Source organism: Pseudoalteromonas sp. Xi13 (genome assembly GCF_003952205.1).
GTDB classification, from domain to species: domain Bacteria; phylum Pseudomonadota; class Gammaproteobacteria; order Enterobacterales; family Alteromonadaceae; genus Pseudoalteromonas; species Pseudoalteromonas atlantica.
Genome location: NZ_CP034440.1, coordinates 692,059 through 749,729 on the forward strand (window position 1 = coordinate 692,059; position 57,671 = coordinate 749,729).

Here is a 57,671-nt window from a genome sequence, read left to right on the forward strand (position 1 = left end):
TTATATGATGTGCTAAAACCAATGCTTTAAACGCATCTTAACGTAAAAAAGCGGTGTTAAATTTAACACCGCTTTTTTAGTTGTAAGGTAAGCATTTATTAAATGTCATAGCTACTATTTTGCGCGAGCAAGCTTCGCGCCTACAACTTTCACTTCTCGTTTACTCCTCATTCTCTTCTCTTTGTGCATTTGTTGTATTAAAGATCAATAAATCACAAAGAGGTTTAGAGACGCTTCGCTTTTAGAGAAGTAACTTGCATCGCGCGCGAGCAAGCTTCGCGCCTACAAGCTTCACTTCTCATTTACTCCTCATTCCCTTCTCTTTGTGCATTTTTGTATTAAAGATCAATAAACCACAAAGAGGTTAAGAGACGCTTCGCTTTTAGAGAAGTAACTTGCATCGCGCGCGAGCAAGCTTCGCGTCTACAACTTTCACTTCTCATTTAATCCTCTTTCCCTTCTCTTTGTGCATTTTTGTATTAAAGATCAATAAATCACAAAGAGGTTAAGAGGCGCTTCGCTTTTAGAGAAGCAACTAATGTCTCGCGCGAGCAAGCTTCGCGCCTACCAACAAAATTAACACCGAGATCAATTACCTTGTAAACGCGCAGCTTGCTGGCGTTTTAAAAGCAACGCTTTTACCTGTTAAACCTATTCGTTAACGCTTTTCTTTAACTTTTACGGGTGATCATCAACGTACAAACGCCTGCAATTATTCCCCAAAAAGCAGAGCCCACCGAGAGCATGGTTAAATCAGACGCGGTTACCAAAAACGTAACTATTGCAGCCTCTGTGTATTGGGCTGAGCTTAAAGCTTGTTGCAAGCTATTAGCAATGGTGCCAAACAACGCAATACCCGCTAAGGCTAAAATTAATGCCTGCGGTAAACTTGCCACTAAACCAACAAGCGTTGCCGCGCAAAGTGCCATAACAATATAAAATACGCCTGCGGCAATACTTGCCCAATAGCGTTTATCGGGATTTTTATCGGCCTCGTCGCTCATACAAATAGCAGCGGTAATAGCGGCTAAATTAATAGAGTACGTACCAAACGGCGCAGTTAAAATATTAATAATACCAGTTACGTTAAGCGTAGCCGAGATAGGCGCTTTATAATTATGAGCCTTTAGTACAGCAATACCCGGTAAGTTTTGAGAGGTCATGGTCACTATATAAAGCGGTAAGCCAATACTTATACACGCTTGCAAGTTAAACACCGGCGCTATGTATGCAAACTCACTTATTTTCCAATGAATAGCGCCAGTATCAATATGCCCCATTTGCCACGCCAGTAGCACGCCTGCAACTAAAACGCTAAGCATGGCAAAACGCGCAAAAAATCGTTTTCCTAAAAAATACATAAGCACCATTAGGCCTATAACCAGTGGTAGCTCATTCATAAAATTAAATACATCTATACCAAAGGTGACCAATACGCCTGCCAGCATGGCACAGGCAAGTTCGCTCGGTATGCGGTTCATTATTTTTTCAAACCAACCGGTAACCCCCGACACAAAAACCAATGTAGCAGCAAACATAAATGCACCAATGGCTTCGCCTAAATGGTAGCCCTGCGCGCTGGAAATAAGTAAAGCCGCCCCAGTGGTAGACCATGCAATTAAAACGGGCACTTTATAATAATACGACAACCCAATAGTGGTTATGCCCATTACCAGCCCTAGCATTAAAAGCCAGCTTGCGACTAAATCGGGCGTGCCGCCAAGGGTTATAACAACTTGATAAATAAGCGCAATAGAACTTGAAAAACCAATAATAACAGCCACCAACCCTGCGGTTGCTCGATTAAGCAGCTGATCGGAAAACGTCATAAAATCCCTCTTAATTTTAGATTTTTAAGCCCACAACATACGTTGCCTATTTACGCTTTGCAATTAGCGTTTACGCTATTAAGCGTGAAAAATATTCATTATTTTAAAATTTTTTTTACCTATAAAGATCACACCTTTCATTGCCAAATTAAAAACAAAAACAATTATTCGCTTACGCTTACACCCCGCTAAAACTCTATAAAAACCCATCCTTTTTAGCCCAATAAATCAAACCCATTATAGGTAAATTGTTTATTTACAATCATTTACAATGCAAATAATTAGCACTTTTATACTACTTACACTAACTTGATCTAATTATCTAGATGATATAAAACGTAACAATTAGTTAACCAAAAACCCCGTAAGAGAAACAAATGAAACGCGCTATTTTAATAATTGTTGCCCTTGGTCTATCTGCATTTGCTATTTATAAGCTGCTATTTAATACCGAAAAACCTCAGCAGGTAACGGCGCCTGTTTCAGTGGATATAGTGCCCGTTGACTCTCAATTTGCAGCAAATAAAAAAGCACCACAGCCCATTGATATGAGTAAAGATCCCGTTAACGTAAAACCTATAACCATTGAGGCACCAGCGCAAAGCAACCAGTTTGAAGCTATAAACAAGGTATCTGCAAAAGCTAAAGAGGTACTTACCAACGCCAACGTACTACCAAGCGATTTAAACAACGAAGCCTACATAGAGTTCGACCTAAATACGTTACAAACCCTTGAAGCTGGCGACTCGTTTGATATTTCAATCCCGCAAACCGCCGAAACCTACAGCGCCGAAATCACCTCGTTATCAGAGGCGAGTAATGGCGATAAAAGCATATTTGGTCAAGTTATTGGTGCCAATGGGCAACTACACACCACGGTCATGACCGTAGGAAACGATGCAATTTATGGGCAATTTACCGCACCAAGCGGCAATTACGTTTTTGAAAGTAAAGGTAAATATGGCTGGATTGCAGCAAAACGCGACTTGTACCAAAACCACATAGAGCATCACGTAGATGCGCCCACACCAAAAACAGATAAAACCATAGATATGTTTGCCCCAAAAAAAACTGAACAACCCAACACGCAGTAACCCAACTAAATCAATCAGCAGTAAAACTTCCAACCACTACATAAGTAAGGAAATATAAAAATGAAAAAACTAATCACGACGGCAGCCATTGCCAGCGCGCTATTTGCAACCAGTGCAGCACAGGCAGTAACGATTGATATTGGTATTTTATATACCGACCAATCGGCCGCAGCTACGAGCAATATAAACACTAAAATAAACCAGCTGATCGCCTTTAGTAACCAGGTTTATAGCCAAAATGGGGTAGACATTACACTGCGTTTAGCGGGCACAGAAAACCTAGGCGATTACGCAATTACACCGTCTGAAGATTGGTTAGATGCAGTAACTAACAGCAGCTATGTAGATGGTTTACGCACTAGCTGGAAAGCCGACATGGTTGCCGTACTTGGTACCGGCCAAAGTGCGGGTAATGGTTTAATCTCGTGTGGTTTAGCTTGGGTTGGCCAAGGCACTAACGGTAATTTATATAGCTCAATGAGCGACCGTATGTACTCTATTACTGCTATTGACTGTGGTGCCACTACGTTTGTACACGAACTTGGTCATAACCAAGGCCTGGCGCACTCACGTAAACAAGGCGATACATCGGGCGGCGTATATGTAGATGGAATGGGCCACGGCGTACAAAACGAATTTGCCAGCATTATGGCCTACCCGCACGTTTACGGTAGCGCAACGCAGTACGATTACTTCTCTAACCCTAATTGGAGCGTAAATGGCTTGGCTTTTGGTGTAACTAACCAAGCGTATGCTATTCGTACGGTTACCGACACTAAAACAAGCATTGCTAACTTTAAGTAAGTGATTTAAAGCAGGCTGTATTTAGCCCACTTATAATTATTTCCCTTTAGAGCGCATTTGCGCTCTTTTTTATTTGGCTTAAGGTTTGTTGATCTTTCAAGGTTAAGTCACTAAAAGCCTAAAAGTGCGCAGCTAATTAATGCACTACTATTTTTTGTTTTATAGCAGGCATTAACGTTTTACCGTCACCATCTACTTTACTTAAAAGCTTAAGCCCCATTACTTTGGCAAGTACCGGGTAAATATCAAGATTATTTACCTTTTCAAGGCTTAGCCCTTGTTTAAAAGCAGGCCCTACAGCAATTAACGTAGCCGCCATATCATCGGTATAGGCATAGCCATGAGTACCTAAATACATTGCTTTGCCTTCGTTAGTAAATACCGCAGGCGCATTAGTTTGCACAACAATATCGCCCACACGAGTGCCTTTATTGTAGTGATATGCCGCTAATTGCTCGTCGTTTAATACCGTATAACGCCCGTTTGCTGCTTGTTGCAAACGTTGTTTGTAAGTTGTAATTTGCTCGCTTGTTACAGCAGGCTTTGCATAAATAAGTAACCGCGGGCCGGTATTTTTAACTATAAAATTATCGTTTTTAGGCAATGTAGAAACATCAATACTTTGCTCTGGGTTTACAGGCGCCATACCGTGATCGGATACAATAACAAGGTTAATCTCTTGCTCTAGCTTGCTCAAACGGGTTTGTAATTGGCCCATTAGTTCATCTAATTGTTTTACCGCATCGCGAGTTTGCGATGCGTCTGGGCCAAACTCGTGGCCCATGCTATCAACAAGTGAAAAATAACTTGCCACAAAACGTGGGCGCTGCGCTTTAGGTAAGCTTAGCCACTGTATTATTTGATCAACACGGCCTTGGTACTCACTGTATTTAGAATAATGAAAGTAATAGTCGGGCGTCATACCATTAAAGCGCGCATCCGACTCTGGCCAAAAATAAGTAGCCGATTTTAGCCCCTGCATTTTTGCTAAATTCCAAAGTGGAATACCATTTACCCACGTGCTATCGCGCATGCCTTTACCCATGCTGTAGCACTCGTTTTTACGGGCTTTATCACAAAAGTTATTATCTACAATGCCATGATTTACCGGCAGCAACCCTGTAATAATAGAAATATGATTAGGAAACGTTTTTGTTGGGTAAACAGGCATTAGTTTTTGCGCGCGTACACCTTTAGCAGCCATTGCTTTTAAATTAGGCGCGCCGTGTTTTTCTATATAATCCCAACGCATGCCATCTATTGATATAAGTACAACGGTTTGCTCTTTTGCCGCATATGCCGCTTGGCTGGTTAACACTAAAAGAGCCAACATCATCGCCTTTAAAAATACATACTTCATTACAAATACTCACCTACATTAAAATGCGTTAAATACTGAAAAATATAGCTTTATAATACAATTGCCAGGCCTTAAATGATACAAGCACCTGTACCTAACTCGTCTAGATGTATATATTAACTAGTAAGTATTTAAAACGAATGACAACGTGCATTTACTTTGCCAGTCGTCACCACTAAGCAAGGACTCCGATGACTATCGACTTTAGTAAAAAAATAACCCCAGCGCGCATGTATCGCACGACTGCAAATTTACAAATGGCGATGGAAAGCGATCGCGGTCGCATAATTAACAGTGCAGCTATTCGTAGGTTGCAGCAAAAAACCCAGGTTTTTCCGCTAGAGCGAAACGCTGCGGTGCGCTCGCGCTTAACTCACTCACTAGAAGTACAGCAGGTTGGTCGTTTTATAGTACAGCGCATTTTTGCAAATTTAAGCTTTGAGCAACAAACCGAGTTTGGCTTAAAAGGGCTAGAGCGCCCACTAGAAAGCCTAGTAGAAATGGCCTGCCTAATGCACGATATAGGCAACCCACCCTTTGGACATTTTGGCGAAGCTGCCATAAACCACTGGTTTAATAATAATTTAGCAAGTGTTACACCAACGCGCTGCCAAGAGCAAAATACCGGCATAGGGGTTATTTTTAAGCACTTAGCGCACGATATTTGTAATTTTGAAGGCAACGCCCAAGGCATACGCATAATTCATTCGCTACTAGGGTTAAACTTAACTTATTGCCAAAGCGCGGGCATTTTAAAGTACACCCGCCCCGCGGGATTAAACCCAAAAGACATACCGCAAAATAAAAACTACTTAATGAAAAAAGTAGGTTACTACTACAGCGAAAAAACCTTTGTAGAGGCACTGCAAAACGAGCTGGTTATAGAGCCATACTGCCGCCATCCGGCAAGTTATATTATGGAAGCCGCCGACGATATATCCTATTGCTTAGCCGACATAGAAGACGCCGTAGAAAAAGACATAATAACCACCGAGCTACTTTGTCAGCAGCTAAAAAGTGAATATAAAAAAGCCCTTATAAACCTAACCATTGACGACACCGAACACCTAAATTTTGTAGATAAAGCGGTAGATTACGCACTAGAGCGCGCCAACGCGCAACCTTACAACTTTAATAGCGAATTTTTTATTTACCTACGCGTGGCCTTGCTTCACCCGCTTGTAAACCACGCCGCCAAGCGTTTTATAGAGCACATTGAGACTATTTACCACGGCGACTTTAACCAAGCACTATTAGAAGATAACAGCCACTTACATGCCGTTACTAAAACCCTTAAACAAGTGGCGCTTAAGCATGTGTTTTCTCACAAAGAGGTAGAAAAACTCGAACTACAAGGCTATCGCATAATTAACGGCCTGCTCGATTGTTATAAACCACTGCTACAACTTAACAGCGACGATTTTAAACGCGCATTAAATGGCGACTCACGTTTATTAATCGAATCGCGTTTGGTTAAAAAGCTCTCTAAAAAGCACTTAAATAGTTATCAGCACGCCATAGATGCCATGCAAGAAGAGCCCGATCACTTTGCCGCTTACGAGTTTTACTATCGCTGTAGGCTAATTCAAGATTACATAAGTGGCATGACCGACCAATTTGCCTACGACGAGTACCGCAGCTTAATGGTGATTGATTAACGAGGGCGTGCTGTTGGGTGGTTTTTACTTATCTCACTAGGTTACAAACCTCACGCCGCGATTTAATCGCCCTTAGATTGAACAAATTTTCAATCCACAAAGGTCAACACGCCCTTAGTGCCTAGATATATTTTAATTTTGCGCTTAAAATCAGACTATTGATACTTAAGCGCCGTGTTTTATGATTATTAGACTCTCTCAACTTATTTTTTGCTTTGCTTTATTTTACAGCAGCCAAAGTGCTGCCTATAACGAAGCCATGTGTATTTTAATTAAGCAAGAAATGCAGCAGTACAGTAATAATAAAGCCAGTGCCAAATACCGCAGCGCCGCACGCGATTTTAAAAGAAACTGTAATAAACCCAAGCAAGTACAAACAAAACCAAAACCAAAACCAGTAGAGCCGCCAGTAGTTGAAAAAGAGCCACAACCACTTGCCCTTACCCCCGAGCAAGAACAACAACTGCTTGAGCAAATAACTGCGGCCGAACAAGCTATAAAACAAAGCGCAAGTAAAGCAACTACAAGCTCTCAGCCTACAAATCAAATAAGCCAGCAAAGCTCAGAAACTAACGAGCCAGAGACTGCGCCAATTAATACAGGAAAGGATGCGCCAAGCACGCCTAAGGGTGAACTTGCACCTAATAGCAGCGAGTTAACACCTACAACTAACCAAGCGCAGCCGGTGGCCACTGAAACCGCCCCTAAAGCAGCGCCTAAAAAAGAGCAGCCACCGGTTAATACAACGCCCAAACCCGCACCTGTACTTATACCTGCGCCAGTTGCAGAGCCACCAAGTTCATTATTGTTACCAAGTTTGCTACTGCTTATTGTGGTATTAATTGGCGCCATGGTGGTTATACGTTTACGCCGCGCTAAACAAAATAAGCCCAAGCCGCCTGTTGCTCCAACGGCTACAGCCCCAACTAAAGCGATGACTAAAAACAACAAAAGCGCAGAGCAAACAGCACCACCCAAAACGGCTCCAGCCCCAAGTGATGAACTTTCAAAACCAGTTGTGCCCCCAATTTCGGCCTCGAGCGAGCCAGAGCCTGCAAGCTCTAATGCACCAATAAACGAGACAATTAACGAGCCACTGCCTGCCGATACGCAAGCCACAGAGGCTGAGCCAGAACAAGCTAAACCAGAAGAAGATGCACCAGCACCTGAACCTAAAAAAGTAGCGCCAGAGCCAAACACCGCAGAGTTTGAAGCTGCCGCAAAAAATACATTAGCGCGTATTCAAAATGCAAAAGGCTTTGCAGAGCCCGAGGTAAGAGAGTTTAACCCAGACGCTCCTTCGGTTAAGCGCACGCGTAAGCACAAAGCCGTCGCAGTAGAACAGCCAAAAGCAGAGCCCGTTGAAGAAGTAAAACCACAAGAGTCTACTCTTATAAACGAACCGGCTGCGCCTAGTAACCCTATCAATGAGCCCAATACCAGCGCGCAGCTGCATACAGCCGATAAAAACAGTGAGCTTGATCAAACCACGTTAAATAGCGAACACGACTTTAAAGAGCCCGAAATTCGTACCTACAATCCAGATGCGCCTTTAAAACCAAGTAAAGAGCCTGCACAAGCTACAGTTTCAGCAAAACCAAATAACGAACCCACTTTAGATACACCAATATCAACAGCTCACCAACCACAGCCAGCTCAAGAAAAGCCAGCGCAACCAGAGGCCGATAGTACGCCCAAGCAAAGTGATTCTAGCAACCCATTTGCAAACCTTTCGCTAGATGAAAGCTGGGACCCAAATTCAGATAAAAAGCCCGTGATTGAGGAAAAAAAGAAAACGCCTAAATCACAAGCCTTAATAGAGGCAGAAGAGCGCGCTAAAAACATGCAAACAAAAGAATAGCCGAACAAATAAGCTTGATATTATTGCTCTATACAAATAATTTTTAACGCAGTAAGTACGCTATTTAAAGATAAAATTGCTATTACTCAATTACCAGCACAAAAAAGCGGGCACAAGGCCGCTTTGTCGTTTAAAAATATAGAATTGTATTAATGCGCTAAATTAAGCGAGCTATTTTAAGTATGGATTTAAGACTGAGAAAACGTTTTATTGCTACAAAAATGCGTTGTTTAGTTGTTATAACTAACTAGTTGAAAATTCCTGTACTTTTAGCATCTTTGTATTTTTAACACGGCTAGCGCCAAGTTTGGCCGCTCAAAATAATTAACTATTATTACGCTTAGTATTATTCGGGGGGCATGTTTTTAATATTTAAATCGTATTGTAAAATACCATCGTTATTAACCGCTACACCCGCTAATTGCACAGAGTGATTAGCAAACTCTTCAGACGCCGACAAATGCGCTAACACGCCAGCTATATCCTCGTGTTTAGGTTGCCCGTCGGTTGCCACAATACCTGCATTACAATCGTTTTGCTTACACTCAAAGCTGTATAAAAATAGCGACTTTTCAGCAAAGCTGCTTTGCACTTTATCTAAAAACACTTGCTCTGACTGTGCTAAATCAAGCGTACTTTGAATTTGAGCAGCGCTTTCTAGCTCAGAGTATTCACCAACCTCTTGGGGAGTAATCACTATTTGCTCGGTAAGTGCAGTACCTTCTTTATTAGTTACATCGTGGCTACTTTGCATTGCTTGTATATCTACCACCAGAGGTTGAGCAGGCTGCACAGCCGTGGTGTTAGTTATTGAGTTGGGTAGATTATTTTGAGCCAAGGCGGTCAAATCGTTTTTAAACACGTACAAAGTTGCAGCAGTGATAGCGCATGCAATGAGTAATTTGTTCATAATACTTCCCTCCTTCAACCAATTTACGCAATACAATTAAGTGAAATGCTTTTTAAGTGTAGCCAATGTTAATATTATGTTTTGTTTGGGTGTGTACTGTCAATCTTTAATACTAGACAGTGCAAATTAAAAGAACAATTTTATCAATGTTAATATTTAATGAACCACTGGTAAGCTCAGCGCGCCACACTATAATGCTGGCAATAGCTACACGCTCATTTTGCAACCAAGCAGCACGTTATTTATTTGTAACAAACTGTAAAAAGCAACTCTTTTTATGACCACACCTCAACCAAAAAGTTTGCGGGTATTGTTACTAAAACTTAAATAAAATTACCCAAAGTAAATAACCGCATGATTAAAACCACACACAACAGCTTAAATTTTCTAAAAGAGGCAAAGATTACATAAAGAAAAGCACTAACATGAAGGCGCGAAACTTGCTCGCACAAAATGACATGAGCGTACCTCGCGTTTGGTATGAAATTTTTCGCGGCATATAAAGCCGCTGCTACTAGTTAATTGCACCACAAAGGGCACAGAGGCGCTTCGCCTACACGGAGAAAACACAGGAATAAGTAAGTCACTTCTCCTGCTCTTCTCGGTGGTGACATAATCACTTTTGAACAGAACCAATGCGCGTCTACCACTAAATTAAAATACTGTTTTGTAGAGCGAATTCTTACTTATGTGATCATTTATTAAATCACTTATGCTCTAGCTCTAAAAGCGCAGCGTCTCTTAACCTCTTTGTGAATAATTGGCTTAACTTGTTTTTCACCACCGAGGGCACAGAGGCGCTTAGCGCTACACAGAGAAAATACGGGGGTTAATTGGTCACTTATCACTGGTGACATAATCACTTTTGAACAGAACCAATGCGCGCCTACAAAGTTAAATTTTAAGCTGACGTGGATGTGTGGTGCGTAGGCGCGATTTTATATCGCGCTTGTAGATACAAGACGTTGAGCTTGCTCACGTTAGAAACGCAGCTTCTCATTACTTAAAAAATTAACACCGTAAAAGCCCTGCTTTTAAACGAAAGCAATGCGCGTCTACAAGGTTACACCAAGCTTTGCTGTTAGCACTCGATGTAGGCGCGAAGCTTGCTCGCGCTCTGTATTTTTAGTTCCTTATATCGCGTTGGCGATGGCAACCAAGGGGCGAATACCGCCGTACGCCCCATGAAGCGCCCCGTGCATTTTGCATTTTCCTCAAAGCCGAAATAGATATGAACGTAACCGCCGCTTATTCGCCGTCCATGGCGAGGTCACGGCTTTAATTGCATTGCCTAAAGGGATTTAGGGACTTGGAATTTGTCGGGAACAAAACTCCGCCATGCAATCAATTACTCATCAATTAAGTCCTTTCGGGCAAAATGACGGGGGAATTGTTTTGGCATTAGCCTTTAAGTTTGTTGTTGGTATTACCATTATGTATATTAAAGTTAACTTTACGTTTTACCTTGGCCAGTAAGTTACCTAACTTATTTAGCTCGATTAACCGTCATCTCAAAGCTTTATGATGCTACCCAAAAATAACGAACACAGTAAACAGCGGCTTAAAATTTTAATCAGCAATTACTTAAGTTTAAGCAAACCGGCCGCTATCAAGCTTACTTTTATGCGTTAGATAATGGCGTTTATCAGCCCACAAATAAAGCCCAGGCCGACTAATCTGGCGCGGGTTTAGAGCTACGAGCTAGGTTTTAGCAAAAGCCCACTGCCTTTTCATTTCTTCTTTATAGTTCATAAAATCGCCAACCAGTAAATGACCAATTAATCAGTCATTAACTATCTAATGAATACTTAAATAATCTTTAACTTATATGAGGGATCACGTTTTCTAAGCGCTTTATGTCAATATCACTGATATTAGCAAAACGTTTAAAGTGCGTTGGCCACTGGCGAGTATAGCTTTCAACCTCTGCAATTATTTTTGTTGCTTGAGCCTTGTTGAGGCCAAAGCGTTTGGCTTGTGACAATAAATTATCGATACTAGCATATCGGCCATCATCACCAAGCCCTATGCCATGCTGCTTTGAGTTATTAATAGGGGTGATATCATAAGCGGGGCTCATACGCCACGTTTGCCCAGCAAAGTGATACAAAAATGCATGATTTCGGCTGTGATCATCGGTATTACCAATAAACACGTTAAATACCATTCGCTTGTAGAGCTCTGTAGCATCAGCAGCGAACTCACCTGTGTGGTGGCGAATAAATTCTGCCAGTTCACCGTAGCTATAGTATGTTGCTAAGTCGCTTATCGCGACTTTTGGTTTTTGTAATAAGCTATTGGCGCTTAAAAAGTGATGAGTTGGTAAGTCATCGCTTACATCAAAACGTTCAACTAACAGAACATCGCCATTTTCTGTTTCATGAATATGGGTATTTGCAGTGCGAATCCCCAATTCATTAGCCATACACATAGCGCCATGCTCAGCCCTAGCTAAATTAAACAAATCGTCTTGACGATTAAATTTTGCTAAATAAAGCTTATCATCAATTTTCACAGAGGTTTTAGGTCTTGCTCCCCCCATGCTTTGGCCAAATTCAAAGGCTTTTTTTGCTTCTTGTGAAATCGCTTTATTGGCGAGCAAATCGTCCTTTGCTTGATCTAACAAGGCTAAATCGGCTAATGTATTTTTATTCGCTTTATGTTTTGATGCGCTGCGCGACAAACTAAATATCAAGGCGCCAACACCATACCCAGACCCTGCGAGTAAAAATTCTAGCTCATTCTTTGGCTTGGTATTATGTAACGACAGTATAAGCTTACGCCCCCACGAATCAGCTCCCGCATCACTTAGCACCCCAAACACACCTTTATTGGCAGAATAACTAACTATGCCAGACTGTAATGGTAAATGCAGCGGATCGAGCGCAAACGCATCAGAGCGCGCAAGGTAACTTTTACCATAATTAAACTCACCTCGGCCAGTTTGTGTATTTAACTTAAAAAAACCACAAATTATGGGGCTGTCTTCTAAACCGTCAATAAATACATAAGCTTCAGAAGTCATCGTTAATCACCTGAGTTTTATTGCTTTTACGCTGTCTTGCATTATAACCGCCCACATCTGCGGCTAGCTCGTTAATTTCATCCAGCAATGAGCCTTGCAATTGAAGAACAACAAGGGCTTCAAACAATATATCGCTTTTTACTACCTCTCCTTGTTCAAGCTTTTGTACCGTGGAGCGAGATACACCAATCATCTTAGCGAACGTGCTCTGGGTATAAAGTAAAGTACGATGCTGACGAATTAAATCACCCAAGCGACGCGCCAGCTTTAATGCTTGTTCAGATCTCATAAATGACTACCTAATCGGTCATTAATAAACTAATGATTAGTTTAGCGGTATTTAATATGATTGCAATATTATTTAAATAGAGACGTAATGAGCTTCGAGCAGCGGCATTCAAGTTTACCGTAGGCGCCAAGCTTGCTCACGTTAGAAGCGTAGCTTCTCATTACTTATAAATTATCACCGTAAAGCCCAGCTTTTGAACGCCAACAAGTTGCGCGTCTACAAGGTGAATTTTACACTGGCGTGGATGTGGTGTTTAGGCGCGATTTTATATCGCGCTTCTAACGTGAGCTTGCTCACGTTAGAAGCGCAGCTTCTCATAACTTAATAAATTAACAGCGTAAAAGCAGGGCGAGTAAAAAAACCTTCAACAGTATTTTTATTAGGTACTTCAGTGATATGATTTAAACATATATGACAGAAAGGATGTCGCATGATTTTAAAAGATAAATCTCTATCAACTTCCAATTACGCTAAGATCAAAGCGGGTCAAAAACAAGAGCTAGACGTAGCATTTTACTTACGCCGCGCATTTAAAGACCACTCTCAAGTATTTGTGTTTAACGATGTAAAGTTTAAACACAACGGCGAGACCGCACAGATAGACCACCTTGTTGTTTACACCTACGGATTTATTCTTATTGAATCAAAAAGTATTACCGGTGAAGTTGCAATAAACCAACATCAAGAGTGGAGTCGCAGTTACCGTGGGCAATGGCAAGGCATGCCGTCACCAATCAAACAAGTTGAGCTACAATTGGCATTACTAAAAAGTTTAGTAAGAGACAATGCTCCTCAACTCCTGCCAAAAATGTTTGGTAAAATACAACAAAATTTTGGTGGCCGTGAATGGCATAGCATCTGTGCAATATCGAGTAATGCCATAATTAATCGAGATAATACACCAAAAACGCTTGAGGAGCGTCTCGTTAAGTCTGAGTTTATAGCTGATAAACTTTTAGACATAATGAAGCTACCTGCCTCAACACCAAATGCTCTGCACTTTTTTTCGACCAATACTCGTCCTTGGTTTAGTGAAGAAAGCCTAGCTAGGATCTGTGAGTTTCTTTTAGAGCAAAATATATCGCCTAACTTACAAGAGCCTTCATATGTGTCTGCGTATATAAGCGAGTCAAAATCTGTTTACGATGAGGCTTTAATAACATCTGAGCAAACCATTACTACACAAGTAAAACCTAAAGAAGCTCTAATCAAAGATATAATATTAACGTGTAAGCAATGTAAAAGTTCGATCAACTTACAGCCTCTTTCTGGACGTTATGGCTACTTTGTAAAATGCGGCAATTGCAGTGCAAATACGCCAATGAAAATGCCATGCCCTGAGTGCTCTAGTAGTAATACGAAAACAAGTAAACGTAGAGAAAGTTACTCTTTAGTATGCAAAGATTGTGAGATAAGTACGCCAATTAAGCTTTAACGTTTGTAGGTGCGATTCTACATCGCGCTTGCTCGTTAGTAACTGGCTTATAATCCTCAATCAGCGAAAAGGCCTATGTGCTGTATTGAGTTTCATACAATACTAGCAGCAAATTATCTTACACTTTCTTAGTGTAAAATAATTTTGTATTGACTACTTAATTAAAAATCATTAGCCTTTTTTAAACAGTTAAAAAGTAAGGATACTGATCATGGCTCTAGAAATTAGAATCTGCTTGGATGCAGTCACTGCAGAAGTAGTAAAATGCAAAACAGACAAAAAAGACGTTTTTTCAAATGACAACAGCCATATAAAAAATGAAGTAATAACTTCTGGTACACCATATATCTGGCGCAAAGAATATTCACAACTCTCAGATAACCCTACCTCAGAACAAAAAAATATACTCAGACAATTTTCGCTACTACCAGCTCAATCAAGAAGAAATATTGCAGGTATGTTACGTGATTTTGGGAGTGAAACCTTGCTTGCAATTTCTGACTTTCAAGCTCAAGTGATACCATTTTTAGAAAGTAACACACATGCTATTGTTGGTTCAGGTGCCACATCAATAGAAGCTCGCAGTTCAAAATTTGTTGATTTAGCGATTAAATATGAAGCATCTTTAAAAGACATTCGAGCCGCACATAAATCAGGTATGCCTAAATACCACATGGTTGCTTTAGAGCAAAAAGCACTTGCTATATTTAAAGACTTGCAAGTTAAATACCAAGCTGAATTACAGCGTTTTATGAATACTAACCGTGCAAGTCGAAGAGGTACTATTTGGTCTAACCCTGACCGTGGTGTTCATATAGCTAAAAGTGCCAGACATTCATCTAAACTTGATATAAATAGTACTGCTGAATTAAACAAAATAAAACGCCTCGAAAATAATGCTCGTTGGCTAGGTTATGGGATGATTGCCTTCGATGCTGTTGTGCGAGGAGTTTCTGTTTATAGTGATTATAAAAATGGTGGTGACTGGCATAGAAGTATATCAGCTGAAATGGCTGGTTTTGGGGCGTCAACAGCAGTAGGGATAGCAACTGGTGCTTTTATAACAACACATTTAGCCGCAAGTACACTTCTAATGTTAACGCCTTACGGATGGATTGTTGCTATTGGATTAGGCTTTGCAGCCGGATTTGCCATGAGTATTGGAACCAATACTTTAGTTAAAAAGGCGACTGAGAATATTTATGATCGCAAACCTATTCATACGGGTATTTTATAAATGGACCTAGCACCTATATTAACTTACTTGTTTTTAACGTTTCTTTTTAGCTTTTTTGTTTCATCTCTTTTGCTTTCAAGAATGACAATTAAATATATAAATATACAAATGGAAAAGGGTGGCGTGTATCCACCTAGTTGGGACCGAGGGATTGGGGCGAGTGCTTCATTTTATGTATTTGCAATGCTTTTTAGTAAGTATAGAATTAAGAACAAGTTATTTGATGCCCGCTTTGTAGCTAAACATGCGCGGCCTATTGATAGAGCAATAGCAGCAGCTCATTTTATTTCAGTGACAGGAATGATAGTTTGCCTCTGCATTATTACCTTATTTAAAAGCCTTTATTAAAGTAAAGCTAAACACTCACCATATAATAACAGTTGCTAGTATATTGACTTCATTAGAAAAGTTAGCATTATATAAAATGAGTGCTTTCGATGCTGATGTGCAAGGAGTTTCTGTTTATAGTGATTACAAAAATGGTAATAACTGGGATAGAAGTATATCAACCAAACTAGCTAATTTTGGGCGGCTACTGCAACTGGTTTTTATGTCGGAACGGTTACAACAACAGCTTTAAGTTCTTTACTTATGTTAACTCCATATGGGTGGGTCATTGCGTTAGGTGTAGGACTATATGTCGGTTTTGCTGCGAGTAATGAAATGAGCAAATTTATGAAACAAACCTCTAAAAACATATACGACAGAAAACCTATATTTGAAGGGGTATTTTAGATGCCCGCAGCTCATTTTGCGGGGTATTCTCTTATCATCTTTATGATAGGTACTTTTGCCTCTGGCATATTGTTTTCAAGAATTTCTGTTAAACATATTAATAAAAATATGGAAAAGGATGGTGTACTTCCCCCAAACTGGGATAAAGGTATTGGCGCTAGTGTTTCATTTTATGTATTTGCGATGTTTTTTGAACGCTCTCGTATACCAACTCCGATGTTTGATGGTCGTTTTGTAGCCAAATATGCACGTCCCGTTGATAAAACAATAGGCATGATCCACTTAATTTCAGTTACAGGGATGATGCTGTGTCTGTGTATTGTTTCTTATTTTTCAAAGTAGTCACGTATTCAGTTACACTCGCCTGACCCAAAAAGCGCAGCTTTTAAACGCCAACAAGTTGCGCGTCTCAAGGTTACTTCAAGATTTGCTGTTAGCACCCGATGTAGGCGCGAAGCTTGCTCGCGCGAAAAGCGGAGCTTTTGAAATACATTGGCGATGGCAACCAATGGGCGCACGATTTTCAAAGCTCACTCTGCTGCAAGTAATTCATCCCTGAAGCTGAGTTCCTGTCAGCATCCATGCCTCCACTTCCTCACGCTGCGAAACTTCGTTTCGGTCACTCATCACCCACGGCGCCCCGAACATTTTACAATTTACTCAAAACCTAAATTGATACGAACGTAAACGCCGTGTAAGGCACACCCATGCACTTGTGTTGCCTATAGGGATTTAGGTACTTGGAATTTGTCGGGAACAAAATTCCGCCATGCAAACAATTACTCATCAATTGAGTCTTTTCGGACAAAATGACGGGGAAATTGCCTTGGCAGCGACCTTTAAATTTGTTGTTAGTATTACCGTTATGTATATTTAATTTATACTGGATTTTAGCAAGTCAAATGGCTAATCAAGATCAAAAGAGAAAATGGCTTACAAGTAAAGAAGCCCTAAAACATCTAAAAATAACAGACTGCGAGTTAATGCATCGCCGCGAACGAGGCGAGCTTAAGTTTGAAAAGCGCGGTCGCGCGTACTTTTATTATTTTGATATCAAGGATGAATAAGTGATATTTCACGATTTACTACAAGACATGCAAGCCAAAGGGCAAAAAGTGTCTCCTCCTCAAAGCTTTCAAAAATACCTAAGTGCCAATAATTTAAAAGCAAATACTGCAGCATCAATATCGATAGATTCTATTAAGAAGCTACCAAAGCTTTTAAAAGAGCAAAATACAATGGTGCTGAGGCTTGGTTCTCGCTTAGGCGATAATCAAACTTATTTCTCTCTTGTAAAATCAAATGATGTAAACGATTTATTTTTCAATGACCAAGCGCTGTTTGGTCAATTACAACCAGAGCTATTTTTACCGAACGTATCAATAAGAAGTTTATTCGCATTTCAGCTCCTGCCAAAAGTAACCGAAACCTCCGTTGTTAATTTAGCTATAGCATCAGGGTTAATGGCTGAAGCACTTAACTTAAAAGATGATAAAACCATCGTTGTGCCTGCAACAGGGCAAAGTACATTCACATTTAACTTTAAACCACTCGCTAACGAAAGCCTTGTTCTTGAGCATATAAATGGGCAAGTTGAAATAGATGCTGTATTTGTTGCTAAGCGAGACGGTAAAGAACACTTATTTGTAATTGAGGCAAAACATGGCGATAAGCTTGATTCACTAGCAAAACACAAATTGCTTTACCCTAGTTTAAGCCTATTACAAAAGCTGCCCTCGTCTATGCCTATAGTCCCTGTTTACTTGAGAAGTATAAAAACAGAAAAAGGAATCGACTTCTATATTGCTGAGTGCCCTTGCATTGTAAATCAACAAGATGAGCTATATAGTTTGGATACATTGAGCCCCTGTAAAGTACAGGCATTACACTTAGCAAATTATTAACCTATGAACGCAGAGCAATTTAAGCAACTTGTAAAAAAAGTAAAAACAGCCAAAAAGCTACCTGACGCCATTTATTTTCATAAAGACGCGTTCACTGATGTACCCGCTGAATTAGTTAAATTTATTAAAGTTGTTGCCCAAGCACTCAAGGTTGATGAAGCCGATTACGATCTTATAAAACTATTTAAAAACGATTTTAGGCTTTCTCTTTTAAGTTACCCAACCTTTTATCAAGACTCTTATCCTGCGCTCAAGCAAAGCGTAACTGTAGATTTAGCAAAACTTAGTCATAAAATCACTAAATACGATAAAAGCGAAAACCCACCTATTTTGCACCGAAAAGAAACCATGGTTTCGCCAACTAATAAGCACTATCAATTATTTTGTGACTTAACTGCTGAGGGTGAACAAGCAGGGCTATACGAAAACACACGTATGATCGGCTTTAAAGGCTCGTGGGAACGTTTAATTACTAAAAAAGGATACGAGCTAGTTGATGGTCGTTTATTTCGCAGCTCTGCTGTACAAAGCCTTGATGACGATAAAACAATCGACAGACATTTAACGGCTATTGTACGACATGAACTTTCTGCCCCTTTAAAAACATTAGCTAAAAATGGCTTTTTAAATGGCGATTATTCAATATTTGATTACGGTTGTGGTCGAGGAGATGATTTAAGGGAGTTAGAGGCTCATGGAATAGATGCATTAGGTTGGGATCTTAATTATCGCCCTGATGCAGATAAAGTTATTTCTGACATTGTTAATATTGGTTTTGTAATTAATGTAATAGAAGACCGTGATGAGCGAATAGAAGCGCTACTAGGCGCATGGGAGCTTTCACAAAAGCTGCTAGTTGTGTCGGCAATGTTAGGTAACGAAACACTGATAAGTCAGTTTCAACCTTATAAAGATGGTGTAATAACTAGCCGTAATACTTTTCAAAAGTACTTTACGCAAGCAGAGCTTAAAGCGTTTATAGAAATGAGCGTTGACGAAAACGCGATTGCTGTTGCCCCTGGTATTTATTACATATTCAAGGATAAGCAACTTGAACAACACTTTTTACAAAACCGCCATAAACGTACTTATAAGTGGCAGCATCTCACAACACCAGAGCCTGTAAATGAAGAGCAAGCACGAATTTTATTTACTCAGCACCAGCAACTTTTTGAATCGTTTTGGCTCACATGTTTAACCCTTGGCCGCTGCCCAGCAAACAATGAGTTTGCGCAAAGTGACAAAATAAAAGAGATTATTGGCTCTAATAAAAAAGCACTGCAACTCGTTTTAAAATGGTTTGAAGAAGACGAGCTAAAAACAGCTGAAACAATGCGTAAAGAAGATTTACTCCTTTACTTTGCACTTGCCATGTTTGAAAAGCGTAAACCATATACGCAACAACCTGAAGACTTAAAGCGCGACATTAAAGCATTCTTCGACACTTACAAAATAGCGCAGCACCAAGCCACTGAGCTGCTTTTTCAAATAGCAGATAGTGCGCTAATCGAATCACTGTGCCTAGAAGCTGAGAAGATATTACCCGCAGGTAAAATCGACTTTGAAAATGAGCAGCCCCATGCACTAACACTGCATAAAGACTTTATCACCCTATTGCCGCTTGTACTGCGCGCGTATATTGGTGCAGCCCTACAAATGTATGGCGAGCTTGATGATATTCAGCTTATAAAAATACATATTCGTTCAGGTAAGGTAACACTGCTTGGTTATGAAGGATTCTATGATTCACCTCTTCCACAGCTAAAAGAACGCGTGAAAATAAAAATGGCAGATCAAGATGTAGACTTTTTTGATTACATAATTGAAGAAAAGCGGCCGCTCCTCCTCAATAAAATTGATTATATTGATGACACATTTGAAGATTATAAAAAACAAAAGGCGTTTAATAAACGCCTTTTGAGAGAACTGGACAAAGTAAATACTAAACATATTAGCACCAACTTTACCCTTCTTTTAATGACCTTAAAGAAAATTAATTTAACAATTAAAAATTATAGTCTTCAAGCAATTAATAGATAAGCAGCATTTAGAAATTATAGATTCCAATTCAGCTTTTATTTACCATTTCAATACATTTATCGATATATAACTTAGCAATATTTTCACTGCGCTTTTGTATAAAAGAGCTACTCCATGAGTATTTAATGTCACGGTTGGAAAGCCATTGACATAATCTTAGTGAAACTGGCTTTAATAAATGTTGTTTATCAATTGCATCTACAACTGTTTGACAATAATGTGAAATATAAGTTTCTTTGTCTTGGTTAGGGAAGCTGAATTGATTATCAAATGATTTTGCAAATACTTCTGCTTTTTTATAAGCATCTGTTTGCACTGATGAATTCAATACTTGTCCCAATAAAGTTAGGTTACCAATTGAATTGATAATATCCGATGAGCCATTAAGCTCATGAGGCCAGACTGATATATCCCCATTAATACAATCTTGTGGTGCGATATGCTCTATTGTACTAGTTTCCCTTGAAAGCCAATATTCTGGTGAAATGAGCCTGCTTCCTTTGTTATTAGCAAGGAGTAAACCACACTCTTCACCGTCATAAGAGGCTGGAATTGTAGAGTCTGAAGCAATTAATAATGTATATCTAATTAGAGAATTAGTTCTGCCATTATAACGAATATTTTTTACTAAATTATTAATAACTAAATCTTTATCTAAGTTATTTATGTCAAACTTAAATGCTCTACAGGCTGCTGAGTTATAACTAGCTTGAAAATTAGTTAGTAAACTTACAAGATCATTGCTTTCAAATATTTTTATATCGGAATAGAAAGACTTCCAAAAAGTATCTGGATGTAAATTTCCTACCAACCTAAATATAGAAAAAAATACAGCTGAATTATTTATTGCTTTTTCAAACAACTTTTTATTTTCAAGCGAAGGATTTATTCTATAACCATGGTAGAAATGTACTAGTAGGGCATTACAAACACTATGCTTAGATTTAAGTAAAAATAAAAAATTAAAGGCCGCTGTATTAGTGAAAACATCTCTACTATCATTGCTTAAGTATAAGTTCGCCCCTCTATTCTTATATTCTTCAAAATCACTAAAATTATAATTTAATTTAAAAGAATCTAGATATATTTGTATACTTTCCAACCTCACACAGAATTCATGAGCTTTTTCAGAACTTGATAATCCAGCTAAGTCACTTGCTTGAGAGTTTATAAAATTACTAAACCCCTCTGTTATTATTTTCCGTTGGCCGCCTAAATCGTAAGGGGAAGCTTGAACAGAAAAGTAATGCATAGCAATTTCGAAAAACTCATTTGTTCTTGTATGACATTTCTTACGCTGACCACCTATTGCGTCATTTTTCTTCAACCAACCATCTACTTTATTAAATATTTTAAATGCCGGCTTTTCATTAAATAATTCATTTTCACTCCTAAAGCACAAAGATATCCTAGGCTTAACTAAATCAAACGCTGACAATTGTTGACCTGTTGAATTTATTTGTTGGAATATATCTAAAGACTTTTCTTCTGAGGGAGATGATATTATTGTGATAAAGCAGTAATCTAAAAAGTACTTTGTAAACGCAGATAATGCTATTAATTCTTGAATCACTCCTTCATTTTGAGATGAGCGTCCCATATATTCAACTAAGTCAAACTTATTAAAACCTGTGTAAATCCCTTTGAATAACTCTTTACCAACAAATTTATCATCTAAGAATTTTATAGATGTTAAATCATCTAAAGTATTGCTAATCTCTTCATCACAGGATTTCAAAGCATCGGCTAAGTTTTTGTCCATTGACGAGGGAAAGCTTCTAAGATCAAAGAAAATCTCCTCTGGCCGACTCGATGTATAATCTATAAAATCAGATAAATATCTTGATACAGGCGATTCATAAGTATTTGAATCTGAAATACTCCACTTATCGACGCCTTCTCTTATAAGGAATGGTCTAAACGTCTCCTCTCGACCATCTGTGCGAGAGAAACATGATAGTAATTCAGTACAATATTCATCAATTATGACTTCAGCTAAGACCTTCGATTCATTGTCAGTTGCTACATCTAACTTTTGAATCAGCATTTCAAATTGGTAAAATAAACGAGAACACAAAATTGCAAAAGTAGAAGTTCTTTGCTGTCCATCAATTAGCTCCCTCACCTTATCAATGTAAGTTTCATTTTGATATTCGGCCTTTTTATCACTATTTTTTGAATCACGAACCCAGTCAATAATACACCCAAGATAAGAGCTAAAGTTCTCCTGTCTATACGAATCTGTTCCAATCTGGAAACTCGTTAAGCCTTTAGTTATTGACGAGAGCAAATCACTAACATTATCTCCACTCCAAGAGTAAGCTCTCTGATATTCTGGAATGTAAAAATAAAAGTCATTCTTTAAATATGACTTTATCGATTTTGCTTCACCTTTATAAACGTCCATCTTTACCCTTAATTATTCTTAAAACTTCGCTTCTTCTACCTGGCATATAAATTTCTATTTCATCACTCGCGTATAGCTTAAGGTAGGAATATAAATTAGCCTGTAGAGTTTTTATTTCTTGGCGATAAGGCGCGGGGTCATCAGCGAGTTCATCGTGTAATAGTTTTGATATTTTTCCGAAACCTAAGTCGCGATCCGATATGTTTTCAGTGACTTGTTTTTTTATCCATTGATATGCTTTAGTTTGCTTAAATAGATTACTTGCCAAAGCAAAATCCTTTTTAGCATTTTCAATTTGTGCAAAAGGGAGTGCAGGGTTTATTTCATATTCACATGCAGTTTCCCCTGGCCGGGTTAAAGGAAAATCTGATACAAGTAAATCGCTCGGTAAGGGAAGTACATCCAAGGGCCAGGTGGCAGGAACATTTGCCAAATCAATACTTTCAAACTTTTCTAAAAAGATCTCCATTCGTTCTATAGCTAAAAGCGTAATAGGAACAGCAGCACTCACTAGCTTTTCAATAAAACGATTAGACTCAATACACCCGACTACCTTAGTACATGCTTCATAATTACTTTCTGAAACGATAGACAAACCTTTACCCGTGAGATTAGCACTACCATTAAAAATTAAATCATCATCTATTTGGTAAATTTTCGCGTGTAGATTTGATAGAGCCTTAACGGTATACCCTTCATTTACTGCTTTTTTTATAGTTTCAAGATCACTTGCCCCTGTAAAAAAATCATTAGGAGTTAGTCTACCCACTAAAGTTGTTGAAGTGCGGTTTGATTGAATCAAATTATTTAACCACTCAAAGCCAACTTTAGAAATAAATGCTGAAGCGACAACCAATTTTTTACAAGAAGGCAGAGCTAGTTCCAAGTCTGTCTTTAATTTATCCCCTGAAAATAAATTACTCAAAATTCATACTCGCCAATCTATCTTCAAGAAACTCACTTAATCGAGAAACATACTTTATGTCTCTCTCTTGTACTTTCTCATTAGTAGTTTCACATGTCATTTGACACATACTAATAATGAAAAAATCTATTATTTGTTTTTGTTCTTTTGATAACTTTAAATAGACTTTTTCATAAAAAGGATGGCTTCCGTTTATACCAATATACAAATGGTTATTTAAAAAATTAAATTCAAAGGCATCATGTGATTTATTTTCTACAATCTGGATACTTGTATTCAATTCTTTTGGAAACTGTAAAGCTACTTCGGCGATTTGCTGTTCTAAATCATTACGAATTACAGATGGTTTTTTTCTATTTTTTAAAAAATAGCTAACAGGGTCAAACAATGTTTTCATATTCTACGCCTTATTTAAGGCAAACAGTTTATTACTGTTTGCCTTAACGATATTAAAGGTCTAACTCTTCAAACATCTCTTCAATAACTTCACCCCAATCATTTCGGGCTCTTTCAAGTTGGCGACGTTTGTTTTCATTAGTTGTAGAATCTTCCATCAACGCCCAAGCCCCAAGCAGCACTTTAAATATCATCTTGTCCTTATCTGACATTTGGCTTAAAAATTTGGTGTATAACTCATGCTCAGGGTTGATTATAAGTACAGCGATGCCTTGTAGGTTTTCTACTTCGAAGAAGGATTGATTAGAAGTTTTATTGTATTGGACACTGATTCTAGACTGTAAGTCTTCCATTTTCTTTGTGGTTAACTTTGCATTTTCTTCATCATAGCCAAAATCATCAACTAGTTTTTTCTCTAACTTTTTATAGTCCGGATCTGCAGAAAGCGTATTACCAGGGTTTACCTCATCGCGCTTGTTCATTACTGTATTAACTAAAATACTTACTTTATCGTCTTCATTTAATTCAGGGTGTATATTACCTATTTTCGTTGTTGGTAATAACTTTGCTTTTTTTCGGGCATTAGAAACAACTTTTTTAAGTTTTGTTGAAATTTCATAAAGGACTGCCCTCTCTTCGTCTCCATATTCACGTAATTTATTTATAACCTGCTCGTCTTTCTCAATAGGCTCTTTTTCATCAAAATCCATTTTATCCGCATCTAATTCTTTTAAGTTATGAGCATGTTGCTTATTATTTGTAACGCCTAAAACCTCATCTAGTGAAGGGGGAATATCAATTTCAACTCCCATAAAACGAGCTTTATATGCATCATCTTTTAGGAAAAACTCATTAGTAATGAGCTCAATTTCACGATCTGCTCTCATTACAGATATCCCGAAATTTCTTAAACAGTCTTTCCCATACTCAGTTTTACCTGCTTGATTTTCACTTCCAAGATTAAGGATTCTAGTTATCATCTCAGATCTGGCAACTGAGCTTCTGATATGGATCGTATGCTGATTACCTTGAAACTCAACTTCAAAAGGGAAAGATTCTAGCTCCTCAAAGAAGGTGGGGGTTTCATCAACATGTAACCCTGGGAGTTCAGGTAAAGCAGAATCTGCAGTCAAGTAAAGTGGGTCATTTGCTTTAATAAAACCTGTTTTAGTTTCGCGTTCTAGGGCCTGCATTTTAGAACCACCAAAAGTATCAAATACCTTGAATTGAACTGAGCACTGACCTTTAGAGATAAATCTGCGATACATTCTGCCGATTTCATATTGAGATTTTGCAAATAATGTTGAAGAGCGCTTCCACTTTAATTTATCTAGATTTGACCATAAAACAAAGGTACCTGACTCAGGCATGTTTCCATCAAACATTGAATCTAAATACTTTTCGGGCATTTGTGATAATGTTGGCTCTGGCAGCTCACTGTAAACACCATCAATAATTTCTTGAACATCTAAATATGTATAGTAAACCTCTTGCTTATTTTTCCAGCTCCATACTTGTATTCTTTTGCATTGTGAAACAGAGGCATTGGGTAAACCCATACCGAATTTTCCCATGCCTGTTGTATCATCGTTTAATAGGTTCCCTTCTTTATCCTTTTCTCTGCCAGACTCACCAAAGCCTAATGCTGACGCCAATAAGCTTTTGGACATACCAGCTCCATTGTCAACTATGGCAATTTCTTCAATAGTCCTTTTCTGGTTTTCGAAAATAAGAATTTCAACTTTATCAGCACCTGCTTGTATAGAGTTATCTGCTAACTCAGCAATAGCATAGGCCGTATCTTTATAGCCGTTTGAACGTGCTGAAATAATATATTGTTTTGGGTTTACTAAAGACATTTTATAATCCTTTAAATTTTTTCACTTTCAAGCTCTGTCCACATCTCATTCCAATGCTTAAAAGCTAAATTAACATTATTAAATTCCGATATTTCATCTAAGACTGTGTAAATACGTGCAGATTTTGGGGCTAGGTTTGGATTACCACGTAACGCACGGCCTATCATTTGCAGGTATAAAACTAGGGAGTTTGTTGGGCGAGCTATTATAGCAACGTTGGTTTCAGGAGCATCAAAGCCCGTAGTAAGCATTTCGCAATTCACTAAAATATCTAAATCGCCATTCTTATAATTATCGATAATTTGATTTTTTTCTACCGATGTCGTGCTTTTACTATCAACAGATGCAGCCTTAACTCCCATGCAGCATAAAGAAAATGCTAAGTTTCTTGCATGCTCAATGTCACAAGCAAAAATAATCAATTTCGACTGATTACTTTTTACTTCATGTACTGCAGTTTTTAGAATAATAGAGTTACGATTATTTGAACTACTAAGCTTTTTTAATAGCTCACTTTCTGTGACATGATTTAAAGCATTCGTACTTTGATAAATATCAATATCATCATAATTTAATTCTATAAACTTAGGATCAGCTAAGTAATTTTCTTTTATTAAGAATTCCATGGGTTGATAAGGCGCAACATCCATAGTAATTTTATTATTACCAAAAAGCTCAGCAAGGGCCTTATTCTCAGGATCTAATTCTGGTTTATCATCTTTATAGACTCTCCCAGGTGTAGCAGTTAAACCAACAAGCTTGGCCTGAGGTGAAAATTCTAAAAATCGCTCCAAAACATCTTTATAAGTCGAAGCTAACGCTCGGTGCGCTTCATCAAAAATGACTAATGTAACTTTTTTGTCAAATGATGCGGTTTGATTTGGTGTCATTGAATTATAATAAGAGATTAATTTTTGTAACCCTCCCACTACAAAGCCACTCTTTAAGCTCTCAAGTGAAAAATGATTAACGCCATAATAACGGCCTTGAATAACCTCTCTATTACCAAGCTTTTGCCATGCTTTATTAAACTCTTCTGATGCTTGCTCACATAGAATTTCAGAATTAGCTAACCAAAGAACTAAAGCATTTTTTTTGGTCATTAAATGACGACATGCTATATGCATGGCCGTACGGGTCTTACCCGCTCCGGTAGGTAAATGAATTATTGCTTTATTATTTTTTCCAAATTCTATCGAACTGAATACTTTGTCAGATATCTCTATTTGATAAGGGTATAATCCATAATCAGGTTTTACAGTAGTGAAGGCCTTATAATCTTCACCTTCATCCGCAGATTCATTTAGATTTAAACCTAATGAGTTTAAAAATTTACCTAACCCTAGTTTCGAACTGCAGAAATCTTTAAGATTTACGTAATGAGTAGGATCAATTTCGTCAACGTAGGAGCCATTTATTTTAAAAAATATTTCATTAAGGTCTTCTTTACTTAACCTATCGATAAAATACTCTCGGCTAGCTTTAGATAAAAGTAATCGTATTGGATTTGAGTTCAGTATCGCCTGAACTAGTAACTTTTGTTGGTTATTTTCATCATAATACGACTTGTCTATGCTCAAGGTGTTTTCGAAGAAAGATAACGAATCTCGGCCTGCGAGAAACTTTAAAGCATTGACGCTAAAACTGCTAAGACACTTTTGAAGCACATCTTCTCCTTAAGAACTAAAAGTACTTATAAAGCACACCATTAAGTGCGCATTCATATTTGCCAAAGACTACAACAAAAGTATGTACCCCACAAGATATAATACTGATAACTAATAACTACTGTACATATAAACACATTCTCAGATAAAGTTCTTTCTCTACCATAAGAATCAAGTTAACATTACCTCTGGACATACTCTCCAACTAAAGGTTACAAAATTAGCATGAAAGCGAAATTTACAGGGCATGATACCTTCCCCCTACGCTACGGATGGTTATTCAAAGCAATTAATCACTTGAATAATAAAGGAAACTTTTCATCGAATGACGTATACATACGCAATTCTGTGGTTGAATTAGGTGTCGGTAAAAATATGGTCAAGGCGATTCAGTATTGGGCTGAGTCGACTAATGTGATAGAGAAAAACTCAAAAAGTGCTTCAGGGCACTATATTTCAGAAAACGGCAAGTTTTTATTTGATGATGCTGATAAGTGTGGAGCTGATCCATATTTAGAGTTACCGGGGTCTGTGTGGCTAATACATTTTTGGTTAAATTTTAATAATAAAAGCTTAACTGCCTATCGTTACTTTTTTAACTATTCTAATGTTCAATATTTCGAAAAAAGTAAGCTTGTGGATGATTGCTATGACGATGCAAAACGCCTAGTTAAAACAGAAATAGGTAACCTAAGCACATTAAAAAAAGATGTAGATTGTTTTTTAAACACTTACAGCAAAAAACAAAAAAATAGTGCAACAAAAAAAACTGTAAAAGTTGATGAAGACCATTTTACCTCACCTTTAGCTGAATTAAATTTAGTACAAGATAATGGTGGCGGCTTTTATGTAAGTAACCTTGCTGAACGCCCTGAGCTACCTGTTGAAATATTTATTTATGCATTGCTTGAGTTTTTTAACGAAGAAACAAAAGACTCTAATGTAGGCACTGTTGATTTTGATTCTTTACTTACTAAACCTTGCTCACCGGGAAGAATATTTAGGCTTTCAGAGTCTGGGCTAGGGCAAAAGTTAGATGAAGCACAGAGCTTTACTAATAAAAAAGTAACTTGGGTGGATTCTTTGGGTTTACGTCAAGTAAGTATATCTGCTGATATAAAAAATAATGCAATCGATTACTTAAAAATGTACTACGGTAAATAACATGTCTGAATCTTTAATTACAATAAATCAACGCTACAAAAGTTCGACACGAATTGATACCGAGAGTACTGATTTTTCTCCATTTATAGATGAATTTGTACTACATGGTACAGCTATAAATGTACTTGATACTGTTAGTCGCGAATTTGAAAATAGTACACAACGCGCGTATACAATTACAGGGCCTTATGGGTCGGGTAAATCAACCGTTGCTTTATTTTTATCTTGCCTACTTTCTACTGACTTAAAACAACGTAATTATGCACTAAAAAAATTAAACAGCTCTCAAAGCGTTGTTACCGATTTTGAAGAGCGCTTTGCGTTAAAAAATGGCTGGCAAACTGTTAAGCATGTTTGTGGTTTAGAAGCACCAGCTAACAGTATATTGGTTAGCTTGCTAAATGCATTTGACCAAGATTTTGACTCAGAAGAAATCTCGAGCTTTGACGATGATAAATGCCTAGCAGAAATAAAAAAGCTTTTACAAAAACCAAGTGAAAATGAAGATGGTGTTTTAATTTTACTTGATGAAATGGGTAAAGCTTTAGACTATCAATCTCGTGAAAACAAAGATTTACACTTATTTCAATCTTTAGCCGATATTGTACAGCAGGCAAAACGACCTGTTTTACTTATGGGCTTTTTACATCAGGCGTTTTCTGATTACGCTAAAAATAAAGATGTTAAAACTCAAAAAGAATGGAGCAAGGTTCAAGGCCGCTACCGCGATTTAAGCTTTAACCCATCGATTGATGAGTCTTTAACGCTAGTAGGTGATTCTATATATAGAGCACCTAAAATAGCAGATGCTATAGAGTCTAGATACGCCGATTTAGTTAGTACTGTAAGCGGCGCTTTTACAAACCAAAATAAAAACAAGCATGCACTTAGCAAAACACTGCCACTAGATCCTATTGTTAGTTTATTGCTTGGCCCTGTATCTCGTCGTCGCTTTTCTCAGAACGAACGTAGCTTATTTGGCTTTTTAGCATCCCATGAAAAATTTGGATTTAGAGAGTTTCTAGATTCAAATTACTGCGTGCTCAATGAAGAGCTAAATCTTTATCGCCCAGAAATGTATTGGGACTACCTTTACCACAATTTACACCATTTAATTGTTACCTCGCAGGACAGTAAAGCATGGCTTGAAGGCTCTGATGCTATATATAGAGCTGAGCAAAAAGGTGACGAACTCCATATTGCTATTACTAAGGTTATTGCCTTATTAACTATTTTTGGCTTTCATCATCAGTTACATGCTAAACGAAGTTTTATTAAAGAGTACTTTGTTTGTCGTGGTTATAAGTCAAATGACGTTGATAATGCAATTAAAGAGCTAGAAGCAAGCACTGTAATTATTTATCGCCAGAAACATGATGCTTTATTTGTGTTTCAAGGTAGTGATATTGATATTAATAATCTTATTAGTGAGCAAATTGAGGTTATTAGTGAAGGTGTTGACTGGACAGAAGCATGCGCTACACCGCAAAATATTTTAGCAACAGCACATTACCATAAAACCGGTACTATGCGCTGGGCTACCACTAAATTATTAAATAAGTTCGATACCACTGCATTTGAAACGTTTGTAACTAAGCCAAAAACAGGTGAGGCATTCACTTACTTTGTTTTACCAACAAACCCAGAAGTTGCTAAAACTCTTAAAGATAACGCAGCAGAAATGCCGTTTGCGGTAATAGGTACACTCAAAGACTTTACAAACTTAAAAACGGCGGCTATTGAGTTAATAGCACTTCGTAAGATCTTAAAAGAAGAGAAAAAGATCACTCACGATTTAATTGCTAAAAACGAGCTAGAAAGCCGAATAAAGTTTGCCCAAGCGAATGTAGACAGCGAAATACAGAATGCGTATACAAATGCTAGCTGGTCATACTGTGGTAAAAAATTAGCAACATTACCTTTAGCCACAATAGCCTCTAATATAGCTGATAAGATATTCCATGAGTCGCCGTCAGTAATCAACGAGTTAGTTAATCGTTCTAAGCCCTCTGGTAGTGCAAACAGTGCTATTCGTAAGTTAATGAACGCTATGTTTGAGAATGGCGATGAAAAAGATTTAGGCTTTGATGACAAGGCATTCCCCCCTGAAAAGGGCCTTTACCTTTCTTGTTTAAAAAGTAAGGGGTGGCATTGCGAAACCCCAGAGGGTTATTTATTTCCAAGCACTTGGACTAAAGATGCAATAGCAGCAAACCCTAAAATGCATGCTTTATTTGAAAGCGGCTTTGAGTTTATAAAGAACAATTCTTCCAAGCAGCATGTAACCTTGGCAGAGCTTTATGAAATGTGGATGTTACCTCCTTATGGCTTAACAGCTGGACTATGCCGCATTTACGGTTTAGCACTTTTAAAGTCATTAGAGGGGCAAGTAGCTTTTTATGATTGGGATTCAACAAAACAATTTGTTTTTATTCCTGAGCTTGATGAAGAGCTTGTTAATAAAATCTATAAGTACCCGAGCGAAGCGGGAGTTAGATACTTTGAAATCTCAGAAATTCAAAGTCACCTTTTAGATAACCTTGCAAAAGCCACTTTAGGTGAAGCTAAAAATGATTCTGCAATCTTAAATATTGCTAAGCACATAGTCGGGATTATCCATAAACTACCAACTTGGGTTAAAAAAACGAGTGGTGAAAGCTTTACAGGCTCAAACGAAAACGGGCTAACAAAACAAGCAAGAGATTTTAGAAATAAAGTTATCGCTGCCAACGACCCTTATAAGCTTATTTTAGATGACTTGCCTGCTGTTTTTGGGTTTAAAAAAGATGACCCTGAAGTTGAAGAAAAGCTAGGCCAATACCTAAAAACTGCAATTGAAGACCTAAGTGCTCAGCATGACATGCTACTTAATGGCTTCAAACAAATTATAGTCAATATGCTTGGTGAAGATTTTAATAATACCTTAAAAGAGCGCTGTGATTTAGTTGAAAAAGAAGCTAAGCGCCCTAAGGTAAAAGATCTTGCTAAGCGCCTATCACAATATATAGACGGTAAAGCTAAATTTGAGTTCGTAATTAATATATTAACAGGTGTTCCTGAGCGTAATTGGACTGATAAACATTTAAGAAGTGGATTAGATGAGCTGCAAAGTTTATGTGTGCAATTTAGGCGTATAGAATCTTTTAGTAATTTTAATACTCAAGGCTCTTCTAGACCTATCGCTTTTATAACTACAGACAACGAAGGTAACCATCAAGAATATAGTAGCTTTACTAAGCATGATTTAGCTGCTGACGGTGACGTTCAAACAGCTGTGCATAACATTGAACACGCTATTGCAGAAATGCCTAAAGAAAAGCAACTTGCAGCACTTACAAATTTACTAACAAATTTGATGGATCAGAATGAAGTTGAGGTAACAGATGACAGAGAAAGTTAAACATGTTTTAGGCCTTTCAGGCGGTAAGGACAGTAGTGCTTTAGCTTTATTTGTTAAAGAAACTTACCCAGATCTAGATGTAGAGTACTTTTTTACTGATACAGGCTATGAACTGCCAGAAACTAATGAGTTTATTGATCAACTTGAGGAAAAGCTTGGCTATATACACCGCTTAAATGCGCGTTCGTTAAATAATATTGAAGGGCGTGGCGAGAAAGATTTTGCTCACCTTTTAAAAGAGCATGGTAATTATTTACCCTCACAGCGCGACCGTTGGTGTACTGTTCAAATGAAGTTAAAACCGTTTGAGCAGTGGCTAGATAGTTTTATACAAGATGGCTATAAAATAAAAAACTATGTTGGCATTAGAGCTGATGAACCTGATCGATCTGGTTATATGACAATTGAAAAACCTATCGAGTCTGTTTTTCCATTTAGAGAGCACGGCATAGTTAGGAGTGATATTGAAAATATATTACAACGCAATGGCTTAGAGCTGCCTGAATATTATAAATGGCGCTCTCGTTCTGGTTGTACATTTTGTTTTTATCAGAGAAAAATTGAATGGGTTAAGCTTATGGAAAAGCACCCTGATTTATTTGAAGAAGCCAAAGCTTTTGAAAAAGGCGATGACAACAATACGACTGTAGGTGAACGCTTTTATTGGATGGGCCAAGGGCAGCCTCTAGAAACACTAGAAGATCCTGAAGTTCAAAAACGTATTATTGAAAATCACGAGAAGAAAGTTGCTCGTTTTAATAAAAAGAAGCGCCGTAATGCTTTACTAGGCGACTTTGAAGGCTACTGCGAGTTTAATGAGTTAGATGATATTTATGATGAAGCAGAAGGCGGTGGAGCCTGTGTAACATGCTATAAATAGAAAAGGAGCGGCTAAATAGCCGCTTTTTTTATAGCGCTAACTAATTGATCTATTTCTTTAGTTGTAATTTGGTTTGTAAAACTTATACGAAAAGTATACTCAGCCTCTTCACGACTCAATCCTAATGCGGTTAAAACATGAGAGGCTTCAATTTCTTTAGAAGAACACGCTGAACCTTGAGCTAAACAAAAAGTGTCTTCATTATCTCTTACTAAAACACCAATATTTGTTTTAGGTAATGTAAGAGAAACTATATGTGGTAACGCTTCTTTATTTCCATTTATTGAGAAAGAAATATCTGCTTGAACAAGCTGCTCTAATAAGTAACTACGTATTTTGTTATTGGTAAAGTCTTTATAAGATTGTGGAAAAGAGTTTATAGCTTCACCAAACCCTAAGATTAACGGTGCAGCAACAGTTCCTCCTCTTACCCCTTGCTCTTGCCCTGCCCCATGTATTACTGGCATTACATTTCTTTTTCTTAAGTCACGAATATAAACCGCACCAATACCCTTTGGGCCACCTATTTTGTGTCCCGAAAACGACATAATATCTAAATTCATATCGTCTACATCTATCTCTGTTTTCCCAAAACTTTGTGCTGCATCACTATGGAAAAGAATATTGTTTTCAAAACAAATTTTTCCAATTTCTGAAATTGGATTCACAGTCCCTAGCTCATTATTTACATGCATTATAGAAACAAGAGCAGTAGAAGGACGTATTGCATCTCTTACACTTTGTGGCTCAATTACTCCTTCACTATTAGGCATAACGATGGATATTTCGAAACCTTGCAGCTTTAAATACTCGCATATTGCAAAAATACATTTATGCTCAATCGCGCTTATTACTATATGGTTTTTCTCTTTAGGATGATCGTTATTAAGTAAAAGGCTTTTGAAAGCAATATTATTAGACTCTGTAGCACCACTAGTAAAAATAATTTCACTAGGGTAGGCCCCGATTGTATCTGCAAGCTCTTCTCTTACTACATCCACCTTCTGTAAAGCAGCTTCACCTAAAAGGTGCCCTGATGCAGAATTAGCATAACAATTATCAAAGGCTTTTATTAGAGCTAGTTTTACTTCTGGAAGTAGCGGATGTGAAGCTGCTGAATCGAGATATATCATTTAATTAATCCTTAAATTAGAGATTTAAAGATAACACAAATCGAGTTATCAGTGTTTGATTAGAGAACCCTAAAATATAAATTCTGTAATGCTTAATACGCTGTTTGTATTGAATTTAGCAATAATTATCTCCTTAAAACCTTCCCCCTCTCCTTTTCAGATACATTTTTTTACAACTTTAATGATTCCTTCACCATTATATTATTTTGCTAGGTTATACTGTTTTAATAACGTACAAAAAAAGCTTACCTCAGAGTCTTAATGAATAAATTAATAACCTTACTATTGTGTGTGTTGTTTAGTACCTCTTGGGGTGTGTTTGCCTGCGAAAGAACGCTTAGCGTTGGCGCGCATGATGCTTTTTGGCCGCCGTATGTAATGGGCATTAGCGGCCAGTTACAGGGTAAAGAGGTGGATGCGTTAACTATTATTTTTAAAGACTCGCCTTTTTGTTTTGAAATAAAAATGCTGCCTAATTCTAAACGGGCTTTTACCGAGCTGCGCCATGGCCGAATAGACATAGGCTGGGCGGCAAGTTACACCAGTGAGCGCGCTAAATATGCTCATTTTACAAAGGCCTACCGCACCGAGGTAATGCGTTTATATGAAAACAAAAACAATCAACACAAGGTTAAAAACTTAGCTGATATTTTTAACCAAGGTTTAACCATAGGCGCTAACTTTGGTAGTTATTACGGCGAAGAGTTTGAGCAGTATAAAAAAAGCCATAAAAAACAAATAGAATACACCAGCGCAACCAGTAAGCGCTTTGAAATGCTTAATAAGCAGCGTATAGATTACGCAATAGAAGACGAGCTAGTAGGCAATTATTTAAGTAAGCGTGGTAACAGCTTAATGAAAGCGCCTACCGTACCCGCTATTAATAAAGACCAAATACACTTAATGCTGAGCAAAAGAACAGTAACGCCCGATGAGGTTAAAATTATTAACGCGCATATAACTAAAAATAAAGCAGCACTTAAGGCGCTGTTTGAATGAATGTTTTGAGCTGTACGCGTGTGTTTTTATTGATGTGGGTAACGTGTTTGGGGTTATTTAGCGCTAAAGCCCAAGCATGCGATAAAACAATTAATGTAGGCACTAACGAGCGCTACTGGCCGCCGTATGTGGTACTAAAAAACAATACGTTAACGGGTGTTGAAATAGATATAATTAAAACCATTTTTAAAGACTCCCCTTTTTGTGTAAATTTTACGTTATTACCTAACTCCTTACGCGCCTTAGAAGAGCTAAAACACGGCCGTGTAGATTTAATGTTTGCAGCAAGCAAAACCCGTGAGCGCCAAGCTTACGCCCACTTTAGTTTGCCTTATCGCGAAGAGGTAATGTTGCTGTATAAACATGCTGGCTCGGCAAATATTAGTTCGTTAGAGCAGTTATTTAAAAAAGGCTTAACAGCCGGCGTTAACCGCGGCAGCTTTTTAGGGCACACGTTTAAAAGGTTAAGCGATAAATATAGCAAGCAAATAGTACTTACCAGCGATGCCGATAAACGCTTTGCTTTATTAAATAAAAAGCGGGTAGATTTTGTAGTAGACGATTCGTTAGTGGCGCACCATTTTGCTAATAAATACACGGCTATTTTACCCGTTGAGCAAGTAGCGCCTATTAACGTAAATAATGTGCATTTTATGATGAGCAAAAAAACGATTACTTTAGAAGAAGTTAACACTATTAATGCGCATATTGTAAAAAATAAAGCGGCGATTAAGGCGTTATTTAAGTAATAATACCAACCCACATTAATACTTAATCATTTTCAGGGGCTAAATGTGTCGCTATCTGCGTTAAAAAATTCTCATTTAGAACAACTAAATAGCGAATTTTTTGCCTTGCTATCAACACGTTTATCCATCCTCAAAATAGATCACTTAATTATGCGGATTGGTATAAAAGGACGTTTTATGAAGATGTTACTGTTAGCGTTTATATTTTTGGTGGCGCAATTTAATGTACTGGCATGCACTAAAACATTAAAAATGGGCACCAACGAAACCAACTGGGCGCCCTATTTAATTAAACAAGGCAACGCCTTTGTAGGCGCAGAGGTAGATACGGTTAACGCTGTTTTTAACGATTCGCCTTTTTGTATTGAGTGGGTTTATTTTCCGAGCTTATCGCGGGTTCAGCAAGAGCTAAAAACAGGCCATATTGATATTACCTTTGCGGCAAGTTATACAAAAGAGCGCGCCGAGTACTCTTATTTTACTGATGTTTATCGCGATGAAGTTATGCTGCTTTATAAGCATGAAAACGCCAAAGATGTAATTAACTTAGCGGCGCTTTTTGAACGAGGCTTTATTGTTGGCGTTAACAGAGGCAGCTTTTTTGGCGCTGAGTTTGAAAAAATAAGAAAACACTACCCCAACCAAATAGTACTTACCGCAGATGCAAATACGCGCTTTGGTATGCTTAACAAAAAGCGAGTTGATTACGTGATTGACGACTCTGTTGTCGCAAAATATTTTGCTAAGCGCTACAACACTATTTTGCCGGTAAAAACGGCGCCAGCTATTAATGTTAATGGCGTACATTTTATGATGAGTAAACAGTCGGTCAGGCTTGAGGAAGTCGCTGTAATTAATCGCCTTATTAAAAATAATAAAGCGGCCATAGAGCGCATTTACAAACCCTATTAACCCGCGGTTTTACACTTATATAGATTCATAACCCAACGTGCTGCCATTTTAGGTATGTATCTTTTACCTTTCATTACCATGGGGGGATCTGTATAATTCGCCAGCTAATTTACCCTATTGCTTGGTCTTGTTTGTGGCGTTTTGCTGCAGTTGGCCCCTGTCAGTACTCATTCTAGGACTAACTTTTTGATCTCCACCGCAAATATTACGATGCAGTTTGGCGCAGAGCCGTTGTTTGAAAACATTTCAGCTAAATTTGGTAACGGTAACCGTTACGGTTTAATTGGCGCTAACGGCTGTGGTAAGTCGACCTTCATGAAAATTTTAAGCGGTGCGCTTGTGCCAAGTGCGGGTAATGTGTCGATTACGCCAGGGCTTAAAGTAGGTAACCTAAGCCAAGACCAGTTTGCGTTTGAACAATACAGCGTTGTAGATGCCGTAATTATGGGCGACGTAGAGCTTTGGAAAGTAAAGCAAGAGCGCGACCGTATTTACTCATTACCCGAAATGAGCGAAGAAGACGGCATGAAAGTGGCCGACCTTGAAAGCGTTTTTGCTGAAATGGATGGTTACACAGCTGAAAGCCGCGCGGAAGAAATACTATTAGAAGCGGGTATAGATAAAGAGTTTCATTATGGGTTAATGGCAAACGTTGCCCCAGGTTGGAAATTACGTGTGCTTTTAGCGCAGGCGCTGTTTGCAAACCCTGACATACTGCTACTTGATGAGCCAACCAATAACTTGGATATTCATACCATTACGTGGCTTGCTAATGAGCTTAATAAACGTAAATGCACCATGATTATTATTTCCCATGACCGCCACTTTTTAAACTCGGTATGTACACATATGGCCGACATTGATTACGGTGAGCTGCGTATTTACCCAGGTAACTACGAAAAGTTTTTAGAAGCGGCGGGCTTACAGCGCGAGCAATTATTAGCCGAAAACGCTAAAAAGAGCGCCGAGATAGACGAGCTTCAAGACTTTGTTAACCGTTTTGGTGCTAACGCGTCTAAAGCTAAACAAGCCAGTTCGCGTGCTAAAAAAATGGATAAAATTAAGCTTGATGAAGTAAAAGCGTCAAGCCGTATGAGCCCATCATTAAGTTTTGACGAAGGCAAAAAAATGTACCGCCAAGCGCTTGAAGTTAATAAACTTGGCCACGGTTTTGATGGCGAAACATTATTTAGCGGCGGCGACTTTTTACTAGAAGCTGGCGCGAAGCTTGCGGTTATTGGCGAAAACGGTGTGGGTAAAACCACCTTTTTACGCTGTTTAGTAAACGAGCTTAAAAGTAATGAAGGCGAAATTAAATGGTCTGAAAATGCGACCTTTGGCTACTGCCCGCAAGACAGCACAAAAGATTTTGATAACGATTTAACGTTATTTGATTGGATGTCGCAATGGCGTACAGCCAAGCATAACGATTTAATGGTACGCGGCATGTTAGGGCGTTTGTTGTTTACTGCCGACGATTCAAACAAAAAAGCGCGTAACTGTTCTGGTGGTGAAAAAAACCGTTTGTTGTTTGGTAAGCTAATGATGCAAGACGTAAACGTACTTGTAATGGACGAGCCAACCAACCACATGGATATGGAAGCCATTGAAGCGCTAAACAATGCACTTAAAGACTTTGCGGGTACGCTTATTTTTGTAAGCCACGACCGCGAATTTGTATCGTCTTTAGCAACACGTATTATTGATATTAAAGACAAGCAGGTCATTGATTTTCAAGGTACGTTTGACGAATACCTAGCAAGCATAGAAGAGAAAAAAATCGCTTAAGTTGTAGCAGCGATTTTATATCGCGTCTGTTTTAGGTTTAAGTTTTTAGGTTTCAAAAACTAAAAATAAAGCCTAAATCATTTTAAAAAGGTGCTGTTTAGCGCCTTTTTTTGTGGGTGTTTGAATATGCGAGCGCGCATTGTTTTTGTTTAACAGTGATTATGTCGCCACAGAGAAGTGAAGGAGAAGAGCAGGAGAAATTACTCACCAATCACCGTGTTTACTCTGTGTAGCGCGAAGCGCATTTATGTCCTCGGTGGTGGTATTTAATTTACAATTAATGAAAAGCTGTACGTCAACCCTGAACAAGCTTGGTGCCCACAATGTTAACATTAACACCAGAGCTATACCTTACCTTGTAGACCCTCAGCTTGCTGGCATAATGAGCGATAGCTCGTAAATATTAAACCAATACAATCACAAAGAGGTGTAGAGGCGCTTCGCTTTAGAGAAGCAACTAGCAACTTGCGCGAGCAAGCTTCGCGCCTACAACTTTCACTCCTCATTTTTTTCTCTTTGTGCAATACATCGTTTGAATAATGAGATGCTTTGCCTTTCGTATGGACAAGCTTCGCGCTTACAAGCCAAATTAACCACCGAGAAGAACAGAAGAAGTGATTAACCAATCCCCGTATGTGGTTGAATTAATGAGTAGCAGCGGCTTTATGCCGCGAAAAAATTTAATACCAAACGCGAGGTAAGCTCCTGCTACGTGGTTAGTTCATAGTTTTTAGGCGCACATTGCTTTTGTTTAAAAGTGATTATGTCACCACCGAGAAGTGAACGAGAAGAGCAGGAGAAATTGCTCACCAATCACCGTGTTTTCTCTGTGTAGCGCAAAGCGCATTTATGTCCTCGGTGGTGGTATTTAATTTACAATTAATGAAAAACAGCACATCAATCCTGAGCAAGCCCGGAGCCCACAATGTTAACATTAACACCGGAGCTATACCTTACCTTGTAGACCCTCAGCTTGCTGGCATAATGAGCGATAGCTCGTAAATATTAAACCAATACAATCACAAAGAGGTGTAGAGGCGCTTCGCTTTAGAGAAGCAACTAACAACTTGCGCGAGCAAGCTTCGCGCCTACAACTTTCACTCCTCATTTTTTCTCTTTGTGCAATACATCGTTTGAATAATGAGATGCTTTGCCTTTCGTATGAACAAGCTTCGCGCTTACAAGCCAAATTAACCACCGAGAAGAACAGAAGAAGTGATTAACCAATCCCCGTGTTTTCTCTGTGTAGCGCGAAGCGCCTTTGTGTCCTCTGTGTAGCGCGAAGCGCCTCTGTGTCCTCTGTGGTGGTATTTAATTTACAATTAATGAAAAGCTGTACATCAACCCTGAACAAGCTCTGTGCCTACAGGCCACGAACTAAAATTTAGATAATAAAAAGGGGAGCTATGTTGCTCCCCTTTGTGCCTATAATTTTGATTTATTTAAGATCAAATCTGTCGGCGTTCATTACTTTTACCCATGCATTTACGAAGTCATGTACAAAACGTTCATTGTTGTCGTCTTGTGCGTAAAATTCGCTTAGTGCACGTAATATAGAGTTTGAACCAAACACTAAATCTATACGTGTTGCGGTCCATTTTATGGTGCCTGTTTTACGTTCAACAATGTTGTAAACACCTGGCTCAGACGGTTTCCAGTTATTGGCCATGTCGGTTAAGTTTACAAAAAAGTCGGTAGAAAGCGCACCTACGTTGTCGGTAAATACGCCGTGTTTGCTGCCTGCGTAGTTTGTGCCTAACACGCGCATTCCGCCAAACAGTACGGTCATTTCTGGGGCTGTTAGGCCCATTAACTGGCTACGCTCTAAAAGTAGCTCTTCTGGCGATACGCTAAAGTCGCCTTTAAGGTAGTTTCTAAAGCCGTCGTGTACTGGCTCTAACGGTTCGAACGACTCGGCATCGGTCATTTCGTCGGTTGCATCGCCGCGCCCTGGCGCAAACGGTACTGTTACATCAACACCAGCTTGTTTTGCAGCTTGCTCTACAGCAGCTGTGCCACCTAATACGATTAAATCTGCAATACTGATAGGCTTAGCTAAACCTGCTTTAAATTTTTCAAGGGCGCTAAGTACGCTTGCTAGGCGCTCTGGCTCATTACCTTGCCAATCTTTTTGCGGAGCTAAACGAATACGCGCACCATTTGCACCACCACGGCGGTCTGAGCCGCGGTACGTGCGTGCGCTATCCCATGCTGTAGTAATTAAATCAGTTGCGCTTACGCCACAATCAAGAATTTGTGCTTTTAGCTCGCTAATTTCATCATCAGATAGGGTGTAGTCAACCGCTGGAATTGGGTCTTGCCAAATTAGGTCTTCGCTTGGTACATCTTTACCTAAGTAACACGCTTTAGGGCCTAAGTCGCGGTGCGTAAGTTTAAACCACGCGCGGGCAAACACATCAGAAAAATACTCAAAGTCGTTGTTAAAACGTTCAATAATTTTACGGTAGATTGGGTCTACCTTCATGGCCATATCGGCGTCGGTCATCATTGGGTTTAAACGAATTGATGGGTCTTCTACATCTACCGGCTTGTCTTCTTCTTTAATGTTTACAGGCTCCCATTGGTGCGCGCCTGCTGGGCTTTTAGTAAGTTCCCACTCGTAGTTTAATAGTAAGTGGCAGTAGCCGTTATCCCATTTTGTTGGGTGGGTAGTCCACGCGCCTTCTAGGCCCGACGTTACGGTATTGCGACCAAAGCCGTCTTCTTTAGTGCTGTTCCAGCCTAGGCCTTGCTCGTGTACGTCGGCCGCTTCTGGCTCTGGGCCTAAGTGCTCGGCTTTACCGTTACCGTGGGTTTTACCTACCGTGTGACCGCCTACAGTAAGCGCTGCGGTTTCTTCGTCGTTCATTGCCATGCGAGCAAATGTTTCACGTACGTGCTGCGCGGTTTTTTGCGGATCGGGTATCCCATTTACGCCTTCTGGGTTTACGTAAATTAAGCCCATTTGTACTGCAGCTAATGGGTTTTCCATGGTGTCGGGTTTTTCTACGTTGTCGTAACGCTCATCACTCGGTGCTAGCCATTCTTTTTCTGCGCCCCAATAAATGTCTTTTTCTGGATGCCAAATGTCTTCACGGCCACCTGCAAAGCCATAAATTTTTAAGCCCATTGATTCGTATGCCATGTTACCGGCTAAAATAAATAGGTCGGCCCACGATAGTTTGTTCCCGTATTTTTTCTTGATTGGCCATAATAGGCGGCGCGCTTTGTCTAGGCTTGCGTTGTCTGGCCACGAATTTAGCGGCGAAAAACGCTGGTTACCGGTGCTTGCTCCACCACGGCCGTCTGATAATCGGTACGTACCCGCAGAGTGCCATGCCATACGGATCATTAAGCCGCCGTAATGACCCCAATCGGCTGGCCACCAATCTTGGCTATCGGTCATAAAGGTTTTTAGGTCTGCTTTTACTGCGTCTAAATCGAGAGATTTGAATGCTTCGGCGTAGTCAAAGTCTGTGCCGTAGGGGTTTGATTTTGTGTCGTGCTGATGAAGAATGTCTAAATTTAGAGTATTTGGCCACCAATCTGTGTTTACTTTAGAAATAACTGAGTTACTACCGTGCATTACGGGACATTGACCCGATTTAGTGCTGCTCATTTTCAGCTCCTTACTTTAAATGAAGAGTTTAACTATTTTACTCAAGCCCCAGCGCTTACATTTAAAGTAACACGCTAAGGTTTATTAATTTTGTGCATAATTTTTATTTACTGCTCAAACAATATAGACCCCTAATATTACATTCGCCAGCGTATTAACTTGAATTAAATCGATTGAAACCATTGGTTTAATGAATACAGTTTAAACTCCACAATTAGTGTGATCGGATTAAATAGATAACGCGTAATGGTATGTGAAGGGTTTGAAAGTGGCTTTTAATTGAGCGCACATTGGAATACCCCCCCTTCACCATGAAATTAAAGTTGTTTATAAAGGTGCATTACTAAGCCCAATGCACCTTTACTTTATAACTTATTGAAATCTATTTTGAATAATTAAGTAAATGTTCAGATTAACTTGATTATTATGACCACTCACTCCTGTTATTTCCCTGCGACAATTTATTGTTGTTTTAAGCAGTTTTGCCAGCCCACATTGGGCTGGTTTTTTTTTGCCTAGAATTTAGAATCCTTTAAGGCTGTGTGAACAGTTGTATGATTTTGTTAAGTTGTTTAATGTTCAAAGCAAACACGCCCTAGTGCCAATAAGCCTTGCATGTTAAAGTGCGATTAGTCACTAATAATTAACTAGGCGTACCCATGCGTTTTTATATAACTATTCTATTTGTTTGTTTTGTTTCGCTTTTAAATACTGTTAATGCCCAAGAATCTGCTGCACCAACAGAAGAGCAACAGCAACAAGCGTTAGCACAATTAAATGAGCCCATGTATAAACCGCTTTTAGAACGCTATATTCTTGATGAGTTAAAAGCCGTTCGCCAAGACCAACAACAATTACGCGAAGATGTGACAAAACAAGTTACACACGCCCAGTTAGACACCGCCGACAGAGCGCTTATATACACCACCGACACTATTAATAACGTGTTTTTTATTATTACTGCTACGGCCTCTATTTTGGTTTTAGTAGGCTGGAACTCGCTGCGCGATGTTAAAAATAAAGTAGAAGACATAGTAAATACGCGTGTCAGTGTGATCACTGACGAGTACGAAGATCGCTTAAAAATTCTTGAAGAAAAACTGCGTGTACGCTCAGAAGAAATACTCAGTAACCAAGAGCGTATATCGGTCACTAACGAGGTGCACTCGTTATGGATGCGCGCAAACCTAGAAAGCGACTTTGCAAACAAAATAGAAATATTTGACGAAATTTTAAAACGTAAGCCAGAAGATGTAGAAGCCATTGCCTACAAAGCCGATGCATTATTAGAGCTAAACGAAACCGCCAAAGCCATTGAGTTATGTAACCAAGCTATTGATATAGATAGCGACTACGGCTATGCCTACTGGCAGCGTGCGTGTGCGTATGCACTTACACACAAACATGCCGATGCATTAGCCGATATAAAAATGGCCCTTGAATACTCGCCAAACTTACGTAATGAGCTACTACACGAAAGTGCATTTGCTAGCCTACACGACAACGACAGCTTTAATACTATAGTAGCGGGTAGCTAGAGTTTTGTAGGCGCGTTATTGGCGTAAAGTGCGAAGCCCACAATAGCAGTAGCAGCGGCTTTATGCCGCGAAAAATTCAATATAAAACGCGAGGTAAACTCGCTGCTACGTAGTTAGCCCATGCTTTCGTTTAAAAGTGATTTTGTCACCACCGAGAAGTGAAGGAGGAGAACAGGAGAAAAACTGGAGAAATAAATCACCAATACCTGTGTTTTCTCTGTGTAGCGCGAAGCGCCTCTGTGCCCTCTGTGGTGCAATTAATGAGTAGCAGCGGCTTTATGCCGCGAAAAAGTTTAATATAAAACGCGAGGTAAACTCGCTGCTACGTAGTAAGCTCATGCTTTCGTTTAAAAGTGATTATGTTACCACCGAGAAGTGAAGGAGGAGAGCAGGAGAAATTACTCACCACCCCCCATTGTTTCCTCTGTGTCTCTGTGCCCTCTGTGGTGCAATTAATGAGTAGCAGCGGCTTTATGCCGCGAAAAAATTCAATATAAAACGCGAGGTAAACTCGCTGCTACGTGGTTAGCTCATGATTTCGTTTAATAGTGATTATGTCACCACCTAGAAGTGAAGGAGGAGAACAGGAAAAAACTGGAGAAATAAATCACCAATACCTGTGTTTTCTCTGTGTAGCGCGAAGCGCCTCTGTGCCCTCTGTGGTGCAATTAATGAGTAGCAGCGGCTTTATGCCGCGAAAAAAATTCAATATAAAACGCGAGGTAAACTCGCTGCTACACGATAAACCCTATTCTGTAGACACGTCTTAAAAGTGATTATCTCACCACCGAGAAGTGAAGGAGCAGAACAGGAGAAATAACTCCCCCCCCCATTGCTTCCTGTGTGTCTCTGTGCCCTCTGTGGGGCAATTAATGAGAAAATACGCATCTCCCTGAGCAATCTAGGCGTCTACAGGCAAAATTAGCTACAGGGTAAAACTTGTATTCAGGCTTTTATAATTATCGTTTAAAGTATAAATCGATGGCTTTGGTGAGGAGTTCGTCGAGTTGCTCTTCGAAGGTATCTATATCAATTTCAAAATGGTTTAAATAGGCCTTGGCTTGCACTCGCGATAGGTTGCGGTTTTTTACGCTGTATTGACGCTCATCTTTTTGTTTGTCAAAACGTGGTAAAAACAAAAATTGCCCGTAATAAGGTGATTTAATATGCTTATTAGCATAACGACAAAAGTCTTCTATGTGATCTGCGCCCTGCGGCCCTAAACACCCTGGCTCAACGCGATACATTAAGCGAATTTTTTTGTCGTCTGCTAACTGCATAGTATGCCTTTTATAATTATCTAAAAAATAATACGCGGATTATTTTTCCGTCTTTTATTTGGTAGCTCGATACTAACTCAGAGCGTTTATCTACCACGTTTTCGTCTGTTGAACAGGTTTCTGATAGCTCGTGGTCTATTACTATGTCGCCGTGCACAATACGCTTTATTGGCGAGCTATTAATGCACTTTAATTTTTTAAACATTAAGCCATAACGGGCTATTAGTTTTTCTTTTCCTTTAAATAATAGCTCATTAGGAAAAATATAAAACTCTACATCTTCATCGTACATACGAATAAATTGTTCAATATTACGTGCGTTATAGGCTTCTACTAGTTGCTCTACAACAGCAAGCGACTCGCGAGATTGCTTAGCTTTAGCTTGCTGCTTAGCGGTTAATGCCTCTTTGGCTTGCGTGACCGCTTTTTCTGCCTCGGCCACAGCTGCTGCTTTTTCTACTTTGTTTTTTGGTTTTTCTACTGGTTTTGGGGTTTCGCTACCCAGTACTTTTGAGTCGTCAGGCTTAGTAGTATCTACTGTTGGCGTTTTAAGCTCTGGGGCTTGGTACTCAAGCGTGTTTAACTTTTCATCTTTTGCTTTTGTTGGTGAATTGCTGGCTTGAGTAGAGCTTGACGCTTGCTCGGTACTTTTTTGCTCTTCTTGAGTCTCTTCGGTTTGCTCTGCTGCATAACTGATCAGGGCAACAGTGGCAATAAGCGAGGCAAAAATAATAGATAACGATTTCATAACTTTCCTAATATGAACATATAACGCTGTTAATGCTGCAACATAACAAATTTGAGCGTTTTCGGGTAGCAATTAAATGATTGTTATACACTTTACCAATACTGCTCAACCGTTATGTGCCCTGGGTCTCTGCGACGATTTCGTTTAAAGTTTTTGTCTAAAAGTAACTGTGTGGTGTCTTTTACCATTTGTGGGTTACCGCAAATCATAAATTGCGAATTACTCAGGCTTGGGGTTTTAGAGGCTTTACTAAATAGCTCGCCGTTTTGAATTGCTGTAGTTATACGCCCTTTCAGGCCTTGCTGTGGCTCCTCACGGCTTACAACCGGAATGTAGTTAAGTTGTGTAGGGTGTGCGTTTATTAGGGCGTGTATTAGATTTTGATAGCTTAAATCGGCATTAAAACGTACGCCGTGCACTAAATTAATCTGTGTGTATTTTTGCCATACCTCTTGTTGCTGCAAAATAGATAAAAACGGCCCTATTGCAGTGCCTGTACTTAGCATCCATAACTGCTCGCTTGGCGGTATTTCGTCTAAGGTAAAAAAGCCTGTGGCACGTTGCTCTATTAATACAGTGTCGCCTGATTTTAATTGCGCCAACCTAGGCGATAATAAGCCGCCCTCTACATTGATAAGGTAAAATTCTAAATCGGGGTTATTAGGCGCGTTTACATAAGAGTATGCCCGAGCAATTCGTTTATCGCCCTCTATAATCGAGAGCTTAGTAAACTGCCCTGCTTTAAATGGCTCTACACTTGCGTTTACTACCAGGCTAAAAAGTGTATCGCTCCACCATGTTACTTTTTTTACGGTTGCATCTACCCAGTTAGACATAGTCAACTCCATAGCTTAACGGTTAAACAACAAAAACAATAAATGGTTGTAATTTATACACTAGCATTAACTTAGTAAGAGTGACACTGGGTGTAGTGACTTTTTAAACGTAATGCTTTTACTTTGGGTGTTATATTGGTTTGATTAAGAAGATGAGTAGCAGCGCCTTTATACAGCGATGAAATTAATACCAAACGCGAGGCTAGCTCCAGCTACGTGGTTAGCTCGTGCTGTGCAGCTTACTAGCGCTTTGAAAACACCGCTTTTATAGGCATAAAAAAAGCCGCATAAAATGCGGCTTTGGGGGTTTAGTCTCACTTCACTTTGGGCGTGTCTCCAAAACTTAGTGAATACGTTACCAAGGAACTGTTTGCTAATTTAATAAAATTGCGTTTATTAAATAGACTCTAAAGCAATTTTAACCATTTCGTTAAATGTGCTTTGGCGCTCATCTGCAGGTGTTGCTTCACCGGTGATCACGTGGTCACTTACGGTAAATAGTGCCATTGCGTTAGCACCATACTCTGCAGCTACACCATATAAACCTGCTGTTTCCATATCTACAGCTAGTACACCTAGTTTATCTAGGTCTTTGTAGAATGTGTCGTCAGCTTGGTAGAAGGTATCGGTAGTAAATACGTTACCTACTTTTGCTTTAATGCCTAGGTCTTTAGCGGCGTTAACACCGTTTAAAAGTAGGTCAAAGTTAGCAATTGCTGAAAAATCGTAACCACGAACGCGTGCACGGTTTACGTTTGAGTCGGTGCTTGCGCCTTGTGCAAAAATTACGTCGCGAATTTTAATATCTGTACCAATACCACCACAGGTACCAATACGAATAATATTTTTAACGCCAAAGCTTACAATTAACTCACGCGCATAAATAGACATAGATGGTATGCCCATGCCCGAACCCATAATACTTACAGGTTTACCTTTGTATGTGCCTGTAAAGCCGTACATGTTACGTACGCCTGTTACTTGTACTGCATCATCTAAAAAGTTTTCAGCAATGTATTGTGCACGAAGCGGATCGCCCGGCATTAATACTGTTTCAGCGAAATCACCAACGTTTGCACTAATATGCGGAGTACTCATTAATTGTTTTCCTTTTTATTTAGGCGCGTTTAGCTTATTTAAAAAGCCGTCACCGTATTCAAGTGCAGGTAAGTTAAACCACTGTGCAAGGGTTTGGCCTATATCTGCAAAGCTATTGCGCTCGCCAAGCGGGGTATTTTGCATGCCCGGTTGATAAGCTATAACTGGTACATATTCGCGGGTGTGCTCTGAACCTGGAAAGGTTGGGTCACAGCCGTGATCTGCAGTGATCATTAACACGTCATCTGCATTTAATTGGTTTAGTATAGTTGGTAAGTAATCGTCAAATTCTTTTAACGCTTTTGCATAACCAACTGGGTTGCGACGGTGGCCAAACTTTTCGTCAAAATCAACTAAATTGGTAAAAATTAAGCTGTTATCTGGCGCACTTGCTAATACTTCGCTGCTTTTTTCAAGCAAATTCATCAGCCCTGGGGCTTTGTGTTTTTGGGTAATGCCTTGGTGTGCATATATATCTGCAATTTTACCAATGCTTATTACTTCACCACCGTGTTTAGATAGCACATCTAATAGGGTCGGTGCTGGCGGCAATACTGAATAATCGCGACGATTACCAGTACGGGCAAAATCTGCGTTGCTTGTGCCTAAAAATGGCCTAGCAATAACACGGCCTATATTTAGTTTATCAAGTAATTCGCGGGCAATTTCACACACTTCGTAAAGGCGCTCAAGGCCAAAAGACTTCGTGTGCGGCAATTTGAAACACGCTATCTGCAGAGGTGTAACAAATGGTTTGCCTGATTTTACGTGCTCTTCGCCTAGCTGCTCTAATATGTGGTGCCTGATGCATGGCAGTTGCCTAAAATGCCAGGTATACCGGTAGCGGCTATAAATTCGTCTACAAATTCTTGTGGAAAACTCGGCTGTGTTTTAGGGAAGTAGCCCAATCAATAACACAGGTACGCCGGCCATTTCCAGTGCCCTGATGGCGTATCTTTACGCTTGAAAGTCTTTTGCATAACCCCATGCACCTTGCGATGCTTGACGCTCAGAAACTAAACACGTTTCACCGCCCGCTGCCTCACAGGCATCGATTAAACCTAATTTAGATAAATTAGGTAACGATAACGCTTTACCGTTTCGTGGTATGCTTTAATAAGTGGGCGAGTGTATTTGCTCCAACATCACCAAATTTGTCTGCATCGGGTGCTGCGCCTATACCTAGGCTGTCTGCCATTAAGATGATTGCTCTTGCCATGTTGACCTCACTTTGCTTCTAGTGGTTACTTTATCCGCTGATCGAATTTTCCGTACAGGACATAAGTCCTGTTTCATAAAAGCTAAACATTATAAATTTGCGTTCTTAAGCAAAGCAAAGAGATTATTCGTGTCTTTTTTGCTATTGTGATCAACCAAACAACTTTTCCTTTCTGTGTGGGTGAGAACTTAGTGACACGAACTATTATAGCTATTGCTGGCGCATCAGCGTCGGGCAAATCTCTTTTTAGCCAAACTATTTACAATGAGTTGGTTAATGAGCTTGAACCAGGCGCTATCGCCATTATTGAAGAAGATGCTTATTACAAGGATCAGTCGCATTTGCCTATGGAACACCGTACGCAAACTAACTACGACCATCCTGATGCATTTGAACATGAGTTAATGCTTGAACATTTAACTCAACTTCGTAGTGGTAACTCTGTCGAAGTACCTACTTATGATTATGCACAACACACACGAAGCGATGAAACTCGTCGCGTTGCTGCAGCTAAAATTTTAATAGTAGAAGGTATTTTATTATTAAGTGATAAAGCACTTAATAAAGAATTTGATATTAAGGTATTTATAGATACACCCCTTGATATTTGCTTAATGCGTCGTATGCAACGAGACATGGAAAAAAGAGGCAGAACATTACAATCTGTTGTTGAGCAATATCAAGCAACTGTTAGACCGATGTTTTATCAATTTATTGAGCCTTCAAAGCATAACGCTGATTTGGTTGTGACTCGAGGCGGAATGAACCGCGTTGCGATTGATATTATTAAAAGTAAAATTAAATATTTACTACAAGAATAATAACGGGAAACATCTGTATGACAACATTTATGAGCTTAGTAGGCATGTTTGTACTACTAAGTATTGCTTTTGCGGCTTCGACTAATCGTAAAGCAATAAACTTACGCACCGTAGCGATAGCCTTTGCTATGCAAGTAGTTATTGGTGGGTTTGTACTGTTTTTTGAAGCAGGTAAAAATGTGTTAGCAAGTATGTCTAGTGCCGTCTCTTCGGTAATTAGCTTTGCAAACGACGGGATTGGGTTTTTATTTGGCCCACTTGCATCGCAAGATACACTCGGTTTTATTTTTGCTATTCAAGTTTTACCGGTCATTGTGTTTTTCTCAGCACTTGTTGCTGTGCTTTACCACATTGGCATTATGGATTGGATAATTAAAATTCTGGGCGGCGGTTTACAAAAACTATTGAAAACCTCGCGCACAGAATCGCTCTCAGCAACGGCTAATATATTTGTAGGCCAAACTGAAGCCCCCTTAATTGTTAAGCCGTTTATAGCAACCATGACCAAGTCTGAGTTGTTTGCAGTAATGGTAGGTGGCTTAGCCACGGTAGCAGGCTCTGTAATGGCAGGTTACGTAATTATTGGTGTAGAGCTTAAGTATTTAATTGCCGCCAGCTTTATGGCTGCACCAGGTGGGTTTTTAATGGCCAAAATGATTGTGCCAGAGACCGAAACACCTAAAGATACGCTTGCTGATTTAGACACCGATGAAGACAAGCCAGTTAATGTTATTGATGCAGCAGCATCAGGCGCAGCTAACGGCATGCATTTAGCGCTAAATGTGGGCGCAATGCTATTAGCTTTCGTAGCATTAATAGCATTATTAAACGGTTTACTAGGCGGTATTGGTGGGTGGTTTGATTACCCTACTTTAACGCTACAAGAAATTTTAGGTTATGTATTTGCCCCTGTTGCATGGTTACTTGGCGTACCATGGGATGAGGCAATCATAGCAGGTAGTTTTATTGGTCAAAAGTTAGTAGTAAATGAATTTGTTGCTTACTTAGACTTTATAAATTATCGCGATACGTTAAGTGCGCACACTCAAGCAATTGTAACATTTGCGTTATGTGGGTTTGCTAATCTATCGTCGATAGCTATTTTACTAGGTGGATTAGGCGGTATGGCGCCTAGTCGGCGAAAGGATATCGCACGCTTAGGGCTCAGAGCAGTGTTAGCAGGATCTATGGCTAACCTTATGAGCGCAGCAATTGCTGGGTTTTTCCTCTCGCTAGCTTAGAAACTTAATGAGATGAACACCGGTGTTGCAAAACAAGAAGATAGTACTTTAAGGGGTTAAAGCACTATCTGACTTGAACGATACTTCACCAAGGGCCGCAAGGCCCTTTTATCGTTTTAGGGCCCTTATAAATATATTCTTCCTTTAATAACTACTTCTCTTTCTTACCTTTAAGTACATATACGCATATGGCTTTTTATGTTTTTGCGATAAATTTGTATTATTGAAAAGTGGTAAATTATAAATTTTAGGCCACAATTAGGTTTATCCTAATGTAACCTACTGTTTTATTGATGCTCTACTTTTAAGCACACTCATAAAATAGCCGCTGTTGATAAGTCGATTTATATAAATGCGTAAACTTTTATTAGTATTGTTGTTCGTTTTTTTTAATAGCTACGCAAGCTCAGACCCTCTTTTAGTTGTCACGGAACTCTCGCCGCCCGATCAAATACTCGTTAATGAAAAAGTGACAGGCAAAGGCACTGAGTTTATAAGGGCTATTTTTGTAAAGGCGAACCTAACGCCCGACATACAAATGTATCCATGGGCGCGAGCATTTAGACTTGCCAGTACTATTCAAAACACCTTTATTTACACCATAGCGCGCACCAAAGGGCGAGAAAACAACTTTCATTGGATAGGCCCAGTTTCACATTTTGAGCTTGCTTTTGTTGCGCTTAAAGAGCGTGACGACATAATTATTAACAATACTGAGGAAGCAAAAAATACAAAATAGCGATGCAACGTAACGACTTTTCTACAGATATATTAACCAACTTGGGGTTTGAGGTTGTGCTAACCACCGATATACAAAAATCGTATGCGTTATTGGTTGCCAAAAAAGTAGACTTAATTGTTGATGACCCCGAACTAATACATCAAATAAGTCAGTATTTGCCCACCCCTGACGCTCAATTTAAAGCCATATAATGTAGAAGAACTCAAGGTAGATGCCTATTTGGCAGCAAATAAAAACACCGATATGCGCTATATAAACGCGCTACAAAAAGCCTTTTACACACTTAAAAATACCCAAGGGCTGCCCTAGCCCCTAAGCTAAACCTTGCTTTTTAAGCGCAACTTTAACGCTTAGTTACGTTAATTAGTACCTAAGTAATAAAGTCTAAAATAGGGGCTTAGTGATTAATTATTGCTATATGGCGCTATGAACGAATCGAGACTGCGCTCTTGTTTTAGCACTTTAAAGGCACGTTGAAAGCGATCTACTATGTGCTGCGGCACCGCTTTATTAAACGCTAAATAATTATCTTTAAGGTCGTTACTTACAGGTAGCTCAGTAAGTTGCTCTACATCAAGTAAGCTCACGTTATAAGGCTTTAATTGGTTATAAATAACGTGTTCGGAGCCTAAAATAAGATCTATTTTATTGTTTATAAAAAGCTGAATATATTGTTGCTCTTCACCAAACGTCATTAAGTTTTGCCCGTTTACAAACCCTATTTTTTTGACCAATGATTGATATATGTCTCCCCTTACCATGCCTAACGAATAAAGAGTGGTGTCGTTAAGGGTGTTTACAGTGACATCAGGACGGCTTTTTAACTTATAAAAATAAGTTCGTGCAGTAGTTAACGGGCCAAGCCAATTAAATAAAGGAATTCGGTTAGTATGTTGCGCCATTGAAAAAATGGCTGAATAAGGCTTTTTATGCACAAGCATTGCGGCACGCTTCCAAGGCATGACTTTAAAGTCGCACTCTACTTCTGCTTTAATACACAGTGCGTTGACTATATCGTAGTTAGCACCAACAAGTTGGCCGTGCTCGTTTATAAAATTATAAGGTGCAAACTGATCTGTATAAATAACTAACTTAAAATGGTTTGCATAAGTAAACGTGCTTAAGAAGAAACAAGCAATAAAAGGAAAGAGTTTTAGAATAACCGCACCACTACATTAATTTATATTATTAAATGATAGATGGCGCTATTTACAGTCAAATTTTAGGCACAAAAAAAGCGCCTTAAGCGCTTTTTTTTATTTTTACTTTAAAAGTAAAAATTATAACGGAGTGATGTTATCCGCTTGAGGACCTTTTTGACCTTGTGAAAGAGTGAACTCTACACGTTGGCCTTCAGCTAAAGTTTTGAAACCTTCGCTTTTGATTGCTGAGAAATGTGCGAAAACGTCTGGGCCGTTTTCTTGCTCGATGAAACCAAAACCTTTAGATTCGTTAAACCACTTAACTGTACCTGATACGATGTTAGACATTGTAATATCCTGATATAAAAATAAAAAATATGCTCATAAGAGCGGGTGTAGCAAAAAATGAGATGGTACTTAAAAACTTCAGGACGGTACTACAAGTATTACTTATACAACAACGAAATAAAGATTTATAAACTATCATGCTTTCTTTCTAGCTGCGGCCTACTATATAGAGTTAACTATATATGTCAAGCCTTTATAGTAATGCAGGCAATAAATAGTGTTTGTGCTTAGCCTTTAATAACTCCCGTGGCTAGCCTATAGCTTAACCCCAGCACGGCTTTAACAGTTAACTGGCCAATTAAAACAATGAACTATTTAATCTTTAGTTTTTAAAAGCGTTGGCAGTGAGTACAGCTAATTTAAGGCCTACTCACCATTTAGATAAAACGTATTCAGCCATGATACACGCCTTACAATTTACCCTGTGTATATAAACAGCTGCACTTTGCAGTTGTACACAAAAATAGATAAGCTACTGCCACTTATCTATTTAGCGTTGGAGTGTGTTTTGCTAAATAAATGCTTTATTTCGTCTGTTGTTTTTTTATCTGGGTGTTTAATGCCATTACAATCTTCTTTTGCTAAGCCTACACTGTCTCTTGAACAACAATTGGGGCAAAAACTAATTCTCGATTTACGCTATTTTTGTCAGCAAGGGTCAAGCAAACAATGCAGAACACCGGTTACTACCCTACCTGATGAACTTGCAGCGGCCATTGCTAAGCATAATATTGGTGGTGTAATTTTATTTTCTGAAAACACCCAATCTATTGAGCAAACCATTACCCTTAATAGCCAATTACAAGCTGCGGCGAGTAAATCAAGTTCAAAGCTGCCGTTATTTATTTCGATAGACCAAGAAGGCGGCCGAGTAGCGCGTTTACCACGCGATGTTGCCACTTCATTTACTGGTAATATGTCTATTGGTGCAACCTATAAAAAGTATGGCACTCAATACGCAACCCAAACTGCCACTGTTATAGCTAAAGAGCTTAATTCGTTAGGTATTAATGTTAACTATGCCCCTACGGTAGATGTAAACATGAACCCCGACAATCCGGTAATTAATGTGCGCTCGTTTGGTGAAAACCCAGCGCTTGTCAGTAAGCTAGGCGCAGCACAAGTGGCAGGATTTGAGAGCAACGGCGTTATTACATCGTTAAAGCACTTCCCAGGGCACGGCGATACCAACGTAGACAGCCACACAGGGTTACCACAAGTAAATCACTCCAAAGAAGACATATACCAACAAGACTTAGCTCCCTTTAAACACATAATTGCCACGCAAAACCCAGGTATGATTATGACGGCGCATATTCAATACCCACAACTCGATAACAGTACGTTTGTAAGTGTTGATGGCAAAAGCATGATAAAACCCGCCACTATGTCGCGTACCATAATTACTGACATTTTAAGAGGGGAGTTAAATTATCAAGGTGTGGTGGTAACCGACGCTTTAGATATGGCCGGCATTAGTCATTTTTTCACCCCAACCCAAGCGGTAATCAATACCTTTTCAGCAGGCGTTGACCTAGCGCTTATGCCAATAGAGATCAGAACACCAGCTGATTTAAACGCACTCGACAAACTAATGGATGAATTAGTCGCATCTGTTAATAATAAACAACTCAGTAAAGAAGAAGTGGCTCAATCGGCTGCGCGTATAACCGCTTTAAAAAATAAATTTAAATTAACCACTCAGCTAGACCCATTAAGCACTTTGGCTAAAGCAAAAGATATTATTGGCTCTCAAGCACATCGCAAAATAGAAACTGAGCTTGCCGTAAATGCTATTACTGAGGTTAAAAATAACAATAATGCATTGCCTCTTAATTTAAGCAAAGGGCAACACATCCATATTATTATGCCCGATACCCGAAAATGCATGGCTATGCAGCAAGCGCTTAGCGCTATAAGTAATGCGGCGCTTAAATATAGTTGCAGTAGTTTACAAGGGTTTGACCCTTTAAAGGCGCATAGCTTAATTAAAAATGCAGATGTTGTTATTGCAGGCAACGCTACGCCTAATCAAAGCGCTGTAGAGATTGGCGGAATGGATGATTTAAAAGACGACCCGCGCTTTGCACTCAATACCGCTGAGCAACCAAAAGCGCTGTCATCATTACTGGATATAGCTGCATCAGCGAATAAAAAAACAATATTTATAAGTTTGCGTGCCCCCTACGACATAGCGCAGTTTGGCAGCAGAGCTAATGCAGTTCTTGCTTCTTATGCGTATAATATAGATACAGATAAAAACAATGCTGTTGCAGGGCCTGCGTTTACAGCGCTTGCTAAGGTATTGTTAGGCAATGCACACGCTCATGGCGTACTGCCAGTTACCATAAAATAATAATAACAAGGGATAAAAAATGAAACTTAATTGCGATTTAGGCGAAAGCTTTGGCGCATGGAAAATGGGGTTAGATAATGAGGTAATGCCTCATATTGATATGGCAAATATTGCGTGTGGTTTTCATGGTGGAGACCCAGATGTAATAGCCGATACGTTGTATTTAGCAAAGCAGCACAATGTACAAATAGGTGCGCACCCAAGTTACCCCGACCAACAAGGCTTTGGCAGGCGCTCTATGGCGCTTAGCACACAAGAACTGACCAATTGCTTACATTACCAAATTGCCGCCCTTGATGGCATGGCTAAAGTACAAGGCTTAACACTTAGCTATGTTAAGCCACATGGTGCTTATATAACGACATGATGAAAAACGACCATATTTTACAAACAGTTATTACTGCTATAGCGCACTACCCTGCACCATTAAAGCTTATGCTATTAGCCACAAAAGACTCTGCAAAACACACCTTTGCCGCCAATAGTTTAGGTGTAGATCTTATTTTAGAAGCCTTTGCTGATAGGCAATATACAGACGAAGGGCATTTAGTATCTCGCCACCTTGATGGCAGCGTTCACGACAAGCCAGCACTTTTAGCACAAGTAAAACAGCTATTAACCGAGGGTTGTGTAACCACTCGCTCAGGAAACACCTTAAACTTAAATGCCAACAGTTTGTGCGTACATGGCGATAACGCAGCCGGTATTGCACTTATTAAAGAAATTAAATCACTGTGTGCATCAGCAACCTAACCTTGCTTTTAGCTCGTTATTAAGTCTCAAGCTACAAAACGCATGTTTGCTTTACTTTAAAAACTATTTAGCTGTAAAGGGGCTTTACAGCTATAACCTCCATTAAGTTCAATCACGTAAAACCTAATATTGCTTTAAAAAAGCGCAACAACACAGCACAGTAACAAAGCATAAGTAACACAGCGCTGAAATACATGGCGCTGCATATAAAAAATTTAACGCAGTAAGCCCGCTATTTATTACTATAAAGTAACCAGGCTTTACTTAAACAGGTATTAAATTACAGATTCACCGCATCGCGCTTTTCATCCCTTTCCTACTGACATATAACTACATATACAAAAACCACAACAGGGAATACAAATGAAGACGCTTTTAGCACTTAGTTTAAGTAGCAGTTTATTACTTGGTAGTAGCCAGTTAGCTTTTGCAAAGGACAACATATTACAGCTACAAGATGTGTTTAATCTTGAATACGCCAATCAAATTGATATAACAGACGATGGTAAAACGGTGTACTTTGTACGTAACCGTATGGATATAAAAACGGACCGTAAAGTCAGTAATATTTGGTCAGTTGATTATAAAACTAAACAACTGCAACCGCTTACCTCGGGCGTGCATATGGATCACTCCCCAGTACTATCGCCAGATGGGCAACGCCTTGCATTTATATCTAACCGCGATGGCAGCAGCCAAATTTATATGAAGTGGCTTAAAACAGGTGCTGTAGCAAAAATTAGTAACCTAACCAGCAGCCCACGCGCAATTACCTGGCATCCCGACTCTCAGCAGCTTATTTTTAGTATGTTTGTACCAAGTAGCAGTGCACCACCTGTTAACTTACCTGGCAAGCCTAAAGGCGCTACATGGGCCGAACCTGCTAAATTTATAGACGATGTATACTACCGTGCCGACGGAGGCGGTTATAGCCAAAAAGGTTTTAGCCAATTATTTGCAATAGATGCAAATGGCGGCAATGCAAAGCAGCTCACACACGATGAGTTTAATAACGCCGGCGAAGTAAGCTTTAGTAAAAACGGCAATAGCCTTTATTTTTCTGCCAATCGGCATGAGCAAAATCAACTAAAGCCCACTAATAGTGAAATATACCAGCTTAATTTAAGCACCTTAAAAATTGCTGCCATTACCAATAGAAACGGCCCTGACCAACAACCTAAAGTATCTCCCGATGGGCGCTACCTAGCCTTTACAGGGTATGATGATAAACGCACCAATTACGAAAACACGCAGCTTTATATTCGTGATTTAAAAACGGGCGATACAAAAAGCCTAACCCCTAATTTTGATAGAAGTGTGGGGCAAATTAAATGGAGTGCCGATTCAAAAGGAGTTTACTTTAGCTACGCAGACGAAGGCCAAACCGCCCTTGCCTACCAACCACGCAGTGGTAAGCGTAAAGTGCTCACCGAGCAAATAGGTAGCGTTGCGTTTGGTCGTCCTTATTCG

Annotated in this window: 47 protein-coding genes and 1 pseudogene (2 of these 48 only partly in view); 28 read left to right on the forward strand and 20 right to left on the reverse strand. The window is 39.2% G+C overall.

Annotated elements, in window-relative coordinates; genetic code table 11:
• Window positions 1-30, forward strand: partial view of a ferrochelatase gene (gene hemH, locus EJ103_RS19515; RefSeq protein ID WP_126009539.1) — the 3' portion only. The gene continues 990 nt to the left of window position 1, outside the view; only the last 30 of its 1,020 coding nucleotides appear in the window; the start codon falls outside the window, past its left edge; its stop codon occupies window positions 28-30.
• Between the two features lie 641 nt (window positions 31-671).
• Here hemH and EJ103_RS19520 read toward each other — a convergent pair.
• Window positions 672-1,829, reverse strand: a complete 1,158-nt coding sequence (locus EJ103_RS19520; protein ID WP_126009541.1) for a benzoate/H(+) symporter BenE family transporter — start codon at window positions 1,827-1,829, stop codon at window positions 672-674.
• Between the two features lie 377 nt (window positions 1,830-2,206).
• Between EJ103_RS19520 and EJ103_RS19525 the strand changes: the two genes are divergently transcribed.
• Both EJ103_RS19525 and EJ103_RS19530 read left to right on the forward strand, forming a co-directional pair.
• Complete coding sequence (locus EJ103_RS19525; RefSeq protein ID WP_126009543.1) at window positions 2,207-2,923, forward strand: hypothetical protein; 717 nt, start codon at window positions 2,207-2,209, stop codon at window positions 2,921-2,923.
• A 60-nt stretch (window positions 2,924-2,983) separates the two neighbouring features.
• Window positions 2,984-3,727, forward strand: a complete 744-nt coding sequence (locus EJ103_RS19530; protein WP_004589607.1) for a zinc-dependent metalloprotease family protein — start codon at window positions 2,984-2,986, stop codon at window positions 3,725-3,727.
• 136 nt (window positions 3,728-3,863) lie between these two features.
• On the opposite strand, the gene EJ103_RS19535 is transcribed toward EJ103_RS19530, so the two are convergent.
• Window positions 3,864-5,087: an ectonucleotide pyrophosphatase/phosphodiesterase gene (locus EJ103_RS19535; protein WP_126009545.1), complete on the reverse strand. Its 1,224-nt coding sequence runs from the start codon at window positions 5,085-5,087 to the stop codon at window positions 3,864-3,866.
• Window positions 5,088-5,278: 191 nt separating this feature from the next.
• On the opposite strand from EJ103_RS19535, the gene dgt reads away from it, so the two are divergent.
• Together dgt and EJ103_RS19545 are read left to right on the forward strand one after the other, a co-directional pair.
• Window positions 5,279-6,745, forward strand: a complete 1,467-nt coding sequence (dgt, locus tag EJ103_RS19540; protein ID WP_126009547.1) for a dGTPase — start codon at window positions 5,279-5,281, stop codon at window positions 6,743-6,745.
• Between the two features lie 181 nt (window positions 6,746-6,926).
• The gene (locus EJ103_RS19545) at window positions 6,927-8,606 is read left to right on the forward strand and encodes a cell surface protein (protein ID WP_126009549.1); all 1,680 of its coding nucleotides are present in this window, start codon (window positions 6,927-6,929) and stop codon (window positions 8,604-8,606) included.
• Window positions 8,607-8,952: 346 nt separating this feature from the next.
• Here EJ103_RS19545 and EJ103_RS19550 read toward each other — a convergent pair whose 3' ends face one another.
• From EJ103_RS19550 to EJ103_RS19565, 3 genes are all read right to left on the reverse strand, one after another.
• The gene (locus tag EJ103_RS19550; RefSeq protein ID WP_064385816.1) at window positions 8,953-9,516 is read right to left on the reverse strand and encodes a hypothetical protein; all 564 of its coding nucleotides are present in this window, start codon (window positions 9,514-9,516) and stop codon (window positions 8,953-8,955) included.
• A gap of 1,819 nt (window positions 9,517-11,335) precedes the next feature.
• Window positions 11,336-12,541: a HipA domain-containing protein gene (locus EJ103_RS19560; RefSeq protein ID WP_126009551.1), complete on the reverse strand. Its 1,206-nt coding sequence runs from the start codon at window positions 12,539-12,541 to the stop codon at window positions 11,336-11,338.
• On the reverse strand, window positions 12,531-12,830 hold the full coding sequence (locus tag EJ103_RS19565; protein WP_004589614.1) for a helix-turn-helix transcriptional regulator: 300 nt from the start codon (window positions 12,828-12,830) through the stop codon (window positions 12,531-12,533). The genes EJ103_RS19560 and EJ103_RS19565 overlap by 11 nt, the downstream gene beginning before the upstream one ends.
• Window positions 12,831-13,260: 430 nt before the next feature.
• On the opposite strand from EJ103_RS19565, the gene EJ103_RS19570 reads away from it, so the two are divergent.
• The 8 genes from EJ103_RS19570 (at window position 13,261) to EJ103_RS19595 (ending at window position 20,181) form a co-directional block, all read left to right on the forward strand.
• The gene (locus EJ103_RS19570; protein WP_126009553.1) at window positions 13,261-14,265 is read left to right on the forward strand and encodes a nuclease-related domain-containing protein; all 1,005 of its coding nucleotides are present in this window, start codon (window positions 13,261-13,263) and stop codon (window positions 14,263-14,265) included.
• Between the two features lie 211 nt (window positions 14,266-14,476).
• Window positions 14,477-15,502: a hypothetical protein gene (locus EJ103_RS19575; RefSeq protein ID WP_126009555.1), complete on the forward strand. Its 1,026-nt coding sequence runs from the start codon at window positions 14,477-14,479 to the stop codon at window positions 15,500-15,502.
• Window positions 15,503-15,850: a hypothetical protein gene (locus EJ103_RS19580; protein ID WP_126009557.1), complete on the forward strand. Its 348-nt coding sequence runs from the start codon at window positions 15,503-15,505 to the stop codon at window positions 15,848-15,850. It abuts the gene before it with no gap.
• A 43-nt stretch (window positions 15,851-15,893) separates the two neighbouring features.
• The gene (locus EJ103_RS20190; RefSeq protein WP_164521657.1) at window positions 15,894-16,082 is read left to right on the forward strand and encodes a hypothetical protein; all 189 of its coding nucleotides are present in this window, start codon (window positions 15,894-15,896) and stop codon (window positions 16,080-16,082) included.
• Between the two features lie 155 nt (window positions 16,083-16,237).
• A complete protein-coding gene (locus tag EJ103_RS19585; RefSeq protein ID WP_126009558.1) occupies window positions 16,238-16,579 on the forward strand; it encodes a hypothetical protein in 342 nt (113 codons plus the stop codon).
• 560 nt (window positions 16,580-17,139) lie between these two features.
• Window positions 17,140-17,304 carry a hypothetical protein gene (locus tag EJ103_RS20195; protein WP_164521658.1) on the forward strand — a complete coding sequence of 55 codons (165 nt, stop codon included), beginning with the start codon at window positions 17,140-17,142 and terminating at the stop codon, window positions 17,302-17,304.
• On the forward strand, window positions 17,305-18,141 hold the full coding sequence (locus tag EJ103_RS19590) for a hypothetical protein (RefSeq protein ID WP_126009560.1): 837 nt from the start codon (window positions 17,305-17,307) through the stop codon (window positions 18,139-18,141).
• Between the two features lie 3 nt (window positions 18,142-18,144).
• On the forward strand, window positions 18,145-20,181 hold the full coding sequence (locus EJ103_RS19595; RefSeq protein WP_126009562.1) for a DNA phosphorothioation-associated putative methyltransferase: 2,037 nt from the start codon (window positions 18,145-18,147) through the stop codon (window positions 20,179-20,181).
• A 28-nt stretch (window positions 20,182-20,209) separates the two neighbouring features.
• Here the strand turns inward: EJ103_RS19595 and EJ103_RS19600 are convergent, their stop codons facing one another.
• The 5 genes from EJ103_RS19600 to EJ103_RS19620 are packed head-to-tail and all read right to left on the reverse strand — an operon-like array spanning window position 20,210 to window position 27,435.
• Window positions 20,210-22,588, reverse strand: a complete 2,379-nt coding sequence (locus EJ103_RS19600) for a DUF262 domain-containing protein (RefSeq protein WP_126009564.1) — start codon at window positions 22,586-22,588, stop codon at window positions 20,210-20,212.
• A complete protein-coding gene (locus EJ103_RS19605) occupies window positions 22,575-23,513 on the reverse strand; it encodes a phospholipase D-like domain-containing protein (RefSeq protein WP_164521659.1) in 939 nt (312 codons plus the stop codon). Before EJ103_RS19605 ends, EJ103_RS19600 begins: the two co-directional genes overlap by 14 nt.
• Window positions 23,506-23,910, reverse strand: coding sequence for a hypothetical protein (locus tag EJ103_RS19610; RefSeq protein ID WP_126009568.1), 405 nt, complete (start codon window positions 23,908-23,910; stop codon window positions 23,506-23,508). Before EJ103_RS19610 ends, EJ103_RS19605 begins: the two co-directional genes overlap by 8 nt.
• Window positions 23,911-23,962: 52 nt before the next feature.
• Entirely contained in the window at window positions 23,963-25,768 is a 1,806-nt protein-coding gene (locus tag EJ103_RS19615; RefSeq protein WP_126009569.1) for an ATP-binding protein, read from the reverse strand.
• Between the two features lie 11 nt (window positions 25,769-25,779).
• The gene (locus EJ103_RS19620; RefSeq protein ID WP_126009571.1) at window positions 25,780-27,435 is read right to left on the reverse strand and encodes a DEAD/DEAH box helicase; all 1,656 of its coding nucleotides are present in this window, start codon (window positions 27,433-27,435) and stop codon (window positions 25,780-25,782) included.
• Between the two features lie 225 nt (window positions 27,436-27,660).
• Here EJ103_RS19620 and EJ103_RS19625 point away from each other — a divergent pair, with 225 nt between their 5' ends.
• Genes EJ103_RS19625 through EJ103_RS19635 form a run of 3 tightly spaced genes read left to right on the forward strand, consistent with a single transcriptional unit; the run spans window position 27,661 to window position 32,879 of the window.
• Complete coding sequence (locus tag EJ103_RS19625) at window positions 27,661-28,599, forward strand: DUF4007 family protein (RefSeq protein ID WP_126009573.1); 939 nt, start codon at window positions 27,661-27,663, stop codon at window positions 28,597-28,599.
• A gap of 1 nt (window position 28,600) precedes the next feature.
• The gene (locus EJ103_RS19630; protein ID WP_126009575.1) at window positions 28,601-31,999 is read left to right on the forward strand and encodes a hypothetical protein; all 3,399 of its coding nucleotides are present in this window, start codon (window positions 28,601-28,603) and stop codon (window positions 31,997-31,999) included.
• Window positions 31,983-32,879, forward strand: a complete 897-nt coding sequence (locus EJ103_RS19635) for a phosphoadenosine phosphosulfate reductase family protein (RefSeq protein ID WP_126009577.1) — start codon at window positions 31,983-31,985, stop codon at window positions 32,877-32,879. Before EJ103_RS19630 ends, EJ103_RS19635 begins: the two co-directional genes overlap by 17 nt.
• 11 nt (window positions 32,880-32,890) lie before the next feature.
• Here EJ103_RS19635 and EJ103_RS19640 read toward each other — a convergent pair whose 3' ends face one another.
• Entirely contained in the window at window positions 32,891-34,012 is a 1,122-nt protein-coding gene (locus EJ103_RS19640; protein ID WP_126009579.1) for a cysteine desulfurase family protein, read from the reverse strand.
• Window positions 34,013-34,273: 261 nt separating this feature from the next.
• On the opposite strand from EJ103_RS19640, the gene EJ103_RS19645 reads away from it, so the two are divergent.
• The 4 genes from EJ103_RS19645 to EJ103_RS19660 all read left to right on the forward strand — a co-directional run bounded on the left by EJ103_RS19645 (window position 34,274) and on the right by EJ103_RS19660 (window position 38,460).
• Entirely contained in the window at window positions 34,274-35,011 is a 738-nt protein-coding gene (locus EJ103_RS19645) for a transporter substrate-binding domain-containing protein (protein ID WP_024032982.1), read from the forward strand.
• A complete protein-coding gene (locus tag EJ103_RS19650; RefSeq protein ID WP_126009581.1) occupies window positions 35,008-35,760 on the forward strand; it encodes a transporter substrate-binding domain-containing protein in 753 nt (250 codons plus the stop codon). The genes EJ103_RS19645 and EJ103_RS19650 overlap by 4 nt, the downstream gene beginning before the upstream one ends.
• 177 nt (window positions 35,761-35,937) lie before the next feature.
• Window positions 35,938-36,672 (forward strand): transporter substrate-binding domain-containing protein, encoded by a 735-nt coding sequence (locus EJ103_RS19655; protein ID WP_126009583.1) that lies wholly within the window; start codon window positions 35,938-35,940, stop codon window positions 36,670-36,672.
• A gap of 210 nt (window positions 36,673-36,882) precedes the next feature.
• Window positions 36,883-38,460 carry an ABC-F family ATPase gene (locus EJ103_RS19660; protein WP_004589280.1) on the forward strand — a complete coding sequence of 526 codons (1,578 nt, stop codon included), beginning with the start codon at window positions 36,883-36,885 and terminating at the stop codon, window positions 38,458-38,460.
• 1,438 nt (window positions 38,461-39,898) lie between these two features.
• Here the strand turns inward: EJ103_RS19660 and katG are convergent.
• Window positions 39,899-42,079, reverse strand: coding sequence for a catalase/peroxidase HPI (gene katG / locus EJ103_RS19665; protein ID WP_126009586.1), 2,181 nt, complete (start codon window positions 42,077-42,079; stop codon window positions 39,899-39,901).
• Between the two features lie 659 nt (window positions 42,080-42,738).
• On the opposite strand from katG, the gene EJ103_RS19670 reads away from it, so the two are divergent.
• Window positions 42,739-43,617 carry a tetratricopeptide repeat protein gene (locus EJ103_RS19670; RefSeq protein WP_024032988.1) on the forward strand — a complete coding sequence of 293 codons (879 nt, stop codon included), beginning with the start codon at window positions 42,739-42,741 and terminating at the stop codon, window positions 43,615-43,617.
• 959 nt (window positions 43,618-44,576) lie between these two features.
• Here the strand turns inward: EJ103_RS19670 and EJ103_RS19675 are convergent.
• The 6 genes from EJ103_RS19675 to EJ103_RS20365 form a co-directional block, all read right to left on the reverse strand.
• Entirely contained in the window at window positions 44,577-44,897 is a 321-nt protein-coding gene (locus tag EJ103_RS19675; RefSeq protein ID WP_004589283.1) for a hypothetical protein, read from the reverse strand.
• A gap of 16 nt (window positions 44,898-44,913) precedes the next feature.
• A complete protein-coding gene (locus EJ103_RS19680; protein WP_029773547.1) occupies window positions 44,914-45,645 on the reverse strand; it encodes a nuclear transport factor 2 family protein in 732 nt (243 codons plus the stop codon).
• A 92-nt stretch (window positions 45,646-45,737) separates the two neighbouring features.
• A complete protein-coding gene (locus tag EJ103_RS19685) occupies window positions 45,738-46,481 on the reverse strand; it encodes a ferredoxin--NADP reductase (protein ID WP_126009588.1) in 744 nt (247 codons plus the stop codon).
• Window positions 46,482-46,877: 396 nt separating this feature from the next.
• On the reverse strand, window positions 46,878-47,579 hold the full coding sequence (gene deoD / locus EJ103_RS19690; protein ID WP_004587192.1) for a purine-nucleoside phosphorylase: 702 nt from the start codon (window positions 47,577-47,579) through the stop codon (window positions 46,878-46,880).
• A gap of 15 nt (window positions 47,580-47,594) precedes the next feature.
• On the reverse strand, window positions 47,595-48,446 hold the full coding sequence (locus EJ103_RS20315) for a phosphopentomutase (protein ID WP_346773406.1): 852 nt from the start codon (window positions 48,444-48,446) through the stop codon (window positions 47,595-47,597).
• A gap of 226 nt (window positions 48,447-48,672) precedes the next feature.
• Window positions 48,673-48,798, reverse strand: a complete 126-nt coding sequence (locus EJ103_RS20365; RefSeq protein ID WP_277600534.1) for a hypothetical protein — start codon at window positions 48,796-48,798, stop codon at window positions 48,673-48,675.
• A gap of 191 nt (window positions 48,799-48,989) precedes the next feature.
• Between EJ103_RS20365 and udk the strand changes: the two genes are divergently transcribed.
• The 4 genes from udk to EJ103_RS20405 all read left to right on the forward strand — a co-directional run bounded on the left by udk (window position 48,990) and on the right by EJ103_RS20405 (window position 51,793).
• Window positions 48,990-49,619, forward strand: a complete 630-nt coding sequence (gene udk / locus EJ103_RS19700; RefSeq protein ID WP_004587190.1) for a uridine kinase — start codon at window positions 48,990-48,992, stop codon at window positions 49,617-49,619.
• Window positions 49,620-49,636: 17 nt separating this feature from the next.
• Window positions 49,637-50,860, forward strand: a complete 1,224-nt coding sequence (locus EJ103_RS19705) for a NupC/NupG family nucleoside CNT transporter (protein WP_004587189.1) — start codon at window positions 49,637-49,639, stop codon at window positions 50,858-50,860.
• A 352-nt stretch (window positions 50,861-51,212) separates the two neighbouring features.
• The gene (locus tag EJ103_RS20400; protein WP_346773403.1) at window positions 51,213-51,599 is read left to right on the forward strand and encodes a hypothetical protein; all 387 of its coding nucleotides are present in this window, start codon (window positions 51,213-51,215) and stop codon (window positions 51,597-51,599) included.
• A gap of 2 nt (window positions 51,600-51,601) precedes the next feature.
• Complete coding sequence (locus EJ103_RS20405; protein WP_346773404.1) at window positions 51,602-51,793, forward strand: hypothetical protein; 192 nt, start codon at window positions 51,602-51,604, stop codon at window positions 51,791-51,793.
• Window positions 51,794-52,006: 213 nt separating this feature from the next.
• Here EJ103_RS20405 and EJ103_RS19715 read toward each other — a convergent pair whose 3' ends face one another.
• Window positions 52,007-52,762, reverse strand: coding sequence for a transporter substrate-binding domain-containing protein (locus EJ103_RS19715; RefSeq protein ID WP_337944438.1), 756 nt, complete (start codon window positions 52,760-52,762; stop codon window positions 52,007-52,009).
• Between the two features lie 120 nt (window positions 52,763-52,882).
• Complete coding sequence (locus tag EJ103_RS19720) at window positions 52,883-53,092, reverse strand: cold-shock protein (RefSeq protein ID WP_004587186.1); 210 nt, start codon at window positions 53,090-53,092, stop codon at window positions 52,883-52,885.
• Window positions 53,093-53,651: 559 nt separating this feature from the next.
• Between EJ103_RS19720 and EJ103_RS19725 the strand changes: the two genes are divergently transcribed.
• The 3 genes and pseudogenes from EJ103_RS19725 to EJ103_RS19735 form a co-directional block, all read left to right on the forward strand.
• The gene (locus EJ103_RS19725; RefSeq protein ID WP_126009590.1) at window positions 53,652-55,448 is read left to right on the forward strand and encodes a glycoside hydrolase family 3 protein; all 1,797 of its coding nucleotides are present in this window, start codon (window positions 53,652-53,654) and stop codon (window positions 55,446-55,448) included.
• A gap of 19 nt (window positions 55,449-55,467) precedes the next feature.
• Window positions 55,468-56,201 (forward strand): annotated as a pseudogene (locus EJ103_RS19730) (5-oxoprolinase subunit PxpA).
• 363 nt (window positions 56,202-56,564) lie between these two features.
• Window positions 56,565-57,671, forward strand: the 5' portion of a protein-coding gene (locus EJ103_RS19735) for a S9 family peptidase (RefSeq protein ID WP_126009592.1). Its footprint extends 930 nt past the window's final position; 1,107 of the gene's 2,037 nt are visible here — the first part of the coding sequence; it begins with the start codon at window positions 56,565-56,567; its stop codon lies beyond the right edge, outside the window.

Coding starts and splice junctions, on each gene's coding strand:
- EJ103_RS19565 (WP_004589614.1), bottom strand. CDS start 12,830: ATGAGATCTGAACAAGCATTAAAGCTGGCGCGTCGCTTGGGTGATTTA.
- EJ103_RS19725 (WP_126009590.1), top strand. CDS start 53,652: ATGCCATTACAATCTTCTTTTGCTAAGCCTACACTGTCTCTTGAACAA.
- katG (WP_126009586.1), bottom strand. CDS start 42,079: ATGAGCAGCACTAAATCGGGTCAATGTCCCGTAATGCACGGTAGTAAC.
- EJ103_RS19525 (WP_126009543.1), top strand. CDS start 2,207: ATGAAACGCGCTATTTTAATAATTGTTGCCCTTGGTCTATCTGCATTT.
- EJ103_RS19635 (WP_126009577.1), top strand. CDS start 31,983: ATGACAGAGAAAGTTAAACATGTTTTAGGCCTTTCAGGCGGTAAGGAC.
- EJ103_RS19615 (WP_126009569.1), bottom strand. CDS start 25,768: ATGTCTTTAGTAAACCCAAAACAATATATTATTTCAGCACGTTCAAAC.
- EJ103_RS19625 (WP_126009573.1), top strand. CDS start 27,661: ATGAAAGCGAAATTTACAGGGCATGATACCTTCCCCCTACGCTACGGA.
- EJ103_RS19655 (WP_126009583.1), top strand. CDS start 35,938: ATGAAGATGTTACTGTTAGCGTTTATATTTTTGGTGGCGCAATTTAAT.
- EJ103_RS19530 (WP_004589607.1), top strand. CDS start 2,984: ATGAAAAAACTAATCACGACGGCAGCCATTGCCAGCGCGCTATTTGCA.
- EJ103_RS19520 (WP_126009541.1), bottom strand. CDS start 1,829: ATGACGTTTTCCGATCAGCTGCTTAATCGAGCAACCGCAGGGTTGGTG.
- EJ103_RS19560 (WP_126009551.1), bottom strand. CDS start 12,541: ATGACTTCTGAAGCTTATGTATTTATTGACGGTTTAGAAGACAGCCCC.
- EJ103_RS19545 (WP_126009549.1), top strand. CDS start 6,927: ATGATTATTAGACTCTCTCAACTTATTTTTTGCTTTGCTTTATTTTAC.
- EJ103_RS19550 (WP_064385816.1), bottom strand. CDS start 9,516: ATGAACAAATTACTCATTGCATGCGCTATCACTGCTGCAACTTTGTAC.
- EJ103_RS19660 (WP_004589280.1), top strand. CDS start 36,883: ATGCAGTTTGGCGCAGAGCCGTTGTTTGAAAACATTTCAGCTAAATTT.
- EJ103_RS19600 (WP_126009564.1), bottom strand. CDS start 22,588: ATGGACGTTTATAAAGGTGAAGCAAAATCGATAAAGTCATATTTAAAG.
- EJ103_RS19630 (WP_126009575.1), top strand. CDS start 28,601: ATGTCTGAATCTTTAATTACAATAAATCAACGCTACAAAAGTTCGACA.
- EJ103_RS19680 (WP_029773547.1), bottom strand. CDS start 45,645: ATGAAATCGTTATCTATTATTTTTGCCTCGCTTATTGCCACTGTTGCC.
- EJ103_RS19610 (WP_126009568.1), bottom strand. CDS start 23,910: ATGAAAACATTGTTTGACCCTGTTAGCTATTTTTTAAAAAATAGAAAA.
- EJ103_RS20400 (WP_346773403.1), top strand. CDS start 51,213: ATGCGTAAACTTTTATTAGTATTGTTGTTCGTTTTTTTTAATAGCTAC.
- dgt (WP_126009547.1), top strand. CDS start 5,279: ATGACTATCGACTTTAGTAAAAAAATAACCCCAGCGCGCATGTATCGC.
- EJ103_RS20365 (WP_277600534.1), bottom strand. CDS start 48,798: ATGGCAAGAGCAATCATCTTAATGGCAGACAGCCTAGGTATAGGCGCA.
- EJ103_RS19705 (WP_004587189.1), top strand. CDS start 49,637: ATGACAACATTTATGAGCTTAGTAGGCATGTTTGTACTACTAAGTATT.
- EJ103_RS19675 (WP_004589283.1), bottom strand. CDS start 44,897: ATGCAGTTAGCAGACGACAAAAAAATTCGCTTAATGTATCGCGTTGAG.
- EJ103_RS19585 (WP_126009558.1), top strand. CDS start 16,238: ATGCCCGCAGCTCATTTTGCGGGGTATTCTCTTATCATCTTTATGATA.
- EJ103_RS20405 (WP_346773404.1), top strand. CDS start 51,602: ATGCAACGTAACGACTTTTCTACAGATATATTAACCAACTTGGGGTTT.
- EJ103_RS19570 (WP_126009553.1), top strand. CDS start 13,261: ATGATTTTAAAAGATAAATCTCTATCAACTTCCAATTACGCTAAGATC.
- EJ103_RS19575 (WP_126009555.1), top strand. CDS start 14,477: ATGGCTCTAGAAATTAGAATCTGCTTGGATGCAGTCACTGCAGAAGTA.
- EJ103_RS20195 (WP_164521658.1), top strand. CDS start 17,140: ATGGCTAATCAAGATCAAAAGAGAAAATGGCTTACAAGTAAAGAAGCC.
- EJ103_RS19580 (WP_126009557.1), top strand. CDS start 15,503: ATGGACCTAGCACCTATATTAACTTACTTGTTTTTAACGTTTCTTTTT.
- EJ103_RS19650 (WP_126009581.1), top strand. CDS start 35,008: ATGAATGTTTTGAGCTGTACGCGTGTGTTTTTATTGATGTGGGTAACG.
- EJ103_RS19720 (WP_004587186.1), bottom strand. CDS start 53,092: ATGTCTAACATCGTATCAGGTACAGTTAAGTGGTTTAACGAATCTAAA.
- EJ103_RS19595 (WP_126009562.1), top strand. CDS start 18,145: ATGAACGCAGAGCAATTTAAGCAACTTGTAAAAAAAGTAAAAACAGCC.
- EJ103_RS19645 (WP_024032982.1), top strand. CDS start 34,274: ATGAATAAATTAATAACCTTACTATTGTGTGTGTTGTTTAGTACCTCT.
- deoD (WP_004587192.1), bottom strand. CDS start 47,579: ATGAGTACTCCGCATATTAGTGCAAACGTTGGTGATTTCGCTGAAACA.
- EJ103_RS19670 (WP_024032988.1), top strand. CDS start 42,739: ATGCGTTTTTATATAACTATTCTATTTGTTTGTTTTGTTTCGCTTTTA.
- EJ103_RS19535 (WP_126009545.1), bottom strand. CDS start 5,087: ATGAAGTATGTATTTTTAAAGGCGATGATGTTGGCTCTTTTAGTGTTA.
- EJ103_RS19685 (WP_126009588.1), bottom strand. CDS start 46,481: ATGTCTAACTGGGTAGATGCAACCGTAAAAAAAGTAACATGGTGGAGC.
- EJ103_RS19640 (WP_126009579.1), bottom strand. CDS start 34,012: ATGATATATCTCGATTCAGCAGCTTCACATCCGCTACTTCCAGAAGTA.